The 57,671-nt window shown below is 69.1% G+C and carries 48 protein-coding genes (2 of these 48 cut by a window edge); 25 read left to right on the top strand and 23 right to left on the bottom strand.

Features of this window, described 5'->3' with window-relative positions:
- On the bottom strand, positions 1-916 hold the 5' portion of the coding sequence (locus A5757_RS04150) for an MFS transporter (protein ID WP_066828911.1). Its footprint begins 221 nt before the window's first position; only the first 916 of its 1,137 coding nucleotides appear in the window; the start codon lies at positions 914-916; the stop codon falls past the left edge of the window.
- Between the two features lie 17 nt (positions 917-933).
- On the opposite strand from A5757_RS04150, the gene A5757_RS04145 reads away from it, so the two are divergent.
- The 5 genes from A5757_RS04145 to A5757_RS04125 all read left to right on the top strand — a co-directional run bounded on the left by A5757_RS04145 (position 934) and on the right by A5757_RS04125 (position 8,830).
- A complete protein-coding gene (locus A5757_RS04145) occupies positions 934-1,500 on the top strand; it encodes a TetR/AcrR family transcriptional regulator (RefSeq protein WP_197497244.1) in 567 nt (188 codons plus the stop codon).
- A gap of 276 nt (positions 1,501-1,776) precedes the next feature.
- The gene (locus A5757_RS23945; protein WP_066828909.1) at positions 1,777-3,261 is read left to right on the top strand and encodes a PGRS repeat-containing protein; all 1,485 of its coding nucleotides are present in this window, start codon (positions 1,777-1,779) and stop codon (positions 3,259-3,261) included.
- A 261-nt stretch (positions 3,262-3,522) separates the two neighbouring features.
- A complete protein-coding gene (locus tag A5757_RS23940; protein WP_066828908.1) occupies positions 3,523-5,070 on the top strand; it encodes a PGRS repeat-containing protein in 1,548 nt (515 codons plus the stop codon).
- 1,110 nt (positions 5,071-6,180) lie between these two features.
- Positions 6,181-7,401, top strand: coding sequence for a hypothetical protein (locus A5757_RS23935; protein WP_369815911.1), 1,221 nt, complete (start codon positions 6,181-6,183; stop codon positions 7,399-7,401).
- Between the two features lie 103 nt (positions 7,402-7,504).
- Positions 7,505-8,830 (top strand): FAD-dependent oxidoreductase, encoded by a 1,326-nt coding sequence (locus A5757_RS04125; protein ID WP_066828904.1) that lies wholly within the window; start codon positions 7,505-7,507, stop codon positions 8,828-8,830.
- On the opposite strand, the gene A5757_RS04120 is transcribed toward A5757_RS04125, so the two are convergent.
- Positions 8,827-9,699, bottom strand: coding sequence for an ion transporter (locus A5757_RS04120; RefSeq protein WP_082929303.1), 873 nt, complete (start codon positions 9,697-9,699; stop codon positions 8,827-8,829). The two genes, A5757_RS04125 and A5757_RS04120, sit on opposite strands and share 4 nt — an antisense overlap.
- Before the next feature lie 153 nt (positions 9,700-9,852).
- Between A5757_RS04120 and A5757_RS04115 the strand changes: the two genes are divergently transcribed.
- The gene (locus A5757_RS04115) at positions 9,853-10,749 is read left to right on the top strand and encodes a DUF4436 domain-containing protein (protein WP_066828902.1); all 897 of its coding nucleotides are present in this window, start codon (positions 9,853-9,855) and stop codon (positions 10,747-10,749) included.
- A gap of 61 nt (positions 10,750-10,810) precedes the next feature.
- Positions 10,811-11,365, top strand: coding sequence for a hypothetical protein (locus tag A5757_RS04110; RefSeq protein WP_066828900.1), 555 nt, complete (start codon positions 10,811-10,813; stop codon positions 11,363-11,365).
- A gap of 18 nt (positions 11,366-11,383) precedes the next feature.
- On the opposite strand, the gene A5757_RS04105 is transcribed toward A5757_RS04110, so the two are convergent.
- The gene (locus tag A5757_RS04105) at positions 11,384-12,265 is read right to left on the bottom strand and encodes an LLM class flavin-dependent oxidoreductase (RefSeq protein WP_066828898.1); all 882 of its coding nucleotides are present in this window, start codon (positions 12,263-12,265) and stop codon (positions 11,384-11,386) included.
- A gap of 39 nt (positions 12,266-12,304) precedes the next feature.
- Positions 12,305-13,423, bottom strand: coding sequence for a TDT family transporter (locus tag A5757_RS04100; protein WP_066828896.1), 1,119 nt, complete (start codon positions 13,421-13,423; stop codon positions 12,305-12,307).
- Between the two features lie 95 nt (positions 13,424-13,518).
- On the opposite strand from A5757_RS04100, the gene A5757_RS04095 reads away from it, so the two are divergent.
- Genes A5757_RS04095 through A5757_RS04085 form a run of 3 tightly spaced genes read left to right on the top strand, consistent with a single transcriptional unit; the run spans position 13,519 to position 16,393 of the window.
- Positions 13,519-14,838, top strand: coding sequence for a histidine kinase (locus A5757_RS04095; protein ID WP_066828895.1), 1,320 nt, complete (start codon positions 13,519-13,521; stop codon positions 14,836-14,838).
- Positions 14,826-15,470: a response regulator transcription factor gene (locus A5757_RS04090; protein ID WP_066828893.1), complete on the top strand. Its 645-nt coding sequence runs from the start codon at positions 14,826-14,828 to the stop codon at positions 15,468-15,470. Before A5757_RS04095 ends, A5757_RS04090 begins: the two co-directional genes overlap by 13 nt.
- 35 nt (positions 15,471-15,505) lie before the next feature.
- Positions 15,506-16,393 (top strand): DUF4097 family beta strand repeat-containing protein, encoded by an 888-nt coding sequence (locus A5757_RS04085; protein ID WP_066828891.1) that lies wholly within the window; start codon positions 15,506-15,508, stop codon positions 16,391-16,393.
- Here A5757_RS04085 and A5757_RS04080 read toward each other — a convergent pair.
- Positions 16,374-17,390 carry a nitronate monooxygenase gene (locus tag A5757_RS04080; protein WP_066828889.1) on the bottom strand — a complete coding sequence of 339 codons (1,017 nt, stop codon included), beginning with the start codon at positions 17,388-17,390 and terminating at the stop codon, positions 16,374-16,376. The two genes, A5757_RS04085 and A5757_RS04080, sit on opposite strands and share 20 nt — an antisense overlap.
- A 59-nt stretch (positions 17,391-17,449) precedes the next feature.
- Here A5757_RS04080 and A5757_RS04075 point away from each other — a divergent pair, with 59 nt between their 5' ends.
- Positions 17,450-18,523, top strand: coding sequence for a dihydrodipicolinate reductase (locus tag A5757_RS04075; protein WP_066828887.1), 1,074 nt, complete (start codon positions 17,450-17,452; stop codon positions 18,521-18,523).
- Between the two features lie 5 nt (positions 18,524-18,528).
- On the opposite strand, the gene A5757_RS04070 is transcribed toward A5757_RS04075, so the two are convergent.
- The 7 genes from A5757_RS04070 to cysD form a co-directional block, all read right to left on the bottom strand.
- Positions 18,529-19,899 (bottom strand): MFS transporter, encoded by a 1,371-nt coding sequence (locus A5757_RS04070; protein ID WP_066828885.1) that lies wholly within the window; start codon positions 19,897-19,899, stop codon positions 18,529-18,531.
- Between the two features lie 29 nt (positions 19,900-19,928).
- On the bottom strand, positions 19,929-21,518 hold the full coding sequence (locus A5757_RS04065; protein WP_066828986.1) for a threonine/serine exporter ThrE family protein: 1,590 nt from the start codon (positions 21,516-21,518) through the stop codon (positions 19,929-19,931).
- A gap of 42 nt (positions 21,519-21,560) precedes the next feature.
- Complete coding sequence (locus tag A5757_RS04060; protein WP_066828883.1) at positions 21,561-22,049, bottom strand: RrF2 family transcriptional regulator; 489 nt, start codon at positions 22,047-22,049, stop codon at positions 21,561-21,563.
- Positions 22,050-22,120: 71 nt separating this feature from the next.
- Complete coding sequence (locus A5757_RS04055; RefSeq protein WP_066828881.1) at positions 22,121-22,720, bottom strand: cysteine hydrolase family protein; 600 nt, start codon at positions 22,718-22,720, stop codon at positions 22,121-22,123.
- Between the two features lie 10 nt (positions 22,721-22,730).
- A complete protein-coding gene (locus tag A5757_RS04050; RefSeq protein WP_066828879.1) occupies positions 22,731-23,465 on the bottom strand; it encodes a 3'(2'),5'-bisphosphate nucleotidase CysQ in 735 nt (244 codons plus the stop codon).
- A complete protein-coding gene (cysC, locus tag A5757_RS04045; protein ID WP_066828877.1) occupies positions 23,462-25,312 on the bottom strand; it encodes an adenylyl-sulfate kinase in 1,851 nt (616 codons plus the stop codon). The genes A5757_RS04050 and cysC overlap by 4 nt, the downstream gene beginning before the upstream one ends.
- Position 25,313: 1 nt before the next feature.
- Complete coding sequence (cysD, locus tag A5757_RS04040; RefSeq protein WP_066828875.1) at positions 25,314-26,243, bottom strand: sulfate adenylyltransferase subunit CysD; 930 nt, start codon at positions 26,241-26,243, stop codon at positions 25,314-25,316.
- A gap of 138 nt (positions 26,244-26,381) precedes the next feature.
- Here cysD and A5757_RS04035 point away from each other — a divergent pair, with 138 nt between their 5' ends.
- The gene (locus A5757_RS04035) at positions 26,382-28,133 is read left to right on the top strand and encodes an HNH endonuclease signature motif containing protein (protein WP_066828874.1); all 1,752 of its coding nucleotides are present in this window, start codon (positions 26,382-26,384) and stop codon (positions 28,131-28,133) included.
- 3 nt (positions 28,134-28,136) lie between these two features.
- Here A5757_RS04035 and A5757_RS04030 read toward each other — a convergent pair whose 3' ends face one another.
- The 5 genes from A5757_RS04030 to A5757_RS04010 all read right to left on the bottom strand — a co-directional run bounded on the left by A5757_RS04030 (position 28,137) and on the right by A5757_RS04010 (position 33,964).
- Positions 28,137-28,628, bottom strand: coding sequence for a carbonic anhydrase (locus tag A5757_RS04030; RefSeq protein ID WP_066828873.1), 492 nt, complete (start codon positions 28,626-28,628; stop codon positions 28,137-28,139).
- 45 nt (positions 28,629-28,673) lie between these two features.
- Positions 28,674-30,497, bottom strand: coding sequence for a glycosyltransferase family 39 protein (locus A5757_RS04025; protein WP_231983879.1), 1,824 nt, complete (start codon positions 30,495-30,497; stop codon positions 28,674-28,676).
- The gene (locus tag A5757_RS04020; RefSeq protein ID WP_066828868.1) at positions 30,494-31,699 is read right to left on the bottom strand and encodes a bifunctional glycosyltransferase family 2/GtrA family protein; all 1,206 of its coding nucleotides are present in this window, start codon (positions 31,697-31,699) and stop codon (positions 30,494-30,496) included. Before A5757_RS04020 ends, A5757_RS04025 begins: the two co-directional genes overlap by 4 nt.
- A gap of 62 nt (positions 31,700-31,761) precedes the next feature.
- On the bottom strand, positions 31,762-33,285 hold the full coding sequence (locus tag A5757_RS04015; protein ID WP_066828866.1) for a cell wall metabolism sensor histidine kinase WalK: 1,524 nt from the start codon (positions 33,283-33,285) through the stop codon (positions 31,762-31,764).
- Positions 33,260-33,964 (bottom strand): response regulator transcription factor, encoded by a 705-nt coding sequence (locus A5757_RS04010; RefSeq protein WP_066828982.1) that lies wholly within the window; start codon positions 33,962-33,964, stop codon positions 33,260-33,262. The genes A5757_RS04015 and A5757_RS04010 overlap by 26 nt, the downstream gene beginning before the upstream one ends.
- Before the next feature lie 189 nt (positions 33,965-34,153).
- Here A5757_RS04010 and A5757_RS04005 point away from each other — a divergent pair, with 189 nt between their 5' ends.
- The 6 genes from A5757_RS04005 to A5757_RS03980 all read left to right on the top strand — a co-directional run bounded on the left by A5757_RS04005 (position 34,154) and on the right by A5757_RS03980 (position 42,223).
- On the top strand, positions 34,154-35,134 hold the full coding sequence (locus tag A5757_RS04005) for an ABC transporter permease (RefSeq protein ID WP_066828864.1): 981 nt from the start codon (positions 34,154-34,156) through the stop codon (positions 35,132-35,134).
- Entirely contained in the window at positions 35,131-36,042 is a 912-nt protein-coding gene (locus tag A5757_RS04000) for an ABC transporter permease (protein WP_066828862.1), read from the top strand. Before A5757_RS04005 ends, A5757_RS04000 begins: the two co-directional genes overlap by 4 nt.
- Complete coding sequence (locus A5757_RS03995; protein ID WP_066828860.1) at positions 36,039-37,874, top strand: ABC transporter ATP-binding protein; 1,836 nt, start codon at positions 36,039-36,041, stop codon at positions 37,872-37,874. Before A5757_RS04000 ends, A5757_RS03995 begins: the two co-directional genes overlap by 4 nt.
- Before the next feature lie 11 nt (positions 37,875-37,885).
- A complete protein-coding gene (locus A5757_RS03990) occupies positions 37,886-39,553 on the top strand; it encodes an ABC transporter family substrate-binding protein (RefSeq protein ID WP_066828859.1) in 1,668 nt (555 codons plus the stop codon).
- Positions 39,554-39,627: 74 nt separating this feature from the next.
- Complete coding sequence (locus A5757_RS03985; protein ID WP_066828857.1) at positions 39,628-40,842, top strand: acyl-CoA dehydrogenase family protein; 1,215 nt, start codon at positions 39,628-39,630, stop codon at positions 40,840-40,842.
- A 19-nt stretch (positions 40,843-40,861) separates the two neighbouring features.
- Positions 40,862-42,223: an LLM class flavin-dependent oxidoreductase gene (locus A5757_RS03980; protein ID WP_066828855.1), complete on the top strand. Its 1,362-nt coding sequence runs from the start codon at positions 40,862-40,864 to the stop codon at positions 42,221-42,223.
- On the opposite strand, the gene A5757_RS03975 is transcribed toward A5757_RS03980, so the two are convergent.
- The 3 genes from A5757_RS03975 to A5757_RS03965 all read right to left on the bottom strand — a co-directional run bounded on the left by A5757_RS03975 (position 42,220) and on the right by A5757_RS03965 (position 46,643).
- The gene (locus A5757_RS03975; RefSeq protein ID WP_231983878.1) at positions 42,220-42,741 is read right to left on the bottom strand and encodes a hypothetical protein; all 522 of its coding nucleotides are present in this window, start codon (positions 42,739-42,741) and stop codon (positions 42,220-42,222) included. The genes A5757_RS03980 and A5757_RS03975 overlap by 4 nt on opposite strands.
- Positions 42,742-42,843: 102 nt before the next feature.
- Positions 42,844-45,495, bottom strand: a complete 2,652-nt coding sequence (locus A5757_RS03970) for an AAA family ATPase (RefSeq protein WP_066828850.1) — start codon at positions 45,493-45,495, stop codon at positions 42,844-42,846.
- Positions 45,492-46,643, bottom strand: coding sequence for an exonuclease SbcCD subunit D (locus A5757_RS03965; protein ID WP_066828849.1), 1,152 nt, complete (start codon positions 46,641-46,643; stop codon positions 45,492-45,494). Before A5757_RS03965 ends, A5757_RS03970 begins: the two co-directional genes overlap by 4 nt.
- A gap of 124 nt (positions 46,644-46,767) precedes the next feature.
- On the opposite strand from A5757_RS03965, the gene A5757_RS03960 reads away from it, so the two are divergent.
- Together A5757_RS03960 and A5757_RS03955 are read left to right on the top strand one after the other, a co-directional pair.
- Entirely contained in the window at positions 46,768-47,286 is a 519-nt protein-coding gene (locus A5757_RS03960; protein WP_066828847.1) for a histidine phosphatase family protein, read from the top strand.
- 36 nt (positions 47,287-47,322) lie between these two features.
- Complete coding sequence (locus A5757_RS03955; protein ID WP_082929300.1) at positions 47,323-48,615, top strand: DUF222 domain-containing protein; 1,293 nt, start codon at positions 47,323-47,325, stop codon at positions 48,613-48,615.
- A 5-nt stretch (positions 48,616-48,620) separates the two neighbouring features.
- On the opposite strand, the gene A5757_RS03950 is transcribed toward A5757_RS03955, so the two are convergent.
- Both A5757_RS03950 and A5757_RS03945 read right to left on the bottom strand, forming a co-directional pair.
- On the bottom strand, positions 48,621-49,109 hold the full coding sequence (locus A5757_RS03950) for a DUF3558 domain-containing protein (protein WP_082929308.1): 489 nt from the start codon (positions 49,107-49,109) through the stop codon (positions 48,621-48,623).
- A gap of 59 nt (positions 49,110-49,168) precedes the next feature.
- Positions 49,169-49,753 carry a DUF3558 domain-containing protein gene (locus A5757_RS03945; protein WP_066828843.1) on the bottom strand — a complete coding sequence of 195 codons (585 nt, stop codon included), beginning with the start codon at positions 49,751-49,753 and terminating at the stop codon, positions 49,169-49,171.
- A gap of 118 nt (positions 49,754-49,871) precedes the next feature.
- Here A5757_RS03945 and A5757_RS03940 point away from each other — a divergent pair, with 118 nt between their 5' ends.
- The 3 genes from A5757_RS03940 to A5757_RS03930 are packed head-to-tail and all read left to right on the top strand — an operon-like array spanning position 49,872 to position 55,758.
- Positions 49,872-51,623 (top strand): ABC transporter ATP-binding protein, encoded by a 1,752-nt coding sequence (locus A5757_RS03940; RefSeq protein WP_066828838.1) that lies wholly within the window; start codon positions 49,872-49,874, stop codon positions 51,621-51,623.
- 8 nt (positions 51,624-51,631) lie between these two features.
- A complete protein-coding gene (locus tag A5757_RS03935; RefSeq protein WP_066828836.1) occupies positions 51,632-53,524 on the top strand; it encodes an ABC transporter ATP-binding protein in 1,893 nt (630 codons plus the stop codon).
- A 59-nt stretch (positions 53,525-53,583) separates the two neighbouring features.
- Positions 53,584-55,758, top strand: a complete 2,175-nt coding sequence (locus tag A5757_RS03930; protein WP_369815909.1) for a molybdopterin-dependent oxidoreductase — start codon at positions 53,584-53,586, stop codon at positions 55,756-55,758.
- Positions 55,759-55,775: 17 nt separating this feature from the next.
- Here the strand turns inward: A5757_RS03930 and A5757_RS03925 are convergent, their stop codons facing one another.
- On the bottom strand, positions 55,776-55,979 hold the full coding sequence (locus A5757_RS03925) for a hypothetical protein (RefSeq protein WP_066828832.1): 204 nt from the start codon (positions 55,977-55,979) through the stop codon (positions 55,776-55,778).
- A gap of 71 nt (positions 55,980-56,050) precedes the next feature.
- Between A5757_RS03925 and A5757_RS03920 the strand changes: the two genes are divergently transcribed.
- Both A5757_RS03920 and A5757_RS03915 read left to right on the top strand, forming a co-directional pair.
- Positions 56,051-56,881 carry an AIM24 family protein gene (locus A5757_RS03920; protein WP_066828830.1) on the top strand — a complete coding sequence of 277 codons (831 nt, stop codon included), beginning with the start codon at positions 56,051-56,053 and terminating at the stop codon, positions 56,879-56,881.
- On the top strand, positions 56,878-57,671 hold the beginning of the coding sequence (locus A5757_RS03915; protein ID WP_066828828.1) for a class I adenylate-forming enzyme family protein. The gene runs 808 nt beyond the window's last position; the window shows 794 of its 1,602 coding nt (coding positions 1-794); it begins with the start codon at positions 56,878-56,880; its stop codon lies beyond the right edge, outside the window. The genes A5757_RS03920 and A5757_RS03915 overlap by 4 nt, the downstream gene beginning before the upstream one ends.

Raw genomic sequence — 57,671 nt, 5'->3', positions numbered from 1 at the left:
GCAGGCCCGACAGCGCGATGTACGTCGCGCCGAAGAGCGCACCAGCCGCCCCCACGGCCGGACCGATTTCCGCGCACACCGCGTACACCAGCGTCGCGCCGGCCATCGCCACGGTGAGCAACCGCCACGCTCGACCCAGCCCGATCCGCTGCACCAGATCGCCACCGAACGCGCCGGCGATCCCCGCCGCGCCCAACACCGTCCACACCAGCACAGCTGCGGTGTCTCCGAGGCCACCCGCGAGCTCACGGCCGAACGTCCACACCGCGGCGCTGCCGAACCCCGTCAACAGGGATGCGGCCACCAGCCCGGCCGAACCGGCCCGCCACGCAGCACGGGGCACCGACCGTCCGGTGGTGCCGTCGCCGGCCGGGATCGCACGCGCCACCAGTACCGTGGCCGCGGCGGTGATCACCGCCATCACCGCCCATGCCACCCGCCACTGCCCGAACAGCAGGAGGGCGATGGGCGCCGAGAGAACCACACCGACGCCGGTACCGGCGTTGACGACGGTCTGCGCGCGGTCCCGGGCGTCTTCGCGCACCCACCGGGCGACCGCTGCGGCCAGCGGTGGTGAGGCGAGCCCGGTGCTGCTGCCGGCCACCAGCACTCCCGCGGCCAGCACCGCCGTCGACGACGCCGCGGCGATGGCCGCGATCCCGGCGGTCGCGACGACACCGGCAGCCAACGCAACGCGTCGCGCCCCGAAGCGTTCGGTGAGCACAGTGCTGGCGACGATCGCGAGGCAGTACCCGACATAGGAGCCTGACCCGATGGCGCCCACCGTGGCGGGCGTCAGCGCGAACTCGTCGGAGAGCACCGGTGTGAACAGGCCGTAGGCGAACCGGGCGAAGCCGTAGCAGCAGGCGATGAGCAGCGTGCCTGCCGTCACGAGTAAGTAGAACGATCGTTTCACTTTGATAGATTGTCACGGTGGCCCTCCCGCGGCAACCCGCCCGCGCCCGACTGCTCCGCGCAGCCGACGCACTGTTTTATGAGCGCGGAATCGCGGCCACCGGCGTCGACGCGGTGATCGAGCGGGCAGGCGTCGCGACCGGATCGCTCTACAAGAACTTCTCCGGCAAGGACGAACTGGTTGCCGCCTACCTCGACGATCGCGACCGCCGGTGGCGCGACGAGTGGGAGTCTGCGATCGCGGCAGCGGCCGACCCCGTCGCCCGGGTGTTGGCAATCTTCACCGCCACCGAACGCTGGCGCGACGACGTGGGTCTCGGGCGTGGGTGCGCCCACATCGCGGCTGCCAATCAGCTGCCGTCGGACCATCCGGGTATGGCGGTCGCCGTCGCCCACAAACGACACGTCGTCGAACGGCTGACGGAGTTGGTCGCCGCCGCCGACATTCCCGAACCGGCAGGCGCAGCGCGCGACATCGCGCTGATCTACGACGGGATGCTTGGTTCCATGGCCGTCGGCCTGGATCCGGATGCGATCAACCGCGCCCGGCGGATCACATACACGCTGCTCAACGGCGGTCGTTAGTCATATTTGCTGATATCGCTGCGCTCGGATGGCCACGACCGCGAATCCAACAGAACACCCGCCTGAATCATCGATAGCAGGGCGCGGACCGTCTGTCACATCGCTGATAGGACAGCTTTCCAGCTTGGAATTAACGCACCCGTCACACTATGCTCGGCCGAGACACTGACGCATCGGGGCTCGGGGCTGCCGTTGCTGGCAACGCGACTTCGCGACGAAAGTGGGTTCCTGATGGGCAAGCGACCGGCAGCCTGGCCGAGGCGGCACGCAGCACGGATGGCCGGCGCTTCCGTGGCCGGCGCCGGGGTGTTGCTCGCGGCGCCGGTGGCGGCACTCATCGCCGCCCCGGGTGCGGCGCATGCAGCGCCCACCGTGCCCGCTCCGCAGCAGGCGTCCTGCGGCCCGCTCGACTTCGGCTGTCGCGACTCCGGCTTCATCGGCGACGGCATATCGACCCCGACGATCGCCTTCGAAGATCCGCTCGACCTCATCCTGGATTTCTTCGGCCAGATTCCGATCCTCAACATCTTCATCGGCAACGGCGTCGACGGCACCCTCGCCGGCACGCCCGGCATCAACGGCGGACTCCTCATCGGTAGCGGCGGCGACGGCGCGGACGGTGGCATGCCGGGATTCCGGGGCGGTGACGGCGGAAACGGCGGCCTGTTCTGGGGCCGCGGCGGCAACGGGGGCGCCGGCGGGCAGGGCGCAGCAGGCGGAAACGGCGGCCACGCGGGCCTCTTCGCCCTCTTCGGCAGCGGCGGCAACGGCGGTGATGGCGGCGCCGGGTCCGACCCGGAGTTCGGGCAGAAGAGCGCCGGCGGCAGGGGTGGGAACGGCGGTAACGCCGGGCAGTTCGCCCTCTTCGGCAACGGTGGCAACGGCGGCCATGGTGGGGCGGGAGTCCACGGCGACGACCTGGTGAATCCCTACGTCGGTGGCGTCCCCGGCTATCCCGTGGTCGGCCTCGGCGGAAGCTTCGCGGGACCCGCCTACGGACCGGCGACCGCGGGCAACGGACAGGACGGCGGCAACGGAACCGGGGCGAGCCGGTTCGCGGCCGGCGGCATCGGCGGGCTCGGCGGGCTGGCCATCGCAGCACCCGGCGGTCAGGCCACCGGCGGCAACGGCGGCAACGGCGGCACCGGAGCCCTCGGTGGGGCGGATGGCGGCAGGGGCGGCGACGGCGGTCGAGCGCAGGCCATGTTGGCGAACGTGGGCGGGAACGGCGTGGCCGGCAACGGCGGTCGCGGCGGCGACGGCGGCAGAGGGATCGACGGCGAGAGCGGCACCGCAGGCGGAGCGGGCGGCCACGGCGGCTTCGGAGGCCTGCTGGGCGCCGGCGGGCGAGGCGGCAACGGCGGCAACGGGGGCAACGGCGGCAACAGCCTCGGTGTCGGCGGGAACGGCGGTCAGGGCGGCCAGGGCGGCTTTGTCAACGGCGCAGATCGCCCCGACAACGTCGGCGGCAACGGCGGGGACGGCGGCAACGGCGGACGGGGCGGGGACGGCGGCAACGGCGGGGACGGCGGTGCGGCCGGCAAGGGCGGTGCCGCAGGCATTTTCGGGTCATCCGGCCCGTCCGGAGCCGCCGGCAAGGGCGGTGTCGCCGGCAACGGCGCACCGGGGGGCAAGGGCGGCCCCGGTGGCGCCGCCGGATGGGCCACCCCGTCGGGCAAGGGCGGAACCGCGGGCAAGGGCGGCGTCGACGGCGCTGCTGGAGTCCGCGGGCAGGACGGTGTCGACGGCAATACCACCTGACCGTCGCCCGTCGGGGAGTTTTCAGCCGATTTGCTGAAACACTCACAGCGAGAACGTTCCTGCGTACCGTTCATCGGATTCGGTGCGGTGCGACCGCGTGACAGCTACGTCCGCGGATGCGGCGCGGTCTGCTGTTGCTCGCGGTTCGGCCGTCCAGCTACCCGGGCGCACAAACACTTTCGGCGAGCTGACGCAAAGTGATGAACCCTTCGGCGACGCGGTGTTACGTTGCCGCCATTCGCGACGTTGAAGGGAGTCCCCATGGGCAAGAACGCGACATCCAACACCGGACGGCGGCCGATGCGTGCCGCGGGTATCGCGGTTGCCGGGGCCGGTCTGATGCTGTCCGCGCCGGCCGCGGCGCTCTTCGCCACGCCCGCCGCGGCGCATGCGGCTCCAGTGGCACCGATCCCCACGCAGGGTTCGTGCGCCACGCTCGATCTGAGTTGCCTCGGATCCAGCATCTTCGGCGACGGCATGTCGACGTCCAATCCGCTGGCGTCGTTGTTCAGCAACCCGATCGAACTCGTCCTCGACGTCGCCGGGTTCATCCCGATCCTCAACATCTTCGTCGGCAACGGGATCCCCGGCATCCTCCCCGGGACCGACGGCGGGAACGGCGGTTTCTTCATCGGCAGCGGGGGCGACGGGGCACGCGGTCTGCTACCTGGTGAGAACGGCGGCAACGGCGGAAATGCCGGCCTGTTCTGGGGCAGCGGCGGCAACGGTGGCCACGGAGGTGCGGGCGGATCCGGCGGCAACGGCGGCGACGGCGGTCTGTTCGCCCTGTTCGGCAGCGGCGGCAACGGGGGTAACGGCGGCAACGGATACGATCCGCTGATCGAGGGGCTGCTGGGCGAGAAAAGCCCCGGCGGTCGCGGTGGGAATGGCGGCAGCGCCGGGCAATTCGCATTCTTCGGCAGTGGCGGCAACGGGGGCAACGGCGGAGCCGGCGTCAACGGCGCCAACCGGAACGATCCCCTCCTCGGCGGCACTCCGGGTGACCCGCTGCTGGGAGAGTTCGGCACCAGCGGAATCGAGATCGGCGGGAACATCGTGGCCGGCGACGGCGGGGACGGCGGCGACGGAACCGGAACCGGCCGGCTCGGATTCGGCGGTCGAGGCGGCTTCGGCGGCGAGGCGGTTGCGGTTGGAGGATTGAAGGCAGTCGGCGGCAACGGCGGTAACGGGGGCAACGGCGCCAACGGCGGCGCAGACGGCGGCCACGGAGGCACCGGTGGATTTGCGATCGCCGCCGTCACTGGTCACGGCGAAGGCGGCAACGGCGGCAACGGCGGCAACGGCGGCAACGGGGTGGACGGCGAGAACGGCACCACAGGTGGCCCGGGCGGCAACGGCGGCGCGGGCGGAATTCTCGGCGACGGCGGGCGTGGTGGCGCCGGTGGGGCCGGCGGAAACGGCGGCGACGGCGCCGTCGGCGGTGCGGGCGGGCATGGTGGCGGCGGCGGCAGCGCCATCATCATCGACCATGCGCAGAACCGGGGCGGCAACGGCGGTGACGGCGGCGACGGCGGCAGTGGCGGCAACGGCGGCAACGGCGCGAACGGCGGTGCTGCCGGAAAGGGCGGCGCGGCAGGCTTTTTGGGTACGCCTGGCGTGAACGGCGTCGTCGGTAAGGGCGGTGTGGCGGGTAAGGGCGGCGCCGGTGGCAAGGGCGGCAAGGGTGGCGAAGGCGGATCCGCCGCCGGCGCGCCGGACAACACTGGAAGCACCGGCGCCGACGGCGACGACGGCCCCTCCGGCTCCAACGGCTCCAACGGCGTCGACGGCGGCAACACCGGCACCTGACGCCAAATATAAAGGCGACCAACGAGATCCACGCTCAGTACAAGGCTACGTCGCTGACGCGGGTTACTTCTTCGACGACAACAGCGGGTGCTCTGATCTGGGCAAATGAGCGAGGGCGACGGTAGCGTCGATCGCCTGTGCCGCTCTTCTACTCGCAGCGTCGGCAGCGTTACTCATTTCCATGCCTTGCACAGCCGAGGCCGCTCCGCTGGCCCCGGTGCCGCTGCAGGGTTCGTCCAGCGATTCGCCGGACCCGATCCTGGACTTCGCAGGCCCGATCCCGATTCTGAATCTCTTGATTGGCAGTGGCGGTAAAGGCGCGGCCGGCCTGCCCTGGGACGCCGTCGGCGGCCCCGGCGGCGACGGTGGTCCGGGCGCAAACGGCCGGAGCGGCGGCGCGCCAGGTAGCGGCGGTCCGAGCGGCCAGGGCGGCCTCGTGGACGGCACACCGCGGCGACCGGGGCAACGACGGCCCGCGCGGCGCCGACGGAGCAGACGGTGCAGACGGTGCACGACAAAGCCAACAGCGGACAGCCCGGTTCGCCAACCATCAGCACCGCCCACGAAGGCAAGTCACTGGAGTTTGCTAGAAGCGTCGCTACCGCCGGATGCGCGCAGTGGTCGGGCGGCTCCCATGCCCACTTCAGTTAAGTTCTAAACCTGAGAATCGTCTGAAAATTAGTTGAGCCATCAGCGCCTTGTCGCAGCACAACATTCTCAGCCAAAGCCGCTCGCTCGATAGGTCAGCTATACACAGATCGTGTTTCCGTTGACATTTCAGGAAAAAGTCCCAAGATTGGGACACCGCGGTGCTACGTTGCTGAGGCGGGTTCATTTTCTTCCACGATGACAGGAGTTTCTCTCATGGGTAAATGCTCAAGGGCGAAGCGGGCGGGCCGACCCATCAAGGCGGCGGGCGCATCGCTCGCCGGCGCCGGCCTCATGCTCGCAGCGCCGGCGGCGATCTTGCTTTCCATTCCCGGCACGGCCCAGGCGGCACCGATGGCCCCGGTGCCGTTGCAGGGCTCCAGCGATCCACTGGATCCCATCCTGGACTTCGCGGGTCTGATCCCGATCCTGAACATCTTCATCGGTAACGGCGCCGACGCGCTGCTGCCCGGCGCCAATGGCGGCAACGCCGGCTTCTTCATCGGAAGCGGCGGCGACGGCGCGGCCGGTCTGCTTCCGGGCCAGGCGGGCGGCAACGGCGGCAACGGCGGCTTCTTCTACGGCAGCGGCGGCTGGGGTGGCGACGGCGCGATCGGCGGCAACGGCGGCAACGGCGGCAACGCCGGCATCTTCGCGTTCTTCGGCAACGGCGGCAACGGCGGTAACGGCGGTGACGGAATCGATCCGCTCCTCGACCCCCTGCTCGGTGAACCGACCGCTGGCGGCAACGGCGGCCGCGGCGGTGACGCCGGCTTCCTCGGCTTCTTCGGCCGCGGCGGTGCCGGCGGCAACGGCGGCAACGGCGTCGACGGACCCGACACACTCCTCAACCCGGTACTCGGTGTCCCCGGAATTCTCGGCACCCTCGGTGCGCCCGGAGTCGCCCTCCCGGGAGGGACCGCGGTCGGCGGAAACGGCGGAAACGGCGGAAACGGCACCGGTAACGGCATCCTCGGCGTCGGCGGCGCCGGCGGCCTCGGCGGATCCGCCGTCGGTCTACTCGCAGGCTCGAACACCGGCGGCAACGGTGGCGCCGGCGGCAACGGCGCACCCGGCGGCGCCGCAGGCGGCCTCGGAGGCGCCGGCGGCGCAGCGGTGGCGGTCCTCGGTGGACCGGCGACCGGCGGGACCGGTGGCGCCGGCGGCAACGGCGGCGCGGGCGCGCCCGGCGGTGACGGCACGGCAGGCGGATCGGGTGGCCCGGGCGGCCGCGGCGGCCTGTTCGGTGCGGGCGGCCCCGGAGGTAGCGGTGGCAGCGGCGGCGACGGCGGCGACAGCTTCGCGGTCGGCGGCGCAGGCGGCATCGGCGGCGCAGGCGGCATCGTCACCGGCGTCAACATTGCTGCCAACCGCGGCGGCGACGGCGGCAAGGGCGGCAATGGCGGCGCAGGCGGCGCCGGTGGCAACGGCGGCGACGGTGGAGCCCCGGGCGCCGGCGGCGCAGCTGGTCTGCTCGGCGCCGGCGGTGCTACCGGCCAGGGCGGCAAGGGCGGCGTCGGCGGCAAGGGCGCCGCGGGCGGCGCAGGCGGCATCGGCGGCATCGGCGGCACCGCGGTTGGCGGCACTGCAGGCGCCGACGGCGGCACCGGCAACGCCGGCCCGCGCGGCGCCGACGGCCAGAACGGTGCCGACGGGGGCTCCAGCGGGGGTGACGCGAACTAACCGCTGAGATGAGCACCGGGGCGTCGGCTTAGGCCGGCGCCCCGGTTTCGTCGTTTTGGCGAACCTCAGCTCAAGATCACCCGCGAGGTCTAGCGTCAGCCTCATGACCGGCGTCGGGCGGCGCGAATTCACGCTTGGCCTCGGCGCGTTCGTCGCGGCGACCCTGCTACCCGGTTGCGGCGGCGAGCCCCAACCGGAGCAGGATGAGCACGTCGTCGTCATCGGCGCCGGGTTCTCCGGGCTGGCGGCGGCGCGACGGCTCGCCGACTCCGGCGTCCGCGTCACCGTTCTGGAGGCCCGCGACCGGATCGGGGGCCGCACCCGTACCGACACCTCCCTCGGACTGCCGATCGACATCGGCGCATCGTGGATCCACGGCACCGACAGCAACCCGCTCGCACAGCTCGCCGCCGATGCCGGCGCCGCGACCGTCGTCACCGACTTCGACGACTTCACCCTGCTCAATCCCGACGGTTCCGTCGATCCCGGCGCCGCAGCCATCGCATCGGCCGGCTGGCCACCCATCGCCGAACAACTCGAAAATCGCAGTGCTACAGCCGATATCGACGAGACACTTGCCGACGGTCTCGTCGGTGTCGCCGACCTCAGCGATCCACTGGTCGCCTGGAACGTGATGTCACGAACCGCCGGCGAGTACGCCGCCGATCCGGACGAGATGTCGCTGCGCTGGTACAACAGCGAGGCGGAACTCGACGGTCCGGACGTCCTGCTACCCGGCGGCTACACCCAGTTGTCGCAACGTCTCGCACAGGGCCTGGACATCACGTTGTCCGCAGAAGTCACCCGAATATCGCACGAGTCGGCCCCCGTACGCATCGAGACATCGCACGGCACGGTGACCGGCGACCGGGTCATCGTGACCGTCCCACTCGGAGTACTCAAAGCCGGTGCCATCACCTTCGATCCACCGCTGCCCGTCGCGAAGCAAGAGGCGATCGAACGCCTCGGGTTCGGATTGCTCAACAAGGTGGTGCTCACCTTCGCCGAACCGTTCTGGCCCGGCGACCGGCCCATGCTCGGTTTGCTCGGCGCCGACCCACCGGTCACCGACCTCGTCAACGGACTGCTGTTCACCGACCGGCCGCTGCTGATCGGACTGCGCGGCGGCGAGGCGGCCTGGTCGCGGGAATCGCTGTCGGACACCGAGGCGGTGGCCGAACTGGTCACGGCGCTCCGAGCGCCGGGACCGACCGGCTCACTCGTCACCCGTTGGGGCACAGACCCTTTCGCGCGCGGTTCCTACAGCTTCCTCGCCGCCGGCTCGAGCCCGGACGATATGGAGGAACTCGGCGAACCCGTCGGCGACCGCCTGCTGTTCGCGGGCGAAGCCACCGACCCCGAGCACTTCGGCACCGTGCACGGCGCCTACCTCAGCGGAGTGCGGGAGGCCGAGCGGATCATCGGTTAATGCGGTGAACGGTCGTCGCGGTGTGTCCGTTGCAGTTCACGTTCGGCATCCTCGAGAGCCGTACGGGCGGCCCGCAACCGTTCCAGCAGATCGTCGGTCTCGTGTTTCTCCCGATCGGCCGCCCGCGCCTCCTCCATCGAGGCCAGCACCAGTCCGATGAACAGGTTGAAGATCAGGAAGCTCATGATGATCGCGTAGCTGATGAAGAACAGGATCGTCCACTGGGAGATCTCCTGCCCCATGGCGACGTTGTCGGGGAAGTTCTCCAGCGTCAGCATCACGAACATCGTCAGCATCGCCTGGCCGACGTTGCCGTAATGGGCCGGATCGTGGTCCGCGAACAGCACCCACCCGAGCATCCCGTAGATGAACACCAGCAGGCCGGTCGCCGCGGCCAGCGACGCCACCCCCGGGATGCTGCGGCCGATCGCGCCGATGATCAGGCGCAGGTCTGGCAGGAACCGCACTACCCGCACAATCCGCGCCAGTCGCACCAACCGGAGCAGCATCGCGGTGCTGCGCAAACCCGGGACGAGCGACAACGCGACGACCAGGAAGTCGAAGACGTTCCACCGGTCGGCGACGTAGGCACGCACATTCCATCCCGTGGCGGTGAACCGAACGGCCAACTCGACGATGTAGATGCCGAGGATGACGTTGTAGACGACATCGAAGACGCCGTGATAGCCGATGACGACGCTCTCGTAGGTCTCCATCCCGAGGACCACCGCGTTGGTCAGGATCACCAGCAGGATGACGGTGTCGAACGCCGGATTCGACACCAGCGCCCGGCAGCGTCTGACGATTTCGCGTTCGGATTCGATGGCTGACGAATCGGTGCCTGCGGACTCGGGCGCTGTGGAATGCACGGTTGATGCATAACAAACGCGGTACGTCTCGGCCCGCGTTTCACCGAGGATTAATCCACCGATCTTTTCGCCTGCCCGACATCTGAATTATCACAAATTCCGGCTGTGCAGATTTTCCGCAGAATGCGCGCACTCCCGCTAGTGTTTTCCTTCGTGTCCAACGCCACGCAGGCCGCCCCGGCAAACCAACCGCCCAGCCGACGACGCGGTGGCACCAGGATCACCGTCATCGCGGTGGTGCTGCTGGCATACATCGGATCCCTGTTCGCCTACTGGTGGCTTTCGGCGTCCTCCCAAGAACTCGAACCACCGAATTTGGACAACAAAGAACAGACGGTGGTGCTCATCACCGTGCAATCCCTCAAAACCGTCGATCGCAAACTCGACGTGAAAGTATCGGTCGTTCCCCAGGATTCATTGATCGATCCCCGGCTCGACGTCCTCAACACCGACATCTCGGTGCGCATATACCCGTGGAACACCTCCGGGGATCTGCAGTGGAAAGAAGGCGAATCGCCGGGCGAGAACAGCACGACACTCGACCTGCTCGGCGAGTCGGACACCTGGCCGTTCGATTCCTACCGCACCGACATGCTCAGTGCCGACGTCCTCGTGGGCTCCGGTGACGAACGCGAGTTCGTACCGGCGCGCGTCGAGGTCGAGGGCGCCGTCGACGGCTGGTCGATCTCGAGCGAGGACGGTCCGCCCTCGCCGGACTCCTTCGGTCAGGGCGACTCGGTACAGATCGAACTGACCCGAGCGCTCGGCCCGCTGGCCTTCGACCTCGGCATCTGCCTGGTTCTCATCACCCTGCCGGCCCTGGCCATCTTCACCAGCTACCAGGTGATCACCGGCCGCAAGGAATTTCAGATGCCGTTCCTGACCTGGTACGCCGCGATGCTGTTCGCTACCGTGCCGCTGCGCAACATCCTGCCCGGAGCGCCCCCGCCCGGAGCGTGGGTGGACCAGGCGCTCGTGCTGTGGGTCCTGGTCGGCCTGGTCGGCTCGATGGTCGCCTACGTGGCCCACTGGTACCGGCGCGTCCCGTAGGGGCCCGCGGCTCCACCCTCAACGCCTATGATGAAGCGGTTTCCATCGCAAGGGGTTGATCGTGAACATCAAGCGCGTCCTGGCCGGAGCATCGATCATCGGTGTCCTCGGCATACCTGCTGCTCTGATGGGCACGGGCGTCGCCGCAGCCGAACCTGATCAGAACGACCAGGGCCGGAACTCCGAGGAGGGGCGCGAGGACAACGCCGCCCCGCGCTGGGAGATCCCCCCGCAGATCTCCGAGGAGATCGCAAAGAACGTCCGCAACCTGCCGTCGCCGGTGGAAGCCAACGCGACGGTTCCGGTCAACATCCCGCTGCCTGACGTCGTCCCTGACCTGGCGATCCCGATCGTCTTCAACCCGCCGGGGTTGAACGTGCCGGCACCGGGCGCGCCGAGCATCAACCCGCTCAACCCGCTGGGCCTGCCGCCACCACCGGCGATCGACCCCCGCAACCCGCTCGGCCTGCCCCCGCCTCCGGTGGGCATCAACCCGCTCAACCCCCTGGGGCTGCCTCCGCCGCCGCCCCCGCCGCGGATCAACCCGCTCAATCCGCTGGGTCTGCCGCCGCCACCGGATCCGTTCAACCCGCTGGGTCTGCCCCGGCTGTGGTGACGGGTCACCTCTGAGGGTTCAGCCGAACTGCTTCACCGCATCCGCCACCCGGCGCACCTGTTCGAGGTCGGCGCTGGTCGGAATCAGATGAATCTCGTCGGTGCCGATGTCGGCGAAGCGCTGCAGCACGTCGAGTAGCTCGTCTTCGGTACCCGCGAACCCGGTGTCGGGCGCCATGGCGTCGACATATTCGGCGGGGATCCAGTTCATATATCGGCGTAGATGGCGGTGCACCTGGCCGCGCGCCTGCTCGCGGTCACCGATGGCGAACCAGAACGACGTGGCCAGATGCGGTGCGGGCTTCTGCTCCTCCGTCCACGAGGCACGTGCGATGTCGAAGAGCTCGGCCTGCTTGTCGACGTCCAGGTCGAGGATCGTCCCGGCCATCCCCTGCGCCCAGGAGGCGGCGCTGCGCACCGTCTTCGGGCCGATGGTGCCGACCATCAGCGGCGGCCCGCCGGGCTGCACCGGCGCGGGTCCGACGGGCAGCACCGACTCGGTGATCTTCTCCCCCGCCCACACCCGCTTCATGACGGCGACGCGTTCGGCCATCCCCCGCATGGTCTGGGTGCCCGGATCGGCGCCGACGGCCCGGTAATCCTCGTGCCTGCCACCGACCCCGATGCCGACGGTGAGCCGTCCGTCGCTGATGAGGTCGCCCGTCGCCAGCGCCTTGGCGAGCATCACCGGGTCGTGCAACTGCGGCACGATCACGGTCGTCACCAACCGCACTCGGTCGGTCCACGCGGCCATGGCGCCGAGCATCGTCAGGCTGTCGGGATTGCTGAAGGCGATGCGCTCACCCCAACACAGCGACGAGAAGGGCCCGTCGTCGATGGTCTTCGCCCACGACCGCAGCAGGGCCGCGTCGAGATCGGGCTCCATCACCGGCATGGTCATTCCGATCTGCACCCAGCGATTCTGGCATGCGGATGCGGCTCATCGCGGTGAACCCGGACTCTCCTTCACCGCGCGTACCGGATCGGCCGACGGCGGAGCGAACAGCTGCCCGCGCAGACTTCCGCCGAATGTCCGTGCCGCCACCAGGATCCACGTGCCCAGCAGCGCGGCATATGCCATCACCGCCGCCCAGTCGAACGCCGGCAGGCCGGTGTGGACGGCCAGCTGGGTGGTTCCGGTGACGAACGTGCCGACCGGGAAGGTCAGGCTCCACCAGGTGAGCGCGAACGGCATCCCGCGGCGCATCGTCCGCACGGTCAACGCCGTCGCCAGAGCAATCCACAGCACCGCGAAGCCCCAGATCGGCACCCCGATGACGATCGACATCGTGGCCAGCCCGTCGGCGAGTTGCGGCGAGACCGCCAGGTGCGCGAACTCCCCGAGAAGGCCTGCGGCGGTGATGGATTGACCGAGGGGGCCGAGGACGATCCACAGCGTCGGCACCCGTGCGGTTCCCGAGGTGCCGTAGTGGGCGAGCCGGCTCCACACCATCGTGATGATGATGAACGACGCGATCAGTGACAATCCGAACATCGCGAGGCAGCCATAGAGCAGGGTCTCGCGCCCGGTTCCCGGCGGCATGTGCGGGATCAGCAGCGCACCGGTGGCCGCCGACACCATCGGCGGAACGACCGGCATCAGCCATCCGCCGAACGCCGCGTCGGGTTCGACGCGGTACTGCGTGAACATCAGGTACGGGATGCTCATCGCGGTGAACAGCCCGCCGATCGTGCCCGTCGTCCACAGCACCCAGCTGACCACCAGTGCTGCGTGCGCTCCGATGAGGTCCGGGCCGACGAGGATCGCGCCGGCGCCGACCGTCATCAACGCCATGGGTGCGGCGCCGTAGAAGTGGGCCATCTGCGGGTTGCGGGCGTGGCTGCGCGCGACGCTCGGGTGACGCACCCAGTGCGCGCCGACGGTGACGATGAGAAACACCATCCACAGCGCGGCGACCACCCACACCGCCTCGGCGAAGCCGCGGAGTCCGGGGAAGTGGACCGGCAGCCCTGCGCCGGCGGTCGCGACGATGCCGGTACCCATCACCGAGGCGAACCAGTTCGGGCCGAGGTGGCGCAGCTGCAGCGTCGCCGTCACCGCGCTGAGGCTACTGCAGGTGCGGGGGTTAACCCCCGCCGAGTCCGCGGGGAAACGCTGTGTCGCGGTGCCGCGCCGATCCCTAGGTTTGAGTCATGGTCGCAGTCAGCACCGATACCGCCCCGGCCGCGCTCGCAGTGAGCGACGCCCGCACCCCACGCCGCCACCTCCCCCGGCACATCGGCTTGGTCCCCACGGCGTCGATGGTGACCGGTGCGACGATCGGGCTCGTTTGGTTCTGGATTCCCCTGGCGATCCTGATCGTCGGCATCACCTCGATTCCCTCCGGGATCGGCTTCGCGCTCGCCGCGGTGGTGTTCATCTACCTGATGCGGCGCGTGGACCGGCTGGAACGAACGCGCAGCGAGGCCGTCTTCGGGCTCCGGATCCCGGTGCCGCCCCGACGGATGTCGCCCTACAGCGGTGTGCAGCGCTGGCTGCACCAGCTGTGGCTCGATTTCGGCAGCGCCCGGTTCTGGAAGGGGGTAGGCCACCACTATCTGCGGCTGATCTTCGACATGGCTGCCACGGGCATCGCATTCGCGCTGCTGGTGGTGGCGTTCCTCGGGCCCGCAGCCGCGGTCGCGATCGGAAAGAGCGACGCCGACGCCGGACTGTGGTCACCGTCGCCGATCCTGGCATGGCTGGTGGCCGGCATCGCCGCCGTCTGTGCCGTCGCGATCCTGATCTTCGCCCCCGCCGTCGATGCGGCGATCGACCGCAGCGTGCTCTCCCCCTCGCCGACTACGGCGCTCAAGAACCAGGTGCACGCGCTGAATGACGCGCGGGTCGGCGCGATGTCGTCGGCGCACACCGAACGGCACCGCATCGAACGGGACCTGCACGACAGCGTCCAGCCGCGGCTGGTGTCCCTGGCGATGGCGATCGGGCTGGCGCAGACCAAACTCGACAGCGACCTGCCGGCCGCCAGGCAACTGATCGCCGAAGCGCACGACGAGGCGAAGAACGCCCTGGTCGACCTGCGCAACGTGGTGCGCGGGATCGCGCCGACGATCCTGGCCGACCGCGGACTCGACGCCGCGCTGTCCGCGGTGGTGCAACGCACCGAGAACAGCGGCGTGCCAACGACGCTCGATCTCCACCTGCCGCGACGGCTGCCCGACGAGGTCGAATCCGTGGCGTACTTCGTCGTCGCCGAGGCCCTGACCAACGTGGCCAAACATGCCCAGGCCAGACAGGCGGTGGTCACCGTACGCCTCGACGAGTCCACCGGCCTGCTGCACGTGTCGGTCTTCGACGATGGCCGCGGCGGAGCCGCGATCACCGACGACGACAACGCCACGGGTCTGCGGGGGCTCGATGAGCGGGTACGTGCGGCGCGGGGCACGTTGACGGTATCCAGCCCGGCGACCGGTCCCACGATCGTGACGGCGGTGCTCCCGTGCGCATTGTGATCGCCGAGGATTCGGCCCTGCTGCGCGCCGGTCTCGAACGGATCCTCTCCGATGCGGGGCACCAGGTGGTTGCCGGTGTGCCCGATGCGACCGACCTACTGCGGCTGGTCAACGACGAACGGCCCGATCTGGCGATCCTCGACGTACGGATGCCGCCGACCTTCACCGACGAGGGCATCCGCGCCGCGGCTCTGCTGCGCAGCCAGAACCCTGAATCGCCGGTGCTGGTGCTGTCTCACTACGTCGAGGAACGCTATGCCGCCGATCTGATCGCCTCGGACACCCGAGGATTCGGTTATCTGCTCAAGGACCGGGTGGCCGATGTACCGGCCTTCCTCGACGCGGTGGCCGTGGTCGGCGGCGGTGGCACCGTCCTCGACCCCGAGGTCGTGTCGCAGATCCTGCTGCGGTCACGTCGCCGGGCCGCCCTCGACGAGCTCACCCCGCGGGAGCGCGACGTCCTGCAGCTCATGGCCGAGGGCAGGACCAACTCGGCGATCGCTGCCGCCCTGCACGTCTCGGTCGGATCGGCCGAGAAACACATCGCCTCCATCTTCACGAAACTGGCCCTCGCCCCCGACGAGACCGAGAACCGTCGGGTGCTGGCGGTGCTGCGCTTCCTCGAATCCTGATCCTGAATCCTGCCCTGTCGCGAAAAGGACCCCACATGACCACCATCGCCCCACCACCCGCCGACACGGGTGCACCCCCGGAGCTGACCCCCAACGGCCGCAAGACCTTTCGCGGTGTCCTCGTCGCCGCCGCCGTGGTCATCGTGGTGGGCACCCTCGTGGCGCTGGGCGTCGCGGCATGGGGCGTCAGCACGGTGCGGGTGGCCGCTGACAGCCACACCCTGTCGCCGACCATGCGGTCGCTGTCCATCGACGCCGGCGACGTACCGGTCGCCATCCGCATCACCGGAGATCGCGATGCCCGCGAACCCCGGGCCGAGCTGCGCGTGGTGAACACCAGCAGCGGCGGGGACCACCAGCTCACGGTGACCAGCGAAGGAGCCGAGACCCGCATCCGCCTCGAGGGCCGACCGTCGGCGATCGTCGATTGGGCACGCGGAGGCGAGATCACGGTGTCGTTGCCACCCGAGCAGGCCAGGCGGATGACGGTGCGTACCCGGCAGGACACCGGTGTCACGCTGGTGCAGACCGATCTCGACCACCTGATCGCCGAGACGTCGGACGGCTCGGTGATCCTCGGCGGCGGCGCCCGAAGCGTAGAGGTCAAAACAGTTGACGGTGACGTCGCGGCCCGTCGGCCGATCTCCGTCACCGAACGTTTCGCCGCCACCACCTCCGACGGCGACATCGCCGTCGACTTCGGGGATACCGCACCGCGCACCGTGGAGGCCACCAGCCGCAGCGGCGACGTCGTTCTCGGACTGCCGGCAGAGGGCCCCTATCTGGTGCGGACCGAGAGCGACCAGTCCTCCGTCGTTCGGGTGCCCGAGACGTCGGATCCGGCCAGGGCGGCCGCGCAGATCACCGCGCGCAGCGAAAGCGGCGACGTGGTCATCGAGGAGGTCAGGTCAGGCCGGCCATGATGTCGGCGACCGAACCCGAAGGTGCGGAACGGAATCCGGTTCCCGCCCAGATGTTCGTCCCCTGCGGGTCGCCGGCGCGCACCGCTGCCGCACGCAACGGTGCGGTGAGGTGGTGCACCTGCGGATAGGCCAGTGGCGCCTGTTCATCGTGGTCGACGACGAAGCGGTTGCGTAGTCCGCGCGCGTAGCGACCGGAGAACGCCTTGGTGACCACGGTCTCGGTGAACTGTGGATCGCGCAGCGCGGCGCGGTGCACGGGGGAGCTCCCCGATTCGTCGGCCAACAGGAAGGCGGTGCCCAGTTGCGCGGCCACCGCACCCGCGTCGAGCACGGCAGCGACCCCGCGCGCATCGATCAACCCACCGGCGGCGACCACCGGAACGTCAACCGCCGCGAGCACCGCGGCGAGCAGCTCGTCCAGCGGCTGGTTCGGCGGCCGCAACCCGGGGTCGAAGTGGCCGCGGTGGCCGCCGGCCTCGGGCCCCTGCACCGCGACGACGTCGACCCCGCGCCGTACCGCCGCGTGAGCCTCGTCGACCGTCGTCACGGTGCCGACCGTGGCGATCCCCGCGGTGCGCAGCCGCGCCACCTCCTCGGCGCTCGGCAGACCGAAGGTGAACGACGCCACCTCCGGCCGGAGTTCGAGCAGGACGTCGAGTTTGGCCTGCCAGGCGTCGTCGTCGGATCGAGGAGCACCCGGCTCGGCGCCGTAGCGTCGCGCATCGGGGGCCAGCGTTTCGGCGTACCGCGCCACCTCGTCGTCACCGGCCACGCTGGGTTGCGGGACAAACAGATTCGCGCCGAGTGGACCGGACGTCAGGGCGCGCGCGGCGCTGAGCCGCTCGGCGAACGTCTCGGCCGTCAGGTATCCGGCGGCCACGAAACCCAGACCGCCGGCGTCGGTGCCGGCAGCGGCGAGCGCCGGGGTGGACGGGCCGCCGGCCATCGGGGCGACGATGACAGGCTTGTTCAGGTCACGGATATCGAAGACCGCCATGGCGCCATCCTGCATCCTGGACCGATGTCCGACACGTTCATTCACACGATTGCCGACGCGTGAGCGCCCCGCTGCGCGTGATCCAGTGGGGCACCGGGGCCGTCGGCTCGGAGTTGATCGCCACCCTCCTCGATCACCGGCCGGATCTGGAGCTCGTCGGGGTCAAGGTGTACTCGGACGCCAAAGACGGCGTCGACGCCGGCGAGTTGGTCGGCCGGCCTGCCGTCGGAGTCCCCGCGACCACCGACACCGAGGCCGTGCTGGCGCTGGAGGCGGACTGTGTGCTCTACACGCCGCGCATCGTCGATCTCGATGACGTCTGCGCAGTGCTGGCGAGCGGCAAGAACCTCGTCACCACCGCCTTCCTGTTCCATCCGGACCGGCAACCGGCCGACGTTCGCCGGCGCCTGGACGAGGCGTGCCGCCGGGGTGGCACCACGGTGCACGGCAGCGGGATCAACCCGGGCAACCTGTCCGGCGTGCTGCCCCTGGCCCTGTCGGGGATGAGCCGCACCATCGCCAAGGTCACGCTGCAGGAGCGGGCCGACTGGTCGGTGTACGACAGCACCGCCATCACGTTCGACAACATGTCCTTCGGTCGACCGATCGACGAGATCAGCCCAGAAGCAACCGAATTCCTCGCTTTCAACAGCGGCCTGTTCACCGAGGAGGTCTGGCTGATCGCCGATGCGCTGCGCGCGGGGATCGACGAGGTGACCGCGTCGGTCGAAGCCATCCCGGCGCAGGCCGACCACGAGATCTTCGATCACGTCCTACGGGCGGGCACCACGGCGGGTCAGCGGTGGAACTGGGTGGGCCGGCGCGCAGGTGAGCCCCTCGTCGAGATCGAGACGCTGTGGACGGTGGGCAACGAATATCCGCGACACTGGCCGACGCCGCGGCACGGCTGGACGCTGACCATCGAGGGCGATCCGTCGATGCAGGCGCACTTCATCGCACTGGCCAGCTTCGCGCGTGCGGCGAGTATGGCCGAACACGTCAACGCCGCCAACATCGCGACGGCCATGCAGGTGCTCAACGCGGTGCCCGCCGTGTGCGCGGCGACACCGGGATTCGCGACGATGGCGACGCTGCCGTTGATCCGCAGCGCAGTGGGTTTCGGGAACGCGTAAGGCACTCAGACCTTTTCGTAAGGCACCGGGTCGGGCGCCTCGTCGGTGCCCGGCGTGACGGTGCCGTTGATCGGGCAGCGCGCGGTCTCGTGGACCTTTATCAGCGCGAGTGCGCCGATGACGCACGCGCCCATCATGTAGTAGGCCGGGAACAGCACGTCGCCGGTGGTGTTGGTGAGCCATTCGTTGACCGCCGGCGCGGTGCCGCCGAACAGCGACGTCGACACGTTGTACGCGATCGCGAAGCCGGCGTACCGCACCTGGGTGGGGAACATCGCGGGGAAGGTCGCCGAGATGGTCGCCAGCTGCGGCACATAGAGCAGCCCGAGCACCGCGAAACCGATGACCGCCCCGGCGAGGTTCGTGCCCATCAGCAGGAACATCGGCACACCGGCCACGAAGAGCCCGATCAACGAGAACCACCACAGCGGCTTGCGTCCCACCCGGTCACTGAGCAGACCGGCAAACGGCACGAAGACCATCATTGCGAGCATGCCGATGACCGGCACCAGCAGTGACTGATCGGCCGACAGTCCGATCTGGGTCTCCAGATAGGTCGGCATATAGCTGAGCAACGTGTAGTTGACGACGTTCAACGCGACGACCAGGCCGCCGAGCTGCAGGATCGGCCGCCAGTAGCGGGCGAGCAGATCACGGAACTGGGTGGTGGCGCGATCCTTCGTCTCGCCCTTCTCCTCGAGTTCGCGGAACACGGGGGTGTCTTCCAGTCGCGAGCGCAGGTAGACGCCGATCAGGCCGAGCGGGGCGGCCACCAGGAACGGCAGCCGCCAACCCCAGTCGTGCATCTGGTCGTCACCGAGCAGCAGCGAGCAGCCGAGCATCAGCAGCGCGCCGAGTGCGAAACCGCCGAGCGTCCCGAACTCGAGGAAGCTGCCGAGCAGTCCGCGGCGACGGTTCGGGGCGTACTCGGCCATGAACGTCGCGGCGCCGCCGTACTCGCCACCGGTCGAGAATCCCTGGATCATCCGCAGCAGCACCAACAGGAATGGCGCCCACATGCCGATCGCGGCGTAGCTGGGGACCAGGCCGACGCAGAAGGTCGCGCCGGCCATCAGCACGATCGTGATGGCCAGCACCTGCTTGCGGCCCCACCGATCGCCGAGCGGACCCCAGACCAATCCGCCCAGGGGCCGGACCAGGAACGAGACGGCGAATGTCATCAGCGCGAGCAGCGTCGCGTTGGCGGCGTCGCCGGGAAAGATCGCGGCGGAGATGTATGTGACGCCGTACGCGTAGATTCCGTAGTCGAACCACTCCGTGGCGTTGCCGATGGCGGACGCGGCGATCGCCTTCTTCACGACCCCTGGGTCGGGGTGCCCGCCGGCTGCGGCTGCCTGATCATCTTCGGAGTTCACACATTCCTCCTCGGTGTCAGCAACCGACGTTACCGTTCGGTGGTCTCGCCTCCCGGGGGGCCCGCGGACTCGTCGGCGTCGCAGTCGGAGGGATCTGGGGACTCCGGTTGCAGCGCGACGCTCCACGACCGCTGGTGCGGATTGCGCACCGGCTGCTGATCGGGGGACGGCCGCAGCGCAACGACGTTGCCGATCGCCCGGCGAAGGCCGGGTGGACCTTCGACGCGCAGGAATCGCCCGATGCGCCCGGCGCGGTAGCGCAGGGGGGAACCGAGCAACTCACCCATCACCACGCCGGCGCCGATGGCCAGCGCGATGGCGGCGGCGCCCAGGGCCTGCGCGATCCCGCCGGGAATGTTGCGGTCGACGGCGAAGTAGAACACCGCGCGGAACACGGCGAGGCCCGGCAGCATCGGTGTGATGCCGGCCGTCGCGGTGACCAGCGCCGGAGCCTGTCGGCGAATCGAAATCAGGGTGGCCAGCAAACCGACGCCGACGGCCGCTGTGCCTGTGGCAACGACCCCGCCGACTCCTGCGGCCCCTAGTCCGATCAGCACCGCCTCCGCCAGACCCCCGGCGATACCGGCGGTGACCACCGAGCGCAACCGGGCGTAGCTGGCAATCGTCAGGCAGGCGCCGGCAAGCGCCGCGCCCAGCACCGCGAGCAGGATCGGCACCGGCCGGGTGGGCATGACGAAAGACTCGGTGGCGTCGACGTAGAGCTGAATCTGGATACCGGCGAGGGCGGCGACCTGCAGCCCGGCCAGGATGCCGACGACGATGCCCGCAGTGAGGAACAGGACGTCACCGAGGCGGGCCACCGCGGTGACCATGTAGCCCGTCAACGCGTCCTGCACCGAACCCACCAGGGTGAGGCCCGCCAGCAGCATGACGATGCCGGTCGCGACCAGCGCGGTCGGTCCCACGCCGGCGAACAGATAGGCGGCGACGGCGATCATCGTCGCGATGAACGCGCCCGCGGCCTGTTGGAAGAAGAACGGGGTGCCGATCCGGTTGAGCACCCGGCCGACGCGATCGATCAGCACCGATGAGACGGCGGCCAGGATGCAGGTCAACCAACTTCCGCCGAGCAGCATCGCGATACCCAGGGCGAAACCGGCCCACCCCGCGGTGGCGACCCAGCGGGGGTACGGGTGCGGCTTCTCGGACAGCTCGTCCATCGCGTCGTGGGCTTCGTCGACCGACACACCGCCGGAGGTGATCCGGCGCACCAGCAGATCGAGTTCGGCGAGCCGCGAGTAGTCGGTCGAGCGGGCTTGGACCGACCGCACGATGGTGACCGGCGGACTGTCGGCCGTCGGGGGTGCCGAGACGAAGATGGTGGTCACGAAGACGTCGACGACGGTGTCGGTGAGCTGGTAGGCCTGCGCCACGTCCTGGGCGGTCGCCACGACGTCGGCGGTGCCGGACCCCGATGACAACATCACCTCGGCGAGCCGGACAGTCAGGTCGAGGACCTTGCGGGTGTGAAGCTCGCTCAGCCCACCGGACGCTCGCCTGCGCTGGCCGGCACCGGAGGCCGGGTCGGGTCGACCCCGCAGCGCGAAGCGCAGCGGGCGCCGACGCCGGGCCGGCTCCTCGGATCGATCGGACTCCACCACGACGACGATACTGATCGTGCGAACTCGGTCGGGGCCAGCCTATTTCGTGTCCACGCGGTCGTGGTGACCGCGCTCACGCTCCTGGTCGAGGTAGTCGCCGGCCATCGACGCGACGTGCTCGGGCAGGGCGCCGGACGCCACGTCGGCCAGGCTGGTCTGTTCGAGCACTGAGCGCATGCTGGCCCGCAACGCGCGCCACACGTCGGTCAGCGCGGCCGTCGGCCCTGAGTACGGCAGATCCCCGAGGCCGATGTCCCGCACGCTCGCGAGCGGGCCGTCGATGCAGCGCAGCACGTCGGCGATGCTGATGTCGGCGGCCGGCCGGGCCAGTACGTAACCGCCGTCGCGACCGCGCTGGCTGCGCACCAGACGGTCGGTGCGCAGTTCGGAGAGGATGTCGACGAGGAACTGCGCGGGGATGCCCTGAACCTTGGCAAGGTCATCGGTCTTGACCAGCACGCCGTCGTCGACGGTGGCCAGTTGCACCATGGCCCGGACGGCATACTCCGCCTTGGCCGACATCCGCATGTCTTGAATCTAGTCGGACGACGATCAAGCGGCGACGAAGGAGTCCGCGTTGAGGAGTCCGACCATCCGCGCTAGTCGGGAATGTCCTGCGCACTGGGGACCACCACCGCGAACAGGTCTGCCATCCCCGCGAGGCTGGCCGCCTGCATGGCCGCAGCGGGGACCGTGTCGTCGCTGCCGAGTCCCGGCAACGCGCGCGTCGCGGTCGCCGCCGCGACCACCGTCGGCGCATAGCCGAGGTTGAACGCGCCGCGCGCGGTGGAGTTGACGCACATGTGCGTCATGAACCCGGCCAGCACGAGGTTCGACGCGCCGACCTCCTTGAGCCGCTCGTCGAGATCGGTCTGCACGAAGGAATTCGGATACTGCTTGACCACGACGGGTTCCCCCTCGCGGGGAGCGACGGCAGGCACTATCGCCCCGCTCTCCCCGTCGATGTCGTAGAGCGAATCCGGACCGTCGGAATGCTGGATATGGATGATCGGGATCCCGGCGGTGCGCGCGCGGTCGAGCAGCACCGCCGCCTCGTCGAGCGCCGCGCCGACGCCCTCCAGTTCCATCACACCCTTGGTATAGGTGTTCTGGCAGTCGATGAGCACCAGGGTCGACTCGGACAGGTTGACCGGTTGCTGGGGCAGATCGGCCAGGACGCGCAGGGTGGGATTCGACACGGGGCCGAGCCTACCCAGCGCGGGTGACCGCCAGGACGGCCTCGGCCAACTCGGGCCGGCACACCACCAGATCGGGCAGTTTGGGATCCTCGCGGTTGTACGTCAGCGCGGAACCGTCGATGCGGGAGGTGTGCAGGCCGGCCGCGCGCGCCACCGCCACCGGTGCGGCCGAATCCCATTCGTACTGTCCGCCCGCGTGCACGTAGACGTCGGCGAGGCCCTGCACAATGGAGGCGACTTTGGCGCCGGCCGAACCCATCTCGACCAGTTCACCGTCCAGCGCGTCCCGCACGGCCAGCGCGATCGCCGGCGGCCGGGTCCGGGAAACCACGATGCGCGGTGTGGCGGGCATCGGCCGCGGGGCGGCGACGCTGGGCGTCGCGAGCGTGGTGTTCTGCGCGGGCAGCGCCACCGCGCCGGCCACCAGCTCCCCCGATTCCCAGAGCGCCACGTGCACCGCCCAGTCCTCGCGGCCGAGTTCCGAGAACTCGCGGGTGCCGTCGAGCGGGTCGACGATCCACACCCGCTGCGAGCGCAACCGGACCGGATCGTCGGCGCCCTCCTCCGAGAGGACCGCATCGCCGGGTCGTTGCTCCGCGAGCTCCGCCATCAGGAAGTCGTGGGACCGCTTGTCCCCCGCCGCTTTCCGCTCCTCGACCGACGCCTCGGCGAACTCTGCCCGCACGTCGAGCAGTAGGTCGCCGGCGCGGGTGGCCAGCCGGGCGGCCAGGTCGTGGTCGTTCACCGGCCGGCGTCGAGCATGTCGATGACCTGCTGGGCCAGTTCGTCCACATCGAGGTCGGGCGTCAGCCGCAGATCCGGGCTCTTCGGCCGCTGGTACGGGCTGTCGATCCCGGTGAAGTGGGTGATCTCACCGGCACGAGCCTTGGCGTACAGCCCCTTCGGGTCGCGCCGCTCGCAGTCCTCCAGCGGGGTGTCGCAGAACACCTCGAAGAACTCGTAGCCCTGATCGACGTGCACGGCCCTGGCCAGTTCGCGGTGTTCGACGAGCGGGCTGATGGCAGGCACCAGCACCGTCAAGCCTGAATCGGCCATCAGGGTCGCGATGTGGGCCAGTCGGCGCAGGTTTTCGGCGCGGTCGGCCATCGAGAACCCGAGATCGGCGTTGAGGCCGTGCCGGAGGTTGTCACCGTCGAGAACATATGCCGGACAGCCACGTTCGAGCAGCTTCTGCTCCACACGCATGGCCACCGACGATTTCCCGGATCCCGACAGCCCCGTGAACCAGATGGTGCGCCCCCTCGACAGCCGGTCCTTGGCGGCCACCAGCGACTCGTGCCGGACGGTGTTCGGGGTGGCGGTGCGGTTCGCGACCGGTGTGGTGTCGCGGACCATGCCGGCGGCGACCGTGCCGTTGGTGTCGGGGTCGATCAGGATGAACGAACCCGTCGCGGCGTTGCGGGAGTACTCGTCGAGCAGCAACGGCTGCTGGGTGCGCAACGTGACCCGGCCGAGTTCGTTGAGCTTGAGCGCGGTGGCGGATTTGTCGCGGCGCAGGGTGTTGACGTCGAGCCGGTAGTCCAGCGTGGCCACCCGGGCCCGCACAGTCCGCGTGGTGTGCTTCAACAGGTATTCGCGACCGGGTTCGAGCGCCGTCTCGTCGGCCATCCAGCACACGGTCGCGTCGAACTCCGACGACACGTGGGGCTGGTTGTTGGCCCGGGCGATCACGTCACCGCGTGAGATGTCGACGTCGTCGGCGAGGCTGATCGAGACGGCCATCGGCGGAAACGCTTCCACCACAGGGCCGGTCGGCGAGTCGATGGCGGTGATGCTGCTGGTCTTCCCGCTGGGCAGCACGACGATCTCGTCACCGACGCGCATGACGCCGCCGGCCACCGTGCCCGCGTAGCTGCGGTGGTCGGCGTGGTCGCGTGTCTGCGGACGGATCACGTACTGCACCGGGAACCGCACGTCGATCAGGTTGCGGTCACCGGCGATGTAGACCTCTTCGAGGTGGCTCAGCAGTGCGGGTCCGTCGTACCAGGGCGCCTTGTCCGATTTGGTGACGACGTTGTCGCCGAGCAGCGCCGACATCGGGATGGTGGTGACGTCGTGGATGTCCAGCCGGGCGGCGAAGGCGTGGAATTCGTCGCGGATGTCCTCGAATTTCTGCTGGTCCCAGTCGATCAGGTCCATCTTGTTCACGGCCAGCACGATGTGCTGCACACCGAGCAGCGACGCCAGGAACGCGTGCCTGCGGGACTGTTCGAGCAGGCCGTGGCGGGCATCGACCAGCACGATCGCCAGCTGCGCGGTCGAGGTGCCCGTGACCATGTTGCGGGTGTACTGGAGGTGACCGGGCGTATCGGCGATGATGAATTTCCGCTTGGCCGTGGCGAAGTAGCGGTAGGCGACGTCGATCGTGATGCCTTGCTCCCGCTCCGAGCGCAGCCCGTCGGTCACCAGAGCGAGATCGGTGTAGTCGTTTCCGCGCTCCTTGGAGGTGCGCTCCACGGCGGCGAGCTGATCCTCCATGACGGCCTTGGAGTCGAACAGCAGCCGGCCGATCAGGGTGGACTTGCCGTCGTCGACGGACCCGGCGGTGGCGATACGTAACAGGGTTGCCATGTCAGAAGTACCCCTCGCGCTTACGGTCTTCCATCCCCGCTTCGGAGATGCGGTCGTCGGCGCGCGTCGCACCGCGTTCGGTCAGCCGCGACACTGCGGTCTCGGCGATGATGTCCTCCACCGACGAGGCGACCGATTCGACGCAGCCCGTGCAGGTGACGTCGCCGACGGTGCGGAACCGCACGCTGGTCTCGAAGACGGGCTCGTCCTCCCGCGGCTGCATGAACGGGTGCACCGCGAGCAGCATGCCGTCGCGCTGGAACACCGGACGGGTGTGCGCGTAGTAGATCGCCGGCAGCGTGATGTCCTCGGCGCCGATGTAGGCCCAGATGTCGTATTCGGTCCAGTTCGACAGCGGGAACACGCGGATGTGCTCGCCCTTGCGGTGCCTGCCGTTGTAGATGTTCCACAGCTCGGGTCGCTGCGCCTTGGGATCCCACTGACCGAATTCGTCGCGGAAACTGAACACCCGCTCCTTGGCGCGGGCCTTCTCTTCGTCGCGCCGGGCCCCGCCGAACGCGGCGTCGAAGCGGTTCTCGCGGATCGCACGCAACAGCGTGACGGTCTGCAGCGGGTTGCGGGACGGGCCGTTGTCGACCACGCGGCCGGCGTCGATGTCCTCCTGGACCGACGCGACGACGAGCCGAACACCGTTCTCGGCGACCAGGCGGTCACGCGTGGAGATGACCTCGTCGAAGTTGTGTCCGGTGTCGACGTGCATGACCGGGAACGGCAGGCGGGCCGGCGCGAACGCCTTGAGTGCCAGATGCAGCATGACGATCGAGTCCTTGCCGCCCGAGAACAGCAGCACCGGCCGCTCGAACTCGGCGGCGACCTCGCGGATGATGTGGATGGCCTCGGCCTCGAGCATGCGCAGATGGCTCAGCTCATACTGACCCGGCTCGGGAGCGGCCACCGGAGCGGCTGTCATAAGCTTCCTCGTAAAGTTGGTAGATCTTGCCAGAATTACTCAGATGACCGGAAATTACCGGTCATGCGGGGGCGATGTCAAGATGTCCCGTGCGCTCGCCGCTCGAATTTGTCACCCCCGCGCGGTACTATCGAACACATGTTCGATACAGTGTTCGCGGGGATGGACGTCTCCGCGTTGGTCGCTGCGATCGAGCAATCCGCCCGCGAGGAGGCCCTGGCCGGGGCGCGGAAGTTGGCCGCGCTCGCCCAGCTGGTGCACCAGTCGGTGACCTTCGACGAGGCCCGCGACGACCGGGCGTGTGACTCCTGGGCCGCCACCGCCTCCGAGGTCGGGGCGGTCCTCAATGTCGGCTACCGCAAAGCCTCGGCCCAGATGCGCATCGCACTCGCGCTACGCGATCGGCTCCCCAAAGTCGCGGCGCTGTGCCTGCAGGGCCGGCTCAGTGCCCGCATGATCGCGATTATCACCTGGCGCAGCCGCCTGATCATCGACGCCGACACGATGGCACTGGTCGATGCCGCGCTGGCCGACAAGGCCCAACGGTGGGAACCACTGTCCGATGAGCGACTGATCAACGCCATCGACGCGCTGATCCACCGCTACGACCCCGACGCGGTCACCCGCGCCAAAGAGGCCCTCCGGCGACGCACCTTCCGGATCGGCGCCCACGACGACCCCGACGAACTAACCACCATCTGGGGACACATCCTCGGCTGCGAAGCCGCCGTGCTGGCCGCACGGATCGCCGCCCTGCTCACCGGCCTGTGCGATGACGATCCCCGCAGCATCGACGAACGACGCTCGTGTGCGATGGGCGCGATCCTTCTGGGCCAACCGTTGCCGTGCCGATGCGGCAACCCGGCCTGCATCACCACCGCCCCGGACACCTCCCACATCGTCATCAACGTCGTCGCCGACCCCGCCGCGATCGCGGCCGCGCACAACCTCATCGCCGAAGAAGATCGCCAACAGCAGAAGGCGTACGCCCGCCGCCACCCCGAGGCAAAGGCGGAGCCGGAGGGTGAAGCAGAGCCGGAGGCGGCGTCTGAGTCGGCGGCAGAGGTGGAGCCGGAGCCGGGGCCGGGGACAGAACCGGCGGCCGTGTCGGAGGGTGAAGCCGGGCCCGAGGTTGAGCCCGAGCCGGAGGGTGAGCCGGAGGCCAAGTCGAAGCCGGAGGCTTCGCCGCCGAATACCGTTCCCTGCCCGCAAGATTCGGGCACCGCGCTGATGCCCGATGGCACCATCCTGCCCCTCCCCGCCCTGGCTGAAACGATCCGCGCCGGAGCACGGATCAAACCGCTATGGCAACCCGGCCTCGATCCCGAACCCCACTACCAGCCCTCGGCGAAACTCGCCGCGTTCGTCCGCGCCCGCGACATGTTCTGTCGCTTCCCCGGCTGCGGGGTCCCCGCAGCACGCTGCGATATCGATCATGTGGTGCCCTGGCCCTACGGGCCGACGCATGCGTCGAATCTGCACTGCAAGTGCCGCACCCACCACCTGACCAAAACCTTCGACGACGGCTGGCAGGACACACAGTTTCCCGACGGCACCGTCACCTGGACCGCCCCACTCGGCAAGCGCTACACCACCATGCCCGCCAGCCGACTGTTCTTCCCCAGCTGGGATGTCGCCACCGCCGAGTTGCCGCCGCTGGCGAAACCGCCGCCGAACCCCCACCGGAAAGCCAAGATGCCGACACGACGACGCACCCGCGCCGCCGACACCGCCGCACGCATCACCGCCGAACGGGCCCACAACGCCGCCCAACGCGCGATGGCCGCGGCAGCAGCAGCCCACGCCGCCGCTGCCGCCCGAGCCGCCCCGGTGGAACACTCACCACCCCCGGCAACCCCCGACAGCGACGACGACCCCCCACCCTTCTGACGGTCAGAGGGTCACTTCGTCGAGCTTGCCGGTGGCGACGTCGAAGATGAAGCCGCGCAGAGACTCTTGCTTGGTGACGAACGGGCTCGCCTCGATCCGCCGCAGCGATTGCCGCACGTCTTCGGCAAGATCGCTGAACGCCTCCGCGGCCCACTCCGGCTTGATGCCGGTCTCGTCCTGGATCGACTTCTTGAAATCGTCGTCGGTAAAGGTGAGCATCCCGCAGTCGGTGTGGTGGATGAGGATGAGCTCCTTCGTTCCCAGTAGCCGCTGGCTGATCGCGAGCGATCGGATCTCGTCATCAGTCACCACCCCGCCGGCGTTGCGGATGACATGCGCTTCGCCGTCGCGCAGACCCAGGATGCGGTAGACGTCGGGCCGGGCGTCCATGCACGCCACCACCGCGACGTGCTTGCTCGGAGGCAGGGGTAGCGGGCCGGTGAAGGTCTTCGCGTACTCCTCGTTGTTCTTCAGGTATTCGTCCGTGACCGACATGGTCGTGACGGTAGCAATCCGGGCGACGCCGGACGCCCTTAACAATCAGCCGGATTGCAGGTCGTAGACGGCGACTCCCCCTACGCGCTGCGGGACGAAATGCTCCTCGACCCAAGCTGTGATGTCGGCGGCGGCGCCCCTATGCCGGAAGCCGGGCGGACCGCCCCGGTCGCCGCCGATGAAATACCGCACCTGGCCGTCGGCGACATACTGCTGGAACTGCGCCAGCGTCGGCGAGTCGTCCGAACCGGTAAAGCCACCGATCGCCATGATCGACGCTCCGGATTCCAGTTGTAGATCCGCCGACCCCATCGATCCGACGGTCGCTGCGGCCCAACGGTTATTCCCCTGAGCGACGAGGTCCGCCACCGTGGCGTTGTCCCGATCGCCTCCGGGGCCGCCGGGCGGCCGGCCACCGAACGCGTCGTCCCGCGCGGGACCCGACATCGTTCCGGGCCCGTTCGCCGGATGAGCCACGTTGTACACCGCGAAGGCCGCAGGCGCGGCCAGGCCCGCCAGTACCGCTGCCAGTGCGACCGCCACCGTCGCCCGGCCGAATCGGTGGGTGCGAACCGCCACCGCAACAGCCGTCGCGACCGAGACCACAACGACCACCCATTTCAGCCACGGCAGCCATTCCGGTGTGCGCTCGAGAAGCACGAACGCCCACACGCCAGTCGTCACCGCCATCACCGCCAGCGTGATGCGATGCGAGAGGGCGTCCCTGCCGCGCCACAGCTCGGCGACCGCGATACCCGCCAGCGCGGCGATCGCGGGTGCCAGCGCGACGGTGTAGTACGGGTGGATCGTCCCGTCCATGAAGCTGAAGACCGCCCCCGTCACCACCAGCCAACCGCCCCACATCAGCAAGCTCGCGCGTACGACGTCGCTACGCACCCTGCGGCGGGTGAACCAGATCCCCGCGACCAGACCGATCAGCGCGGCTGGCAGCAGCCACGACGCCTCCACGCCCATGGACATACCGAACAATCGGCCGATGCCCGGCTCGCCGCCGAAGAACAGGTTCGCGCCGCCGCCCGGACCGCCCGGACCGCCGGGGCCCACCGGGCCAGCCGGACCACCAGGTCCCCCACCGCCCGCGATGCGCTGAATCCCGTTGTAGCCCAGAGCCAATTGCAGCAAACTGTTGTCCGTCGAGCCGCCGATGTACGGGCGCGATGCCGCTGGCCACACCTCGACCAACAGCAGATACCACCCGGCCGACACGACCATCGCCACACCGCCGGCGCCCAGCGCGCCGACCCGCCGCCACATACTGACCGGCGCCGCCACAAGGAAGGCCAGCGCCAGCGCGGGCACCACCAGAAACGCCTGCAGCATCTTCGTCAGGAATGCGAATCCCAGGACGCACCCGACCAGCAGCAGCCACCGGGTACCGCCCGTCTCGATCGCACGCATCGTGAGGTATGCGGCCACGACCAGCAACAGCACCAGCAGTGCATCCGGATTGTTGAACCGGAACATCAACGCGGCCACCGGAGTCACCGCCATTGCGGCGCCGGCAACCAGACCGGCGACCGGTCCACTCGTCCGCCGCACGGTCGCGAACAGCACACCGACGGTGGCTACGCCCATCAGCGCCTGCGGCAGCAACATGGTGAACGCGCTGAAACCGAAGAGTCTGGCCGACAGCACCATCAGCCACAGCGCGGCAGGGGGTTTGTCGACGGTGATCGCGTTACCAGGATCCAGTGATCCGAACAGCCACGCCGTCCCATTGTGCGTGCCGGCCTGGACAGCTGCGGCGTAGTACTCGTTGCCCCAACCAGACGAACCCAGCCCCCACAGGTAGAGCACCGCCGTAGCGACGAGCAGCGCCAGCAGTGTGGGACGCTCCCAGCGGTTCACCGGTTGCGCCCGGGATGAAAGACCCAGCCGCGCAACAGCACGAAGCGCATGACGGTGGCGGCGAGGTTGGCGGCCACCAGCACGCCGAGTTCGACGAACCGGTGGGGTTCAGCGGTGACCGAATGCAGCACGGCGAGCGATCCGCTGGTGACACCGAGCGCCATCGCGAACACGATGAGGCCTTCCAGGTGGTGCCGGGCAACGCCCCGACGGCCCGCCACGCCGAAGGTGAAGCGCCGGTTGGCCGCCGTGTTCCCGATCGCCGTCACGCCCAGCGCCACAAGGTTGGCGACCTGTGCGCCCAGCCATCCGCGGGTCAACATGAACAACAGCAGGTACGCCAGTGTCGACACCGCGCCGACGGCCGCGAAACGCACGGCATGCCGCAACAGGGATCGCGATGTGGCCGGCAGTTGCGGCGGCGCGAACTGCGCCGCCAGCAGCTGCACCGGGATCGAGCCGTCGGCGAAACCCCGCAGCAACCGGCCGATACCCCTGATGTCCGCTCGAGCGGTAGCGACGATGTCGACCCGGCTGTCCGGATCGTCCACCCAGTCCACCGGCACCTCGTGGATGCGCAGGCCGCTGCGCTCGGCGAGCACCAGCAGTTCGGTGTCGAAGAACCAGCCGGTGTCGGACACGTACGGCAGCAGCTGTCGCGCGACGTCGGCGCGAATCGCCTTGAAGCCGCACTGCGCGTCGGAGAACCCCGCCGCGAGAGTCGATTTGAGGATCAGGTTGTAGCACCGCGAGATGAATTCCCGCTTGAGGCCGCGCACCACCCGCGAGCCGCGGCTGAGCCGGGTGCCGATCGCGACATCGGAGTGCCCGGAGATCAGCGAGGCGACCAGCGGCGCGAGCGCGGCCAGATCCGTGGACAGGTCGACATCCATGTACGCCAGCACTGGCGCGTCGGATTCGGACCACACCGCATGCAGTGCTCGGCCGCGGCCCTTCTCCCTCAGCCGCACGACCCGCACGTCGGGCAGATCGGCGGCGAGTTGCGCGGCGATCCGCGGGGTGGCGTCGACGCTGGCGTTGTCCGCGATCGTGATCCGCGCAGTGAAGGGGAAGTGGTCACTCAGGTGGCGGTGCAGGCGGTGTACAGAATCGGCCAGCGCCGCCTCTTCGTTGTACACGGGGACGACGACGTCGAGCACCGGCACGCCCGCGGCCCGTGCGGCCACGGCCATATTGGTCATGGGTCCATGGTCTTCGCGGTGGGTATGCCTCCGATGGGCTCAACCTGTGTGCCCGCTATGAGTCACGCAGGCAGCCGCACCACGAACTCGGTACGGCCGGGCATGCTGTCCACGTCGATGGCGCCCCCGTGCGCGCGGACCACCGCCGCGACGATCGCCAGTCCCAGGCCGGTGCTGCCACCGCGACGTGAGCGCGACGAGTCGCCGCGGGCGAACCGCTCGAACACCTCCGGCATCAGCCCCGGTGGTATGCCGGGGCCGTTGTCGGTCACGGTCAGTACGGCACCGCCGTCCGATCCCTCGGACAGTGACGTGACGACCGCGGTGCCGGCCGGGGTGTGCACCCGCGCGTTGGCCAGCAGGTTGGCCAGCACCTGGTGCAGTCGGGCCGCGTCGCCGATGACGACCACCGGTTCGGCTGGCAGGTCCAGCGACCACCGGTGGGCGGGACCGGCGGCGTGCGCGTCGCTGACCGCGTCGACCGCCATTCGCGACAGGTCGACCGGTTTGCGCTCCAGAGGCCTGCCGTCGTCGAGGCGGGCGAGCAGCAGCATGTCCTCGACCAGCTGCGTCATCCGCGCCGTCTCGGACTCCACCCGGTTCATCGCGTGCGCGACGTCGTCGGGCAGCGCATCCGAATGACGTTGCGCGAGTTCGGTGTAGCCCCGGATCGCGGCCAACGGCGTGCGCAATTCGTGGCTGGCGTCGGCGACGAACTGCCGCACCCTGGTCTCGCTGGCCTGCCGAGCGGACAGTGCGCCGGCGATGCGGTCGAGCATCCGGTTCAGCGACGTCCCGAGCTGACCGACCTCGGTGTGCGCGCCGGCCGGGTCGACGGCGACGATCGGCGTCGGCAACCGCACCTCGCCGCGATCCAGTTCGAGATCGGCGACCTCGCGCGCCGCCGTCGACACCCGCGACAGCGGCTCGAGCTGCCTGCGGATGATCAGCGCCCCCGCGGCGGCGCCACCGACGAGCGCGATCGCCCCGACCACGCAGAAGATCCACAGCACGGTCAGCAGGGTGTCGTCGACATCCGAGGTCGGGAGTCCGGTGACGATCACCTGCCCGCGACGCGCGGGCAGCGCGACGACCCGATATCGGCCCAGGCCGTCGAGGGCGAGTGTGCGGGGTTCGTCGTCGGGGGCCACCGAGGCGAGTTGGCCCGCAGCGGCGGCACTGATCCCGGCGCGGGTGCCGTCGGCGTTGATCACCCCGGCGTCGATCGCGGTCCCCGGGTCGACGACCGCCCCGACGGTGCGGACGGCCTGCCCCGGCGCATTGAGGAAATCGGGACCGGGCCCGTCCCGGATCTCCAGCCGACGCGGGCCGAGCCCGGGTGGCGGTGGTGGCGGCCGCCCGAAATCGACGATGCCGGCCGAGCGTCGCGCCGCCTCGTGCAACTGGTTGTCGAGCTGGTGGGTCAGGAAGCGTTCCATCGCTAGTGCGGTGCCCAGCCCGACCGCCGCGCAGACCACCGCCAGCAGTGTGACGAGGGTGGCGAGCAGACGGGCGCGCAGCGACCACGTCCGGGGTGATCGCGGACGCGCGCGAGTCGTCTCAGTGGGCGGCGGGTTTGAGGACATAGCCCGCGCCGCGCAGCGTGTGGATCATCGGCTCGCGTCCGCTGTCGATCTTCTTGCGCAGATACGACACGTACAACTCGACGATGTTGGACCGGCCGCCGAAGTCGTAGCTCCACACCCGGTCGAGGATCTGGGCCTTGGACAGCACGCGCTTGGAGTTGCGCATCATGAACCGCAACAGCTCGAACTCCGTCGCGGTCAGCGTGATCTGGTCGCCGCCGCGGGTCACCTCGTGGCTGTCCTCGTCGAGCACCAGATCGCCGACGACGATCTTCGCACCGCCGCTCTCGCTGACCCCGGTGCGACGCAGCAGCGCGCGCAACCGCAGCACGACCTCCTCCAAGGAGAACGGTTTGGTGACGTAGTCGTCTCCCCCGGCGGTCAGGCCGGCGATGCGATCCTCGACGGAGTCCTTGGCGGTCAAGAGCAGCAGCGGCAGCCCGGGGATCTGTTCGCGCAGCCTGGCCAGCACGTCGAGACCGCTCATATCGGGCAGCATCACGTCGAGTACGACCACGTCGGGCGGTTTCTCGCGGGCCAGCGCGATGGCGGTGGCGCCGTCCCCCGCCGTGGCGATGTCCCAGCCCTCGTAGCGCAGTGCCATCGAGACGAGCTCGGCGAGCACCGGCTCGTCGTCGACGACGAGCACCCGCACCGGATTGCCGTCGGCCCGGCGCATGACCGACCGCGCAGGGTCGGTCTGGTTCGGACTCACCAGTCCGATTATCCGCACCGGCGATGGGCCGATCCTGTGCACTGTCTATGCGTGGGCTGTGAGGTCCGGCGCGCCGCCGCCACCGCCTGAACCTGCGCACGCGCCGATCTCTTCTACCCTCTAGCCCATGCAGCCCTGCACCAGTAGCCGCCGATGACGCGGTTCCTCGCACGCCGGCTGCTGAACTACCTCGTGCTGCTGGCCCTGGCCTCGTTCCTGACCTTCACGCTGACCTCGTTGACCTTCGACCCGCTGGAAAGCCTGCTCCAGCGCAACCCGCGTCCGCCGCAACCGGTGATCGACGCCAAAGCGGCCGAACTCGACCTCGACAAGCCGATCCCGCTGCGCTACGCCCACTGGCTCGGCGGCGCCCTGACCGGCGACTTCGGCACCACCGTGGCCGGGCAACCAGTAGCCGACGAGTTGTGGCGGCGGATCGGCGTCAGCCTTCGCCTCGTCGTGATCGGCTCGGTCCTCGGCACCGTGATCGGGGTGGTCGTCGGCGCGTGGGGCGCCATCCGGCAGTACCGCCTGTCCGACCGGGTCATCACGGTGGCGTCCCTCCTGGTGATCAGCACGCCGACGTTCGTCATCGCCAACCTGCTCATCCTCGGCGCGCTGAACGCGAACAACGGCCTCGGGATGCAGGTGTTCGAGTACACCGGTGAGACGTCGCCGACCGCCGTCGGCGGTTCGTGGGATCAGTTCGTCGACCGGCTGCAGCATCTGGTGCTGCCGACGCTGACGCTGGCGCTCACGGCAATCGCCGGGTTCAGCCGCTATCAGCGCAACGCGATGCTCGACGTGCTCGGCCAGGATTTCATCCGCACCGCGCGCGCCAAGGGATTGACCCGCCGTCAGGCGCTGTTCAAACACGGTCTGCGCACCGCGCTGATCCCGATGGCGACGCTGTTCGCCTACGGCGTGAGCGGTCTGGTCACCGGCGCCGTGTTCGTCGAGAAGATCTTCGGCTGGCATGGCATGGGCGAATGGGTGGTGCAGGGCATCGCCACCCAGGACACCAACATCGTCGCCGCGATCACGGTGTTCACCGGCGCCACCATCCTGTTGGCCGGTCTGCTGTCCGATGTGATCTACGCAGCGCTCGATCCAAGGGTCCGGGTGCAGTCATGAGCGCTTCCGGAGAGTCCGTGCGCTCGGGCATCGACACCGCCGGCTTCGCCTCCCGGCGCACCCTGGTGCTGCGACGGTTCCTGCGCAACCGACCGGCGGTGGTTTCGCTGGCCGTGCTGGTGCTGCTGTTCGCCGGGTGCTACCTACTCCCGCCCCTGCTGCCCTACGACTACGCCGAGCTGGATTACAACGCGCTACAGCAGCCGCCGAGCGCCGACCACTGGTTCGGCACCAACGGCCTTGGCCAGGACATCCTCGCCCAGACACTGCGCGGCATGCAGAAGTCGCTGCTGATCGGCGTTGCCGTGGCATTCATCTCGACGATCATCGCCGCCACGGTCGGATCTATCGCCGGCTACTTCGGCGGGTGGCGCGACCGGGCGCTGATGTGGCTGGTCGACCTGCTGCTGGTGGTGCCGAGCTTCATCGTGATCCTGATCGTCACACCCCGCACCCAGGGCTCGGGGACCGTGCTGTGGCTGATCCTGCTGCTCGCCGCGTTCTCGTGGATGATCAGCTCCCGCATCGTGCGCGGCCTGACGATGAGCCTGCGCGACCGCGAGTTCGTCGTCGCCGCCCGCTACATGGGCGTGCCGCACTGGCGGATCATCGTGCGCCACATCCTGCCCAACGTCGCCTCGATCCTGATCATCGACACCGCGCTGAACGTGGGCGTGGCCGTCCTCGCCGAAACCGGACTGAGCTACCTCGGGTTCGGCGTCCAGCGTCCCGACGTGTCCCTGGGCACGCTGATCGCCGACGGCACCGGCTCGGTGACGACATTCCCGTGGGTGTTCCTGTTCCCGGCCGGCGTCCTGGTGCTCATCGTGCTGTGCGCCAACCTGATCGGTGACGGTCTGCGCGACGCCATCGATCCGGGCGCGCGACCCACGAGGCGGCGCCGATGAGCCTGCTGGAGGTCTCCGGGCTGACCGTGACGTTCGCGACCGACACCGAACAGGTGTCGGCCGTGCGCGGCCTGGACTATCACGTCGACGCCGGCGAGGTGGTGGCGCTGGTCGGCGAATCCGGGGCGGGTAAGACCGCGGGCGCGATGGCGGTGGCCGGCCTGCTACCCGAGAACGCCGAGGTGTCCGGTTCGGTGCGGTTGGACGGCGAGGAACTACTGGGGCTCGACGACGCCCAGATGTCGCGAATCAGGGGCCGCCGGATCGGCACCGTGTTCCAGGATCCGATGTCGGCGCTGACGCCGGTCTACACGGTGGGCGACCAGCTCGCCGAAGCGCTGCTGGTGCACCAGCGTGGTCTGGGCAAGCGCGCGGCGCGCAGCCGTGCCGTCGAGCTACTCGAACTCGTCGGCATCGCGCAGCCCGAGCGCCGGGCGCGGGCATTCCCGCACGAGTTGAGCGGCGGCGAACGCCAGCGCGTGGTGATCGCCATCGCCATCGCCAACGACCCCGACCTGCTGATCTGCGACGAACCCACCACTGCGCTCGACGTCACGGTGCAGCGGCAGATCCTCGAGGTCCTGCGGACTGCACGCGACGTCACCGGCGCCGGCGTCGTGATCATCACCCACGATCTCGGGGTGGTGGCCGAGTTCGCCGATCGGGCACTGGTGATGTACGCCGGTCGTGCTGTCGAGATCGCCTCGGTGCCAACGCTTTACGACGGTCGCGCGATGCCCTACACCGTCGGGCTGCTGGGTTCGGTGCCGCGGCTCGACGCCGCGCAGGGTGCGCGGCTGGTCCCCATCCCCGGCGCGCCGCCGTCCATGGCCGCGCTGCCGCCGGGCTGCCCGTTCGCACCGCGCTGCCCGCTGGCCATCGACGACTGCCGACAAGCCGAACCGCCGCTGATCGAGATCACCGCCGGGCATTCGGCGGCATGTATCCGCACCGAACACGTCATCGGACGCAGCGCTCCCGACGTCTACGGCGTCTCCACCGCACCGCCCGCGCAGGATCGGGCCGCTGACGCGTCGGTGGTGCTGCGCGTGGAGAACCTGGTGAAGACCTACGCGCTGACCAAGGGCGCGGTGTTCCGGCGGCAGATCGGCGAGGTGCGCGCCGTCGACGGCATCAGCCTGGAACTCCAGCAGGGCCAGACCCTGGGCATCGTCGGCGAATCGGGCTCGGGCAAGTCGACGACACTGCACGAGATCCTCGAACTCGCCCCGCCGCAAGGGGGTTCGATCGAGGTCCTGGGCGCCGACGTCGCCACCCTGGACCGCAAGGCCCGGCGCGCGCTGCGTGGCGATCTACAGGTCGTGTTCCAGGATCCGGTCGCCTCGCTCGATCCCCGGCTACCGGTGTTCGAGGTACTCGCCGAGCCGCTGGCCGCGAACGGCTTCGACCGGGCCCACATCGACACCCGGGTCAGCGAACTGCTCGGCATCGTCGGACTGCGCCGCGAGGACGCCAGTCGCTATCCGGCCGAATTCTCCGGCGGACAGAAGCAGCGCATCGGCATCGCCCGCGCGCTGGCCACGCAGCCCAAGATCCTCGCCCTCGACGAACCGGTCTCCGCGCTCGACGTGTCCATCCAGGCCGGCATCATCAACCTGCTGCTCGATCTGCAGGAGCGATTCGGGCTGTCCTACCTGTTCGTCTCGCACGACCTTTCGGTGGTGCGGCACCTCGCCCACCGAGTGGCCGTCCTCTACAAGGGCGCCGTCGTCGAACAGGGCCACGCCGACCAGATCTTCACCGCCCCCCAGCACGAGTACACCCGGCGGCTCCTGGCGGCGGTCCCCCAGCCGAAACCCCGACCGCGTTAGAGTTTGTGCGCATGACGTTGCGACGCCTGCTCACCGCCGCCCTCGTGACCGCTCTGATCGTCTCGGGATGCTCCAGCAGCGATCAGGACACCCCGTCGGCCGGCGGTACCGCCGAGGTGGGCGCCACCAACGACATCAACCCCCAGGACGTCGCCAACCTGCGGCAGGGCGGCGATCTTCGGCTGGCGCTGCCATCGTTCCCGGCCAACTGGAACACGCTGCACATCGACGGCAACGAAGCGACGCTGGGTGGGCTGCTGCGGTGGACGCTCCCGCGCGCTTTTCGCATCGCCCCGGACGGATCGATGACGGTCAACACCGACTACTTCACCGACGTCGAGTTGACGAGCACCGACCCGCAGGTGGTCACCTACACCATCAACCCGAAAGCGGTGTGGAGCGACGGTGTCCCGATCACGTGGGAGGACATCGCCAGCCAGATCAACGCGACCAGCGGCAAGGACAAGAACTTCGCGATCGCCAGCGCCGCCGGCGCCGAACGTGTCGGGTCGGTGACCCGCGGTGTGGACGATCGCCAGGCGGTCGTCACCTTCGCCGCGCCCTACACGGACTGGAAGGGCATGTTCGCAGGCAACTCGATGCTGTATCCCAAGAGCATGACCGCCGATCCCGAGGTGTTCAACACGGGGCAGCTCGCGGGACCGGGGCCGTCCGCCGGCCCGTTCATGGTGTCGAACCTCGATCGCACCGCACAGCGCATCACGCTCACCCGCAACCCGCGGTGGTGGGGTGAACGCCCGCTGTTGGACACCGTGACGTACTCGGTGCTCGACGATGCCGCCCGCATTCCGGCGCTGCAGAACAACGCCATCGACGCCACCGGAGTGTCCACGCTCGACGAGGTCACCATCGCCCAGCGGACGCCGGGGGTGTCGATCCGTCGCGCGCCCAACGCGCAGTGGTACCACATGACATTCAACGGTGCGCCCGGGTCGATCCTGGCGGACAAGGACCTTCGGCTGGCCGTCCAGAAGGGCATCGACCGTCAGGCCATCGCGAGTATCACGCTGCGCGGGCTTTCCGACGATCCGAAACCGCTCAACAACCACGTGTTCGTCGCCGGGCAGCAGGGCTATCAGGACAACAGCGGTGTGGTGGCCTACGACCCGGCCAAGGCCGCCGAGGAACTCGACGCCCTGGGGTGGCGGATGAACGGCCAGTTCCGGGAGAAGGACGGCCGCCAACTGGTGATCCGGGACATCTTCTACGACTCGCTGTCGACCCGGCAGATCGCCCAGATCGCCCAGAACAACCTCGCTCAGATCGGCGTCAAGCTGGAGCTGGAGGCCAAACCCGGCACCGGCTTCTTCACCGACTGGGTCACCGTCGGCAACTTCGACATCGCCCAGTTCTCCTGGGTGGGTGACGCATTCGCGCTGTGCTGTCTGACACAGATCTACACCACCGACGCCGACAGCAACTTCGGCAAGATCAGTTCGCCCGAGATCGACGCGAAGGTCCAGACGATGCTCGACGAACTCGATCCGGAGAAGGCGCGCGCGCTGGCCAACGAGATCGACGAGCTGATCTGGGCCGAGGGCTTCAGCCTGCCGCTGTTCCAGTCGCCGGGCAACACCGCAGTCCGCAGCAATCTGGCCAACTACGGTCCCGCCGGCCTCGGCGATCTGGACTACACCAAGATCGGCTTCATGAAGTAAGCGCGAAGCCGGTGTTTCGGTTCCCGGTGATCCAAAGCAGTTACCGCGGGCGGATGCGTCGGTAGAACCGACGCATGACCGCTGTGGAGAACGCCACCCCCGTACGACCGGACTCACCGGAGTTCGCCGTCCTGCTCGCACAGATCGCGGCAGGCGCTGCCGAACGAGACCTCAACGACGTCAACCCCTTCGAGCAGGTCGCTGCGCTCAAACGCGCCGGATTCGGCGCGCTACGCCTGCCGGAGAGTCTGGGCGGCGCGGGATTGACCGTGCCGCAGCTGTTTTCGACGGTCATCGACGTCGCCACCGCAGATCCCGTTGTCGCCCACATCTTCCGCACTCACTTCTGGTTCACCGAGGAGCGATTGCGCACCGCCTCGGAACCGGTGTCACAGCGCTGGCTGCGGAAGATCGCCGAGGGTAAGACGTTCGGTAATGCGTTCAGCGAGAAAGGCTCTCTCGCGGTGGGCAGCTTGGTGTTCAACACACGGCTGTTACCCGACGGGCGAGGCGGCCACCTGCTGAGCGGCGAGAAGTACTACAGCACCGGCACGCTGTTCTCCGACTACCTCACCGTGGCCGCCACCACCGACCACGATTCTGTGGCCACCGTGGTGGTGCCCGCCGACCGCGACGGTGTCACCATCGTCGACGACTGGGACGGCTTCGGCCAACGCCGTACCGGCACCGGCACCACCACCTTCAGCGACGTCGCGGTGTCTGCGGACGAGGTACTCAGCGATACGCCCTACGACGCCCAGCCGGATGCGACGGTGCAGTACGCATCGCTGCAATTGTTCATCCACGCGGTGGTGGCGGGCATCCTGGCGAACGTCGTCGAGGACGGGGTGGCGCTGCTCGAATCGCGGACCCGCAACTTCAGCCACGCGCTGACCGAACGGCCCGCCGACGATCCCCTGTTGCAGCGTCAGCTCGGCGAACTCGCCAGTACGGCCTACGTCGCCAGGGCAGCGGTACTCGACGCCGCGGCGGCGATCGGCGCGGCCACCGACTCGTCGATCGACGGCGTACCCGACCAAAGCCTCGCGCAGGCAGCCCAACTGGCCGTGGCCAAGGTGAAGGTGCATCTCGACCGGGTGGCACCGGAGGCGGCGACCCGGCTCTTGGAGCTGGGCGGTGCGAGTGCGTCGAGCCGGCGGCTCAACCTCGACCGGCACTGGCGCAACATCCGCACGATCACCCTGCACAACCCCGTGGCGTACAAGGCGCGCGTCATCGGCGACAACCTGCTGCACGGCACCGCGGTGCCGGCGAACGCCTACTTCTGACTTCTGAAAGGAATGTTCCATGGCTCGACAGCTACACCTCGGCGGTTTCCAGATCGCCTCGCAGGTAACCCATTCCCACGCTGCATGGCGACATCCGGCCAGCGATACGGATTTCACCAGACCGGAGTACTACCACCGGCTCGGGCGGATCCTCGAACGCGGCAAGTTCGATTTCGTGTTCTTCGCCGACCTGCTGGCTGCGCCCGTGCGATTCGGCAACGACATCACTGAACCGCTGCGGCGGGGAACCCAGGCCACGGCGACCCTGGATCCGTCGATCGTGGCGGCCAGCATCGCGGCGGTGACGTCCAAGCTGGGCGTGGCGATCACCAAGTCCGCCACCTATTTCCACCCCTACGAGCTGGCGCGGATCTTCGCCAGCCTGGACCACATCACGCGTGGGCGGGTGGCCTGGAACATCGTGACGTCCTTGACGCAGGGTGAGGCGCGCAACTTCGGGCATGACGAACATCTCGACCATGAGCTCCGGTACGAGCGCGCCGACGAGTTCGTGCGCACGGCGCTGGAATTGTGGGACAGCTGGGCCCCGGATGCGCTCGTGGTCGACAAGAAGGGCGGGGCGTTCGCCGACCCGTCGAAGGTGGCGCCGGTCGACCATGACGGACCGTTCTTCCGGACGCGCGGACCGCTCAACGTGCCGCGCTCGCCGCAGGGCAGGCCGGTGCTGATCCAGGCCGGCTCATCGCCCAGCGGTCGGGACTTCGCGGCCCGCTGGGCCGAGGCGATTTTCGAGATCGACCCGACGCCGGAGGGCCGGCGCGCGTACTACGACGACATCAAATCGCGGGCCGACGACTACGGGCGCGACCCGAGTCAGGTGCTGATCTTCCCGGCGTTCATCCCGTTCATCGGCGAGACGGAGTCGATCGCCCGCGAGAAGCAGGCGTTCCACAACGAGCTGGCGGATCCGATCTCGGGTCTGATCACGCTCAGCGTGCACACCGATCACGACTTCTCGGTCTACGACCTCGATGCTCCGGTGGAGGATGTGAAGGTGTCCGGGACGCAGGGGCTGTTCGACACCGCTCGGCGGGTTGCGCAGCGAGACCGGTTGACGTTGCGCGATATCGGCAAGTGGTACGCCCAGGGGGTGCTGCTGCCGCAGTTCGTGGGGACGGCCGAGCAGGTGGCCGATCAGATCGAGGAATCGTTCCTCGGCGGCGAGGCCGACGGTTTCATGGTGTCAGCGGCGTCCACACCGGGCACCTTCAACGATTTCGTCGACGCGGTGGTGCCGGAGTTGCAGCGGCGCGGACTGTTCCGCACCGAGTACACCGGCGAGACGCTGCGTGAGCACCTCAACCTGGCTCCGGCGACCTTCGAGGCCCCGCAGCGGGCGAGGCTCTCCGCGGCCGTCTAAGTCGACTTCTTCGCCGGCGCTTTCTTGGCGGGCGCCTTCTTGGCCGGTGTCGCCTTGGCGGGCACCTCCTTGACCGCAGCCTTCTTGGCCGGAGCCTTCTTGGCCGGCGCCTGCTTGGCCGGCGCCTTGGTCACCGGAGCCTTCTTGGCCGGTGTCGCCTTGGCGGGCACCTCCTTGACCGCAGCCTTCTTGGCCGGAGCCTTCTTGGCAGGCGCCTTCTTGGCAGGCGCCGGCTTCGCGGGCGTCGGCTTCGCGGGCGGGGCCCCAGCCGACGGCGTCGATGCGGGCAGCGCCTTCTCGGTGGTCGCCTTGGCGCCCGCGGCCGGTAGCGCCGTCGCGGTCTTGTAGCCCGGACTGTCGGAATCGTCCTCGCCGGAGCCGATTCCGACACGATCGGCGGCTCCCTCGACGAGTTCGCGGGCGCGCTGCGCCAATTCGCTCAGCGACGCGGCTGCCGCAGCGAGCAGCTCCGCAACTCGCTGCTGCAGGGGCGCGCCGTTCTCATCTGATGACACCATGGCCTCCGTTTCACATGTGACTGACGTGCCCATACCCGTTTTCGGGGCAACCTCACCAAAAGCGGCACGCCCGGATCGGAGTCGGCCTGTGCCACCGGCAGTCTAGGACGCGACGGCGGCGTCGGTGGTGAGTGTGATCCGGTGGGCGGAATCCACGGCGGCGTACCGCTCCGGATTACACGTCAACACGATGACCTGTCCGGCGCCGCCGACCACGTCGAACACCGCGCCCATCTTGACGAGTCGGTCCGGATCGGTGAATCCGAGCGCGTCGTCGATGACGACGGGTACCGCGTCCTCCTTGGCGACCAGCGCCGCGCCCGCGAGCCGGGCGACGATGGCCAACTGTTCCTTCGCGCCACCGGACAGCGAGTCGTAGGCGACGGTGCGACCGGCCAGCGTGCGGTTGCAAATGTTCAGATCGCTGTCGATCTGCACCTCGAAGGTCTCGCCGAAGACGACACGACCGAGGCGCTCCACCTCCTGCCGGAACGGATCCACATAGCGCTGTCTCGTCGCCGAGCGGTGCCTGGTCATCACATCGCGCAACAGCTGGGCCGCGCGGGCGCGTCGATACACTCGCTCGTGATCACTGTGTGCGTGTTCGCGTTCCGTGCGTGCCGCATCGAGGCGACCCTGCCTACCCTCGGTGCCGTACACCTTCAGTGTCGCGGTGATCTCTCGCAACGCCTCCGCGGCGTCGCGGCACCGCGTGTCCAGGAGCGCGACCGCCCGCGCGGCGTCATCGTGCTCAACGGCCACCTCGTCGGGGGCGCCGGCGGCCCACTGTTCCCGCAACTGCTGGGCTTGCGCAGCGGCCAGCGCAGCGGCCTCCCCCTCGGCCTGCGCCCGGATCGCCAGCGCATCGTCGTCCACGCCGGCCCGTGCCGCCGCGAGACGCTCGGTGGCGCTCGCCAGCTCGGTACGTGCCGCCGCCGCCTTCTCACGCGCGACCGTCGTCCGCATCGTCGCCTGACCCATCCGGTCCGCCGCTGCGACCGCGACTTTTCTGCGGGTCTCACAGTCGACGATGGCCTGTCGGTGTGCGGCCACCGCGGCATCGAGTCGTTCGCGGGCCGACGCGACGTCGACCGGGCCCTCGACGTCGAACAGCCCGTCCTCGGCGGGCATCCCCTCGGTCAGGGCCGCCAGCCGCGCCCGCAGCGCATCGATGGCCTCGTCACCGCTGAGAGCCTCGATGGTGGCGTGCAACGCATCTCGCCTACCGACGAGCGCACGTCTGCGGACGTGAGATTCGCGTGCGGCCGCGACATCGTCCACGCCCGCGGCGTGCAACGCAGCCGCGAGGGCCGCGTTGGCCTCGTCGAGTCGCTCCTGCGTCTGAGCCGCCGGTGCGCCGGGGACGATCCGCGCTGTCAGCACCCCCGGGAGTTCGACGTCGGTCGATATCGTGGTGTTGACCGACCAGTTGTCTCCCTGCGCCAGAGCGACCATCTTTCCCGCGATCGTCACCTCGACACCGGTCAGCGCCGTCAGTTCGATTCGTGCCGATGCCAGATCGGCCTGTCCGGCCGCGCGGTCGACGGTCTGCGCCGCAACGTCGACGTCCCGCAGCACCGCATCGGTGACAGGGATCCCGGCGATCTCGGCCTCCACCTCGGCCCGGTCGCGCAGTGCACCCTCGAGCCGGGCCAGTCGCGACGCCAGCCGGTCGGACTCCTCGCGATCGGAGATGCGTTGCAGCGCAACGCGTGCGGCATCGACCTCCTCGTGGCGATGCTCGACCGCTTCGCGGGCCGCGTCGGCCTCCTGTTCGGCGACCTTTTTGACCTCGCCTGCGACGCCTTCGGCTTCGAGCGCATCCGCGACGGCGACTTCGAGCGCCCCGATCGCCGCCGACCGCTCGTCGATGTCAGCGCGTATCCGCCTCCGCTCGGTGAGGGCCGCGACGGTCGCGTCCCGGGTGGCCCGTTCGGCGGTGGCGACCAGTTCGGCCTCCTCGAGCCGGCGACGCAGCGCGGCGGACGCCTCGGCTTCCGCCCGGGCCTCCACCAGCCGGTCCTGCGCTGCGGCCTGCTGCGCCGTCAACGCCTCCAGGTCCGCAGTGAGCGCGGCATGTCTGGCAACCGCATCCTCCACCTCCGCGACGGCAGCGGCGCACCGGGCGACCTCGGCGTCGGCACTCTGCAGCCGTTTGACCGCGGCCGCCAGCTCACCCGTCGCCCGACCCGTTGCGGTGAAGTAGCGGGTGTACTGCTCGTCGATCCGATCGACGAGCAGCGGCTCGGTCCCGGACAACGTGTCCGCCTCCCCCGCGGCCGCGTCCAGGGCCCGCGAGAGCGCATCGGAGCCCGACAACTCCGCGGCAGCCGTCGACGCCGCCTGCCAGATCCGCTGCGCCCGCCACAAATCCATGTCGACGGAGTCGGCGAGGATGCGAAGGACACGCTCGTGGGCGTCGTCCCCGGTGTGCTGTTCATGCTGGGGAGCGAGGACGCGCAGCCAGGTCTCGGGACGCTTGTGAAATCGCTTGTGGTAGATGAAACGGTATGCGCCCGCGCTGATCTCGGCGGTAATCTCGGCGCCGACGTCGGCGTGGGTCGGCTTGACCTGCTTGACCTCTTTCTTCGACGACCGGTCTTTGGCGTCGAAGAGCAGATCGAGGGCCTCGACCATCGAGGTCTTACCGATCTCGTTGGCGCCGCTGACCACGATCACCCCGTGATCGGGGAACTCGATCTCCCGGTGGGTGATCCCGCGGTAGTTGGTCAGGACGAGGCGGTGCAGCTTCATGCGGCGTCGCTCCTGTCGACCAGGCGCAGCAACAGCGCGAGTGCCGCGCGGGCGTCTTCGGCGCCGTCACCCTCGGCGCGTGCCAGCCCGACGAGTTCGTCGACCGCCGACGCGGCGAAGCCCCCGATGCCGAGATCGTCGAATTCGCCGTCGGCCGGCAGGACGGCGATGTCGGTGCCGCGCTCCCACACCGTCAGCGACGCGAACAGCCGGGCGTACCGGTCCAGACAGGCGTCGAGATCCGCTTTGTCGGTGACCGTCAACGAACCGGTCAACCCCATCCGGACCACCGTGCGCTCCTTGTCGGGCATCAGGTCGAGGTTCAGATCGAGGTCGGCGATATCGCGACGGTCGTCCACCGACCGGGTGAGCGTGACGAATCGCCAGCGGCCGAGGCGCTCCGCCTCCACCCGCACCGGGCGGGTGGAATCGCCCTCGTCGATGTCCACGACGAGCACGTGTCCCGAATCGCTCTCGATGTCGTCGTAGTTGGTCACCTCGGGCGATCCCGAGTACCAGACACGCCCCGTCGACCCCACGCAGGTACGAGAGTGCTTGTCTCCCAGCGCGACATAGTGCACTGCGCCGCGGGCCAATGCCGCCTCGACCGCCTCCAGGCGGATCAGCGATGGTTTGTCCTTACCGGGGTCGATCATGTCGACCGCACCGTGACCGACCAGCACGCGCGTCACACCGTCGGCCGGCAGCCCGTCGAGCACCTCGCCCACCAGATCCGCCGTCGGCGCCTTCGAGCGCCACGGCGCGGCGACGATCTCGAGGCCGGGACGGACCTCGTGCACCCCCGCGCGATCCAGAACTCTGACGTTGGACGGACATTCGTCGAGGAACAACGCACTGGTGTAGACCGACGATGCGTCCAGCGGATCGTGGTTGCCCGGCAGCAGGAACACCGGGACGCCGATGGTGCGCATGGCCTCCAGCGCCTGGCTGATCTCCCGCGGCGCGAGTTGGTTGTGTTCGAAGACGTCACCGGCCACGACGACGAACTCAGCGCCGGACGCGGCGGCCAGCGCACCGACCGCCACGACGGCGTCGCGGCGCGCCGCCGAATACCGCGGCTGCGCCTCGCCGTTGAGGAAGTGGCGGGTCATCCCGAGTTGCCAATCGGCTGTGTGTACGAATCGCATGCCCGGCCCGTCCTCCCCCGTTGTCGTATGCCGTTGTCTCTGCGCTTCGAGAGTCTAGGTCTGGACTCCGACAAGTCCTCGGACCTCGACCGGCATGTGGCCGCGCGGGCTTACCGTGGTGGCTGTGAGCACCGACTTCCGCACCCTGCTGCTGCTCCGACACGCGAAGTCCGGCTACCCCGCCGGGGTGGCCGACCATGATCGGCCGCTGGCCGACCGCGGCATCCGCGAGGCCGGGCTGGCCGGCGAGTGGCTCCGGGCCAACACGCCGGTGATCGATGCGGTGCTCTGCTCGACCGCCACCCGTACCCGCGAGACCCTGCAGCGCACCCGGGTCGACGCTCCGGTCCGCTTCGTCGACGAGCTCTACGACGCGACGCCCGGAATGGTGATCGACCAGATCAACCGGGTCGGCGACCATTTCGACCACCAGGTGCGGACACTGCTCGTGATCGGCCACGAGCCGACGATGTCCCGGGTCGCGATCGGCCTCGCCGACATCGACGGCAGCAACCCGCTTGCCGTCGAGGGCATCTCGGCGAAGTACCCCACCTCCGCCATCGCCGAGTTGCGCACGGCCCAACCGTGGGACCGGGTGGAGCTGGGCGGCGCCGCGCTGGTCACCTTCCACATCCCGCGCTGACCCATCCTGTCGGTCGCGGCAGCTAGACTCGAACGTATGTTCGATGAATTGGCTGTGGTGGATCCGGCCGCCGACGAGGCTGCGCTGATCGAGCGCCTTGCGGCGTTGGAGACGGCCAAGGCGGCCGCCGCGGCCGGACAGGCGCGGGTGACCGCCCTGCTCGACGAGAAGCGTCGCGCTGCCGAGGCCGCGGCAGGGGTGTCGACGACCAAACGCGGACGTGGGTTGGCCGGGGAGATCGCCCTGGCCCGGCGCGACTCCCCGAACAGGGGTGGTCGCCACCTCGGGTTCGCCCGCGCCCTGGTCCACGAAATGCCCTGCACGCTGGCCGCTCTGCAGGCAGGAGAGCTCTCCGAATGGCGGGCCACCGTGATCGTGCGGGAATCGGCGTGTCTGAGCGTCGCACACCGCCGCCAACTCGATGCCGAACTGTGCGGCGACACAAGCCGTCTGGAGGGGTGGGGCGACAAGCGGGTGGAGGCCGAGGCCAAGAAGATCGCCTACCGGTTGGACGCGCAGGCGGTGGTGGAGCGGGCCGCCAAGGCCGCCGCCGACCGCTGCGTCACCGTGCGTCCGGCACCCGATTGCATGAGCTATGTGACCGTGCTGCTGCCCGTCGCCCAGGGCGTGGGGGTCTACGCGGCCCTCAAACGGGCCGCCGACACGACCTTCGATGAGCGCACCCGCGGCCAGATCATGGCCGACACCCTCTACGAGCGGGTGGCGGGACGCCCGGCCGAGGCGCCGGTGCCGGTCGCGGCGAACCTGGTGCTCTCGGACGCCACGCTGCTGGGCGCCGATGAGCAACCCGCACACCTGCACGGGTATGGACCGCTCCCGGCCGGAGTGGCCCGCACGCTGATCAAGGATGCCGCCACCGACTCCCGCTCGCGGGCCACGCTGCGCCGCCTGTACGCCCGACCCTCGACCGGCGCGCTGGTCGCCATGGACTCCCGGGTCCGACTGTTCCCCAAAGCGCTGGCCCGCTTCATCGACCTACGCGACCGAACCTGCCGCACCCCCTATTGCGACGCCCCGATCCGCCACCACGACCACGCCCGCCCGCACCGCGACGGCGGCCCGACCAGCGCGCTCAACGGACTCGGCGAATGCGAACGCTGCAACTACACCAAAGAAGCCCCCGGCTGGCAGGTCACCACCGCCGAAGTCGACGGCGAGCACACCGCCGTATTCACCACCCCCACCGGCCACCGCTACAACTCGACCGCACCCACCACACCCGGCCACCACCGCGTCCACGTCAAACGCCCGGCATTCCGGATCCGCTGCGTCGGATTGCCCGCGCGCTACCAGCCGATACGGACGTGAGGGGACTACGAACTGGTGGCCAGGGTCATCTCCATGAGCTTGATCGCCTGGCCGCACGCATCGATGCCGGGGGCCTGCGGGTTGATCCACCAGCCGACGACGCCCGCGGCGTCGCTGGCGACACCGCACGCGCCATTGGCGTCGCTGGTGCGCATCACGATCGACGGCACACCGGCGATGTTGCGGCTCTCGATGTCGTACTGCAGTTTTTCGGCCGTCGTGCGTTCGTTGTCGAGGCTGCCTTCCTCGAACCAGAACCGCGTGATGTCGACCAGGCCGTTGGGATTGGCGGCCTGCCAGCGGCACACCGCACCGACGAACGTGCTCTGGATGTCGAGCGGGTCGGCGCCGACGGTCTCGGCGAGGATGTCCGTGGTCAGGACATCGCATTCCTTGAGCAGGTTGGGGTACTGCCGCTCGGACTGGTCGTTGCTCGGGCCGCCGCCGGAACCGGCCCTGGCCGCCGTCCCGTCGACGGTGCGGGTGCAGCCCATCAGCGCCACCAGGATTCCGAGCAGCGCGGCCAGCACGACGAACGCGCGCTTCTGCGGGCTCACTGGGAGTTCACAATCGACTGGCGGGTGAGTTCCTTGGCGACTTCACACGGATCCGGGAACGGTTTGCGGTCGAACGTCACCGACCACTCGATGAAGTCATCACCGAATTGGATACCGATCTCGCACAGGTTCGTGCCGAGCGTCAGATCGTCGCTGATCGCGAGGAAGCCGTCGTGGCCTTCGATGTTGATGTCCTCCACGCTCGTGCGGGACAGCTCCTGGGTCTTGCGCTCCCGCCCGATGGGGCTGCCGCGGAACCAGGTGAACGAGAAGTGCGGGCCGACGATGCTGCCGCCTGCCAGCCACTGGCAGCCGACCGACGTCATCGCGGTGTTCTTCAACCCCGTGACCTCGGTGAGCTGGCTGATCGTCTCGTCGCTGACGCCGCCGCACTGCGGGAAGAACGGACCGTGCGAAACGCCGCCGGCGGATTGCGTGCTCTGTGGGCTGTCCGGCGCGGCCGGCTCACCGGAATCGGAGCAGGCGCCGAGCACCGGGATGAGCGCCGTCGCCAGTGCGGCCAGCGCCTTCGCGTTGCGGGCTCGGCCCGTCCTGCGCGTGCTGGGAGTCACGCCATGCACTGTAGCGGCAGCCGTGATCGTGAACCACCGACAGGCCGGTTGACCAGCCATTTCCCGGCGAGTCCCCAGGATCGCCTGTCGCAGTGGATCCCGCAGGCCGGTGTGCGAAAGTAGCGGGATGCTCTGGGCGCTGCTGCGGCGGTACGTGCAGCCGTACCGAGGTCTGCTCGCCACCGTCGCCGCGCTCCAGGTGGTCAGCACCCTGGCCTCCCTGTACCTCCCGACGGTGAACGCCGCGATCATCGACGACGGCGTGGCCAAGGGCGACACGAAGACGATCATCGACCTCGGCTTGGTGATGCTGGCCGTGAGCGGTCTTCAGGTGGTGTGCGCGGTGGCCGCGGTGTACTTCGGATCCCGGGCCGGCATGGGCTTCGGTCGCGATCTGCGCGCGGCGATCTTCAACCAGGTGACCGGTTTCTCCGCCGAGGAGACCGCGCGGTTCGGGGCGCCGTCGCTGCTCACCCGCACCACCAACGACGTCGGGCAGATCCAGCTGCTGGTGCAGCTGACCTGCACGATGCTGATCACCGCTCCGATCATGTCGGTCGGCGGGATCTTCATGGCGGTGCACCAGGATGCCGGGCTGTCATGGCTGCTGCTGATCAGCGTGCCGGTGCTGGCGCTGGCCAACTACTGGATCGTGTCGCATCTGCTGCCGATCTTCCGGCGCATGCAGCAGCTCATCGACAACATCAATCGGGTGATGCGCGAACAGCTCTCGGGTATCCGGGTGATCCGCGCCTTCGCCCGGGAACCGCTGGAGCGGACCCGCTTCGGCGACGCCAACCAGGAGCTCTCGGACACCGCCCTGGCGGCCGGCCGCTGGCAGGCCCTCATGCTCCCGGTGACCACGCTGGTCATCAACGTCTCCAGCGTCGCGTTGGTCTGGTTCGGCGGGCTGCGCATCGACGCCGGGCAGATGCAGGTCGGCTCGTTGATCGCGTTCCTGTCCTACTTCATGCAGATCCTGATGGCCGTGCTGATGGCCACCTTCATGTTGATCATCATCCCGCGGGCAGCGGTGTGCGCCGACCGCATCGGCGAGGTACTCGACACCCGACCGGCCATCGTGTCCCGCGCCGACGGAGCGCGCCCGTCCTCGGTCACCGGGCAGCTACGCCTCGATGCGGTGTCGTTCTCCTATCCCGGCGCGGATCGTCCGGTGCTACAGGACGTCTCGTTCGCGGCCGGCCCCGGGACGACGACCGCGATCGTCGGATCGACCGGGTCGGGGAAGTCGACGCTGGTCTCGCTGATCTGCCGGCTCTACGACGTCTCCGCGGGTGCGGTGTTCGTGGACGGTGTCGACGTGCGCGACTGGGACGTCGAACACCTCTGGGCAGCCGTCGGACTGGTGCCGCAACGCGGCTACCTCTTCTCCGGCACCGTGGCCGACAACCTGCAGCTCGGCGCGGCCCCGGGCCAGGTGCTGACCGAGGACGAGATGTGGGCGGCGCTCGGGGTGGCCGCGGCCGACGGTTTCGTCCGCGCCCACGCCGACGGTCTTAACATGCGGGTCGCCCAGGGTGGCATGAACTTCTCGGGCGGTCAGCGTCAGCGCCTCGCCATCGCCCGCGCGGTGATCCGCAACCCGCCGATCTACCTGTTCGACGACGCGTTCTCGGCCCTCGACGTCCACACCGACGCGCGCGTGCGGGCGGCGTTGAAAGAGATCTCCCGCGACGCCACCGTCCTGATCGTGGCGCAACGTCTGTCGACGGTCGCCGACGCCGACCAGGTCATCGTCATCGACGACGGCCGCGTGGTGGGTGTCGGCACCCACGAATCGCTGCTGGCCGACTGCCCGACCTACGCCGAGTTCGCTGATTCACAATCCGTCGGTGCCGACGCCGGTGGCGCGCCGTGACCGGCCCCATGGGCGGCGGCGGCCCCTTCCGCGGTGGCCTGCCCCAGGCGCCGGCCGAGCGCACCCGCGACTTCCGGGGGTCGGCGATCCGCCTCGTCAAACGGCTCACCCCGCAACGCACGCTGACCGCGGTGGTGATCCTGCTCGGGGTGGGCGGCATCGCCATCGGCGTCATCGGCCCGCGCATCCTCGGCCATGCGACCGACCTGCTGTTCAACGGCGTCATCGGACGTCAGCTGCCGGCCGGCCTGACCAAGGAGCAGGCCATCGAAGCGGCTCGGGCCCGGGGCGACTCCACGTTCGCCGACCTGCTCTCCGGGATGAACGTCGTCCCGGGCCAGGGCGTGGACTTCGCCGCCGTGGCCCGCACGCTGGCGTTGGCTTTGGGTCTGTATCTGATTGCCGCGCTGCTGGTCTGGGCGCAGGCACGGCTGCTCAACACCACCGTCCAGCGCACCATGGTGCGGTTGCGCGCCGACGTCCAGGACAAGGTGCACCGGCTTCCCCTGTCCTACTTCGACACCCGCCAGCGCGGTGAGGTGCTCAGCCGGGTCACCAACGACGTCGACAACATCCAGACGTCGCTGTCGATGACGATCAGCCAGCTGCTCACCTCACTGCTCACCATCGTGGCGGTGCTGGTGATGATGCTGACCATCTCGCCGCTGCTGGCGCTGATCACGGTACTGACCGTGCCGCTGTCGCTGCTCGCCACGCGCTGGATCGCCCGTCGCTCGCAGCGGATGTTCGTCGCGCAGTGGCGCAACACCGGACGGCTCAACGCCCACATCGAGGAGACCTACAGCGGTTTCACGATCGTGAAGACCTTCGGACACCGCGCGGGGGCTCAAGAGAAGTTCGCCGAACTGAACGACGACGTCTACCAGGCCGGCTTCGGTGCGCAGTTCTTCTCGGGCCTGGTGCAGCCCGCGACGGCGTTCATCGGCAACCTGAGCTACGTCGCGGTCGCGGTGATCGGCGGGCTCCAGGTCGCGACCGGCCAGATCACCCTCGGCAGCATCCAAGCGTTCATCCAGTACGTCCGCCAGTTCAACCAGCCACTGACCCAGGTGGCCGCGATGTACAACACGCTGCAGTCCGGAATCGCGAGCGCGGAGCGGGTGTTCGAGCTGCTCGACACCGATGAGGAGCCCCCGGACGAAGACGGCGAACTGACCGCCCGCGGTGGCCGGGTGGAGTTCGACCACGTCAGCTTCGGCTACCGCCAGGACACCCCGGTGATCCAGGATCTGTCGCTTGTGGTCGAACCGGGCAGCACGGTGGCGATCGTCGGACCGACCGGCGCCGGGAAGACCACACTGGTCAACCTGCTCATGCGGTTCTACGACGTGGACTCCGGCCGGATCCTGCTCGACGGCGTCGACATCGCCGGGGTCAGCAGGCGCTCGCTGCGGTCGCGGATCGGCATGGTCCTGCAGGACACCTGGCTGTTCGGCGGCACCATCTACGACAACATCGCTTACGGCAGGCCCGACGCCGGCGAGGACGAGGTGATCGCCGCGGCGACGGCCGCCTACGTCGACCGCTTCGTCCACACCCTGCCCGACGGCTACCAGACCCGGGTCAGCGACGACGGCGGCTCCATCAGCGCGGGCGAGAAACAGTTGATCACCATCGCCCGCGCCGTACTGGCCCGCCCTCAGGTGCTGGTACTCGACGAGGCCACCAGTTCGGTGGACACCCGCACCGAACTGCTCATCCAGCATGCGATGCGCGAACTGCGCCGGGACCGGACCAGCTTCATCATCGCCCACCGGCTGTCCACGATCCGCGACGCCGATCTCATCCTGGTGATGGAAGAGGGGCGCATCGTCGAACGCGGCAGCCATACCGAACTCGTGGCGCGCCGCGGCGAATACTGGTCCATGACACGGGTTTAAGCACATCGCTGGACCGGATTCCGCTGCCGCGGACCCGGCGCTGAGCGAGGATGCCTCATGTGACGAGTCTCGAGGAACGCACGGTGCACACCTTCTGCCGCTACTGTCTGGCAGCCTGCGGCATCGAGGTGACCGTCGAGGACAACCGCGTACTCAAGATCTCCCCCGACAAGCAGAACCCCCACAGCTGGCACGACTTCTGCGCCAAGGGCCGCACGGCCGGGCAGCTCGTCGAGCATCCGCGCCGCATCCTCACCCCGATGCGCCGGGTCGGCGACCGCTACGTCGAGGCCACCTGGGAGGAGGCGATGACCGACATCGCCGCCAGGATGAACGCCGCCATCGACGCCGACGGGCCGGACGCGGTCGGCGCGTACTACGGCAACCCGGCCGGGTTCTCCGGGTCGAACGTCATCTTCATGAACGCCTGGATGGATGCCGTCGGCACCCGCAACCGCTACGCCGTCGGATCGGTGGATCAGAACGCGATGCACGTGGTGGCCGAGGCGATGTACGGCTCCATGCTGATGGCGCCGGTGTCCGACATCGACAACTGCGACTACTTCCTGTTGGTGGGCACCAACCCCGCGGTGAGCGCGTGGAATTGGCTGGAGACGGTGCCCGGGGGCTGGCGACGCGCGCTGGACCGGCAGAAGCAGGGCGCGACGCTGGTCGTCGTCGACCCTGTCCGCACCGAGAGCGCCGACAAAGCCGATCTGCATCTGGCGGTCCGCCCGGGGCAGGACTGGGCGCTGCTGCTGGGGCTGGTCAAGGTGGTGCTCGACGAAGGTCTCGAGCACCGCGGCGACTGCGCCGACCTCGCGACCGGCGTCGCCGATCTACGCCGCCTCGCCGCCGAGGCCGACCTCGACGACCTGGCGGCGCGGTGCGGGATCGACCGCCCCACCATCGAACGCGTCGCGCGGGAGTTCGCGGCCGCGCCCGGCGCGATGGTGGTGACCCGCACCGGGGTGTCCCTGCACGCGGCCGGCACCGTCGCCGAATGGCTGGGCCAGGTGCTCAACGTGATCACCGGCCGAATGGACCGGCCCGGCGGCCGCCGGTTCGAACGCGGATACGTCGACGCGCTGCGCCTGGCCGAGCTGGCCAAGACCGAACCGCACCACAGCCGGCTCGCCGGCCGGCCGATGATCTCGGGTGCGCATGCGCTGGCCGAACTGCCCGACGAGATCCTCACCCCGGGACCGGGCCAGATTCGGGCGCTGCTGATCAACTGCGGCAACCCGGTCATCTCCGGACCCGACGGCGCCAAACTCGACCGTGCGCTGGCGTCACTGGATCTGCTGGTGGTCATCGACTTCGTTCAGCGGGAGAGCCACCGGCACGCGGACTGGCTGCTGCCCGCCGCGCACTGGCTGGAGCGCGACGATCTGCTGGCGTTCACCAGCAGCATGCACGACGAACCGTTCGTGCAGTTCGGCCGCAAGGCCGTGCAGCCGCCGGCCGGGGTCCGGGAAGAGTGGCGGATCTTCACCGACCTCGCGCTGGCCATGAACCGGCCGCTGTTCGGTGCGCGCGGGATGAACGGGTTCGTCCGGGCCACCCGTCGCATGGCGGCGCTGACCGGCCGGGCGGGGATGGAATTCGGCCCGCACTGGATCAACCGCATCGTGGTGGCGACCGCGCGAAAGATCAACGGCCGCAAGCTCAAATGGCGCGATGTAGTCGCCAGCCCGCACGGGCTGGTGCTGGGACCGCGCGAGTTCGGCCACTTCCGCGAAGCCCTGCGCACCCCGGACAAGCGCGTCCACATCGCGCCGCCGGAATTCGTCACGCGCGCAGGCGAACTACTCTCCGGCCCACCCCCTGCAGCGCCGGACAATTATCCGTTCCAGCTCGGCAATCGGCGCCACCGCCACTCGATGAACTCCTGGCTCAACGAGCTACCCGGTCTGCACCCGTCGGGTAAACGCCACGAGGTGGTCATCCACCCCGACGATGCGGCGCAACTCGGCGTCACCACCGGCGACCGGGTGCGGGTGTTCTCGCCGGTGGGCGCCATCGAACTGGAGGCCGCGGTCGACGACCGGCCGCGTCGCGGTCTGGTGATCGTCGACCACGGTTGGGGCTCGAGGATTTTCGACCCCCGCGGTGGCACCGCACCGCAGGCGTTCGGAGTGAACCGCAATCTCCTGGTCGACGGGACGGCACTGGACCCGCTGTCGCAGACCTCGACGCTGTCGGAGACCTACGTCGGCATCGAGCGGGTCTAGAACCGCGGCGAACCTGCTCAGCGCTTCAACAGCAGCGCCGAAGCTCCTGTCAGTACCAGTGCGACGAGCAGCAGCGCCGCCCAGCCCGCACCGAAGATCCACCACACCACGCCGAGCGCCACGAGCGCCGGGGAGGCCAGGAACAGGACCATCCCCGGATGCTGCTTGACCACCGCCAGGGCGCTGCGCGAGCGCGCCCGATCGATCTCCTTAGCCGCCATGATCAGAGAATGCCGGACTTGGCTTACTGTCGTCACCAGGTTTCCAGAATCCCATCGAGGAAGGAGTCCAGGTGAGCGGTCAATGGCTGCCCGATCCGGAAGGGCGATACGAATACCGCTGGTGGGACGGCCAGCACTGGACCGACCAGGTGTCCAGTCAGGGCCAGGTCTCACAGGCGCCGCCGCAGGCCCAGGTGCAGGCCCAGGCCCAGCCGGTGGGCGGCGGCGGATTCGCCGGGATCAGCGGGGATCTGGTGGACGGCCGCTTCAGCGAGAAGGAAGCCGCGCCGATCGCCAACCAGAACGCCAGGATGCTGCGGGTGCGCCTCGGCGAACCGTTCATGGCCCGCCAGGGCGCGATGGTCGCCTATCAGGGCAACGTCGACTTCGCCTTCGAGGGCGGCGGGGCCGGGAAGTTCCTCAAGAAGGCACTGACCGGTGAGGGGCTGCCGTTGATGCGCTGCCAGGGTCAGGGCGACGTGTTCCTCGCCGAACGCGCGTATGACGTACACCTGCTGCACCTCAACCAGAGCGCACTCTCCATCAGCGGGAAGAACGTGCTGGCGTTCTCGGCGGGACTCGACTGGAACATCGAACGCGTCCGGGGCGGCAGTATGGCCACCGGCGGGCTGTTCAACACGACGTTGCGTGGCTCGGGCTGGGTGGCGTTGACCACCGACGGCCCCCCGGTCGTGCTGAACGCCGGGGAGGCGCCGACCTTCGCCGACACCGACGCGGTCGTCGCGTGGTCGGCGGATCTGCAGACCCACCTCAAGACCAGCTTCAAAGCCGGTGCGCTGATCGGCCGCGGCTCCGGGGAGGCGGTGCAGGTGGCGTTCTCGGGGCAGGGCTTCGTGATCGTCCAGCCCTCAGAAGGCGTGCAGATCCCGACTGCCGGATGACGGTCGACGACCAGACCCTCTGGGCAACAACGACGTTCGAGGCCCGCTACGCCGGACACGCCGGCCTGCTGTACCGGCGCAGCCCCGAGACGTTCGCCGAACTGGTGGCGGGTACGCAGTGCTGGACCGACCGCACCTTTCTGGTCTACGGGCAGCGCCGGATCACGTTCGCCGAGTTCCGAAATGCGCTCGGTGCGGCCGGCAACAGGCTGGCCGACATGGGTGTCCGGCCACGCGACCGGGTGATGGTGTTCGGCTACAACAGCCCGGAGTGGGTGCTCGCGGTGTGGGCCCTGTTGCTCGCCGGCGCGGTTCCGGTCCTGGGCAACCGGTGGTGGAGCGCCCAGGAGATCGACCATGCCGCAGCGCTTCTCGATCTGCGCCTCATCCTGACCGACACCGGGCTGACCACCGAGACCCCGACGTCACCGCTCGGCGATCTGGCGACCGCGTTCGGAGATCCGGTCGCCGAACCGGCTCACACCGAACCCGATCTCGACGACGTGGCGATCGTGCTGTTCACCTCCGGCAGCTCGGGGATGCCGAAAGCCGTTGAGCTGTCCCGTCGCTCGGTGATCGCCAACCAGCAGAACATCCTGGTGCGCAGCGGTCGGATGCCGCATCTGCTGCACGCCGAAACGCGCCAGACCGTCAGCCTGGCGAGCACGCCGATGTTTCACATCGGCGGCCTGTCCAGCCTCCTCACCCACTTCCTGACCGGTGGGCGGATCGTGCTCCCCGAGGGCCGCTTCGACGCGGAGCGTGTGATGGCGCTCATGGAACGCGAACG

This window comes from Mycobacterium sp. 852013-51886_SCH5428379, assembly GCF_001665575.1.
In the GTDB taxonomy this organism is placed as follows: Bacteria; Actinomycetota; Actinomycetes; order Mycobacteriales; family Mycobacteriaceae; genus Mycobacterium.
The sequence above is the reverse complement of the archived record's forward strand: the minus strand, read 5'-3'. Positions and strand labels throughout refer to the sequence as shown.

Bases quoted from the DNA above. Each gene is read 5' to 3' on its own strand.
- A5757_RS23945 (WP_066828909.1), top strand. From the start codon at position 1,777: ATGGCCGGCGCTTCCGTGGCCGGCGCCGGGGTGTTGCTCGCGGCGCCG.
- A5757_RS23940 (WP_066828908.1), top strand. From the start codon at position 3,523: ATGGGCAAGAACGCGACATCCAACACCGGACGGCGGCCGATGCGTGCC.
- A5757_RS04125 (WP_066828904.1), top strand. From the start codon at position 7,505: ATGACCGGCGTCGGGCGGCGCGAATTCACGCTTGGCCTCGGCGCGTTC.
- A5757_RS04105 (WP_066828898.1), bottom strand. From the start codon at position 12,265: ATGACCATGCCGGTGATGGAGCCCGATCTCGACGCGGCCCTGCTGCGG.
- A5757_RS04095 (WP_066828895.1), top strand. From the start codon at position 13,519: ATGGTCGCAGTCAGCACCGATACCGCCCCGGCCGCGCTCGCAGTGAGC.
- A5757_RS04085 (WP_066828891.1), top strand. From the start codon at position 15,506: ATGACCACCATCGCCCCACCACCCGCCGACACGGGTGCACCCCCGGAG.
- A5757_RS04080 (WP_066828889.1), bottom strand. From the start codon at position 17,390: ATGGCGGTCTTCGATATCCGTGACCTGAACAAGCCTGTCATCGTCGCC.
- A5757_RS04060 (WP_066828883.1), bottom strand. From the start codon at position 22,049: ATGCGGATGTCGGCCAAGGCGGAGTATGCCGTCCGGGCCATGGTGCAA.
- cysC (WP_066828877.1), bottom strand. From the start codon at position 25,312: ATGGCAACCCTGTTACGTATCGCCACCGCCGGGTCCGTCGACGACGGC.
- cysD (WP_066828875.1), bottom strand. From the start codon at position 26,243: ATGACAGCCGCTCCGGTGGCCGCTCCCGAGCCGGGTCAGTATGAGCTG.
- A5757_RS04035 (WP_066828874.1), top strand. From the start codon at position 26,382: ATGTTCGATACAGTGTTCGCGGGGATGGACGTCTCCGCGTTGGTCGCT.
- A5757_RS04030 (WP_066828873.1), bottom strand. From the start codon at position 28,628: ATGTCGGTCACGGACGAATACCTGAAGAACAACGAGGAGTACGCGAAG.
- A5757_RS04020 (WP_066828868.1), bottom strand. From the start codon at position 31,699: ATGACCAATATGGCCGTGGCCGCACGGGCCGCGGGCGTGCCGGTGCTC.
- A5757_RS04015 (WP_066828866.1), bottom strand. From the start codon at position 33,285: ATGTCCTCAAACCCGCCGCCCACTGAGACGACTCGCGCGCGTCCGCGA.
- A5757_RS04010 (WP_066828982.1), bottom strand. From the start codon at position 33,964: ATGCGCCGGGCCGACGGCAATCCGGTGCGGGTGCTCGTCGTCGACGAC.
- A5757_RS04005 (WP_066828864.1), top strand. From the start codon at position 34,154: ATGACGCGGTTCCTCGCACGCCGGCTGCTGAACTACCTCGTGCTGCTG.
- A5757_RS04000 (WP_066828862.1), top strand. From the start codon at position 35,131: ATGAGCGCTTCCGGAGAGTCCGTGCGCTCGGGCATCGACACCGCCGGC.
- A5757_RS03995 (WP_066828860.1), top strand. From the start codon at position 36,039: ATGAGCCTGCTGGAGGTCTCCGGGCTGACCGTGACGTTCGCGACCGAC.
- A5757_RS03990 (WP_066828859.1), top strand. From the start codon at position 37,886: ATGACGTTGCGACGCCTGCTCACCGCCGCCCTCGTGACCGCTCTGATC.
- A5757_RS03985 (WP_066828857.1), top strand. From the start codon at position 39,628: ATGACCGCTGTGGAGAACGCCACCCCCGTACGACCGGACTCACCGGAG.
- A5757_RS03980 (WP_066828855.1), top strand. From the start codon at position 40,862: ATGGCTCGACAGCTACACCTCGGCGGTTTCCAGATCGCCTCGCAGGTA.
- A5757_RS03975 (WP_231983878.1), bottom strand. From the start codon at position 42,741: ATGGTGTCATCAGATGAGAACGGCGCGCCCCTGCAGCAGCGAGTTGCG.
- A5757_RS03970 (WP_066828850.1), bottom strand. From the start codon at position 45,495: ATGAAGCTGCACCGCCTCGTCCTGACCAACTACCGCGGGATCACCCAC.
- A5757_RS03965 (WP_066828849.1), bottom strand. From the start codon at position 46,643: ATGCGATTCGTACACACAGCCGATTGGCAACTCGGGATGACCCGCCAC.
- A5757_RS03955 (WP_082929300.1), top strand. From the start codon at position 47,323: ATGTTCGATGAATTGGCTGTGGTGGATCCGGCCGCCGACGAGGCTGCG.
- A5757_RS03950 (WP_082929308.1), bottom strand. From the start codon at position 49,109: ATGGGCTGCACCCGCACCGTCGACGGGACGGCGGCCAGGGCCGGTTCC.
- A5757_RS03940 (WP_066828838.1), top strand. From the start codon at position 49,872: ATGCTCTGGGCGCTGCTGCGGCGGTACGTGCAGCCGTACCGAGGTCTG.
- A5757_RS03935 (WP_066828836.1), top strand. From the start codon at position 51,632: ATGGGCGGCGGCGGCCCCTTCCGCGGTGGCCTGCCCCAGGCGCCGGCC.
- A5757_RS03925 (WP_066828832.1), bottom strand. From the start codon at position 55,979: ATGGCGGCTAAGGAGATCGATCGGGCGCGCTCGCGCAGCGCCCTGGCG.